This window comes from Streptomyces sp. Je 1-79, assembly GCF_025195125.1.
In the GTDB taxonomy this organism is placed as follows: Bacteria; Actinomycetota; Actinomycetes; order Streptomycetales; family Streptomycetaceae; genus Streptomyces.
Genome location: NZ_JAMGSL010000013.1, coordinates 1 through 57532, shown reverse-complemented (window position 1 = coordinate 57532; position 57532 = coordinate 1). Strand labels below are relative to the sequence as shown.

General features: G+C 72.1%; 51 protein-coding genes (1 of these 51 cut by a window edge). 10 read left to right on the top strand and 41 right to left on the bottom strand.

Translation table 11 applies throughout. The annotated features are described in order from the left end of the window. The 3 genes from pth to M5362_RS25455 all read left to right on the top strand — a co-directional run. Positions 1 to 455 carry the 3' portion of an aminoacyl-tRNA hydrolase gene (gene pth, locus M5362_RS25465; RefSeq protein ID WP_260230076.1) on the top strand. The gene continues 142 nt to the left of window position 1, outside the view, so only the last 455 of its 597 coding nucleotides appear in the window; its start codon lies off the left edge, out of view; its stop codon occupies positions 453 to 455. A 39-nt stretch (positions 456 to 494) separates the two neighbouring features. Continuing rightward, positions 495 to 938 (top strand): hypothetical protein, encoded by a 444-nt coding sequence (locus M5362_RS25460; protein ID WP_260230075.1) that lies wholly within the window; start codon positions 495 to 497, stop codon positions 936 to 938. 138 nt (positions 939 to 1076) lie between these two features. Further along, on the top strand, positions 1077 to 1796 hold the full coding sequence (locus M5362_RS25455; RefSeq protein ID WP_260230074.1) for an LPXTG cell wall anchor domain-containing protein: 720 nt from the start codon (positions 1077 to 1079) through the stop codon (positions 1794 to 1796). Between the two features lie 68 nt (positions 1797 to 1864). On the opposite strand, the gene ppc is transcribed toward M5362_RS25455, so the two are convergent. Next, positions 1865 to 4594, bottom strand: coding sequence for a phosphoenolpyruvate carboxylase (gene ppc / locus M5362_RS25450; RefSeq protein WP_260230073.1), 2730 nt, complete (start codon positions 4592 to 4594; stop codon positions 1865 to 1867). A 224-nt stretch (positions 4595 to 4818) separates the two neighbouring features. Between ppc and M5362_RS25445 the strand changes: the two genes are divergently transcribed. From M5362_RS25445 to M5362_RS25435, 3 genes are all read left to right on the top strand, one after another. Continuing rightward, positions 4819 to 5796: a fatty acid desaturase gene (locus M5362_RS25445; RefSeq protein WP_260230072.1), complete on the top strand. Its 978-nt coding sequence runs from the start codon at positions 4819 to 4821 to the stop codon at positions 5794 to 5796. Beyond that, on the top strand, positions 5796 to 6470 hold the full coding sequence (locus M5362_RS25440) for a TetR/AcrR family transcriptional regulator (RefSeq protein WP_260230209.1): 675 nt from the start codon (positions 5796 to 5798) through the stop codon (positions 6468 to 6470). Before M5362_RS25445 ends, M5362_RS25440 begins: the two co-directional genes overlap by 1 nt. Positions 6471 to 6752: 282 nt before the next feature. Then, positions 6753 to 8459, top strand: coding sequence for a VCBS repeat-containing protein (locus M5362_RS25435; RefSeq protein ID WP_260230071.1), 1707 nt, complete (start codon positions 6753 to 6755; stop codon positions 8457 to 8459). A 95-nt stretch (positions 8460 to 8554) separates the two neighbouring features. Here the strand turns inward: M5362_RS25435 and M5362_RS25430 are convergent, their stop codons facing one another. Further along, a complete protein-coding gene (locus tag M5362_RS25430; protein ID WP_260230070.1) occupies positions 8555 to 9397 on the bottom strand; it encodes a trans-aconitate 2-methyltransferase in 843 nt (280 codons plus the stop codon). Between the two features lie 131 nt (positions 9398 to 9528). Here M5362_RS25430 and M5362_RS25425 point away from each other — a divergent pair, with 131 nt between their 5' ends. Continuing rightward, positions 9529 to 10026: a MarR family winged helix-turn-helix transcriptional regulator gene (locus M5362_RS25425; protein WP_260230069.1), complete on the top strand. Its 498-nt coding sequence runs from the start codon at positions 9529 to 9531 to the stop codon at positions 10024 to 10026. Here the strand turns inward: M5362_RS25425 and M5362_RS25420 are convergent. From M5362_RS25420 to rsmI, 16 genes are all read right to left on the bottom strand, one after another. After that, on the bottom strand, positions 9985 to 10770 hold the full coding sequence (locus M5362_RS25420; RefSeq protein WP_261366404.1) for a response regulator transcription factor: 786 nt from the start codon (positions 10768 to 10770) through the stop codon (positions 9985 to 9987). The genes M5362_RS25425 and M5362_RS25420 overlap by 42 nt on opposite strands. A gap of 272 nt (positions 10771 to 11042) precedes the next feature. Then, positions 11043 to 12200 (bottom strand): galactokinase, encoded by a 1158-nt coding sequence (gene galK, locus M5362_RS25415; protein ID WP_260230067.1) that lies wholly within the window; start codon positions 12198 to 12200, stop codon positions 11043 to 11045. After that, entirely contained in the window at positions 12197 to 13162 is a 966-nt protein-coding gene (gene galE / locus M5362_RS25410) for a UDP-glucose 4-epimerase GalE (protein ID WP_260230066.1), read from the bottom strand. Before galE ends, galK begins: the two co-directional genes overlap by 4 nt. Further along, on the bottom strand, positions 13159 to 14202 hold the full coding sequence (gene galT / locus M5362_RS25405) for a galactose-1-phosphate uridylyltransferase (RefSeq protein WP_260230065.1): 1044 nt from the start codon (positions 14200 to 14202) through the stop codon (positions 13159 to 13161). Before galT ends, galE begins: the two co-directional genes overlap by 4 nt. Positions 14203 to 14369: 167 nt before the next feature. Beyond that, positions 14370 to 15059 carry a LuxR C-terminal-related transcriptional regulator gene (locus M5362_RS25400; protein WP_260230064.1) on the bottom strand — a complete coding sequence of 230 codons (690 nt, stop codon included), beginning with the start codon at positions 15057 to 15059 and terminating at the stop codon, positions 14370 to 14372. A gap of 179 nt (positions 15060 to 15238) precedes the next feature. Beyond that, positions 15239 to 17062, bottom strand: a complete 1824-nt coding sequence (locus tag M5362_RS25395) for a PQQ-binding-like beta-propeller repeat protein (RefSeq protein ID WP_260230063.1) — start codon at positions 17060 to 17062, stop codon at positions 15239 to 15241. Between the two features lie 46 nt (positions 17063 to 17108). Next, on the bottom strand, positions 17109 to 18668 hold the full coding sequence (locus tag M5362_RS25390; protein ID WP_260230062.1) for a PQQ-like beta-propeller repeat protein: 1560 nt from the start codon (positions 18666 to 18668) through the stop codon (positions 17109 to 17111). A 16-nt stretch (positions 18669 to 18684) separates the two neighbouring features. After that, on the bottom strand, positions 18685 to 20508 hold the full coding sequence (locus M5362_RS25385) for a PQQ-binding-like beta-propeller repeat protein (protein WP_260230061.1): 1824 nt from the start codon (positions 20506 to 20508) through the stop codon (positions 18685 to 18687). A gap of 135 nt (positions 20509 to 20643) precedes the next feature. Beyond that, positions 20644 to 22449, bottom strand: coding sequence for an ABC-F family ATP-binding cassette domain-containing protein (locus M5362_RS25380; protein WP_260230060.1), 1806 nt, complete (start codon positions 22447 to 22449; stop codon positions 20644 to 20646). A gap of 93 nt (positions 22450 to 22542) precedes the next feature. Beyond that, entirely contained in the window at positions 22543 to 24270 is a 1728-nt protein-coding gene (locus M5362_RS25375; protein WP_260230059.1) for a serine/threonine-protein kinase, read from the bottom strand. 146 nt (positions 24271 to 24416) lie between these two features. Continuing rightward, the gene (locus tag M5362_RS25370) at positions 24417 to 25343 is read right to left on the bottom strand and encodes a 4-(cytidine 5'-diphospho)-2-C-methyl-D-erythritol kinase (protein ID WP_260230208.1); all 927 of its coding nucleotides are present in this window, start codon (positions 25341 to 25343) and stop codon (positions 24417 to 24419) included. A gap of 26 nt (positions 25344 to 25369) precedes the next feature. Further along, the gene (rsmA, locus tag M5362_RS25365; RefSeq protein ID WP_260230058.1) at positions 25370 to 26242 is read right to left on the bottom strand and encodes a 16S rRNA (adenine(1518)-N(6)/adenine(1519)-N(6))-dimethyltransferase RsmA; all 873 of its coding nucleotides are present in this window, start codon (positions 26240 to 26242) and stop codon (positions 25370 to 25372) included. Between the two features lie 16 nt (positions 26243 to 26258). Further along, a complete protein-coding gene (locus M5362_RS25360) occupies positions 26259 to 27545 on the bottom strand; it encodes a resuscitation-promoting factor (RefSeq protein ID WP_260230057.1) in 1287 nt (428 codons plus the stop codon). A 72-nt stretch (positions 27546 to 27617) separates the two neighbouring features. Further along, the gene (locus M5362_RS25355; RefSeq protein ID WP_260230056.1) at positions 27618 to 28490 is read right to left on the bottom strand and encodes a TatD family hydrolase; all 873 of its coding nucleotides are present in this window, start codon (positions 28488 to 28490) and stop codon (positions 27618 to 27620) included. Between the two features lie 72 nt (positions 28491 to 28562). Further along, positions 28563 to 29033: a hypothetical protein gene (locus M5362_RS25350; protein ID WP_260230055.1), complete on the bottom strand. Its 471-nt coding sequence runs from the start codon at positions 29031 to 29033 to the stop codon at positions 28563 to 28565. Positions 29034 to 29172: 139 nt separating this feature from the next. Further along, on the bottom strand, positions 29173 to 30060 hold the full coding sequence (rsmI, locus tag M5362_RS25345; RefSeq protein ID WP_260230054.1) for a 16S rRNA (cytidine(1402)-2'-O)-methyltransferase: 888 nt from the start codon (positions 30058 to 30060) through the stop codon (positions 29173 to 29175). 52 nt (positions 30061 to 30112) lie between these two features. On the opposite strand from rsmI, the gene M5362_RS25340 reads away from it, so the two are divergent. Continuing rightward, the gene (locus tag M5362_RS25340) at positions 30113 to 31855 is read left to right on the top strand and encodes a dolichyl-phosphate-mannose--protein mannosyltransferase (RefSeq protein ID WP_260230053.1); all 1743 of its coding nucleotides are present in this window, start codon (positions 30113 to 30115) and stop codon (positions 31853 to 31855) included. A 64-nt stretch (positions 31856 to 31919) separates the two neighbouring features. Here the strand turns inward: M5362_RS25340 and M5362_RS25335 are convergent, their stop codons facing one another. From M5362_RS25335 to M5362_RS25315, 5 genes are all read right to left on the bottom strand, one after another. Then, a complete protein-coding gene (locus M5362_RS25335; RefSeq protein ID WP_260230052.1) occupies positions 31920 to 32207 on the bottom strand; it encodes a hypothetical protein in 288 nt (95 codons plus the stop codon). After that, positions 32204 to 32779: an RNA polymerase sigma factor gene (locus M5362_RS25330; RefSeq protein WP_260230051.1), complete on the bottom strand. Its 576-nt coding sequence runs from the start codon at positions 32777 to 32779 to the stop codon at positions 32204 to 32206. Before M5362_RS25330 ends, M5362_RS25335 begins: the two co-directional genes overlap by 4 nt. A 231-nt stretch (positions 32780 to 33010) precedes the next feature. Beyond that, complete coding sequence (locus M5362_RS25325; RefSeq protein ID WP_260230050.1) at positions 33011 to 33655, bottom strand: hypothetical protein; 645 nt, start codon at positions 33653 to 33655, stop codon at positions 33011 to 33013. A 13-nt stretch (positions 33656 to 33668) separates the two neighbouring features. After that, the gene (locus M5362_RS25320) at positions 33669 to 35843 is read right to left on the bottom strand and encodes a hypothetical protein (RefSeq protein WP_260230049.1); all 2175 of its coding nucleotides are present in this window, start codon (positions 35841 to 35843) and stop codon (positions 33669 to 33671) included. Next, positions 35843 to 36298, bottom strand: a complete 456-nt coding sequence (locus M5362_RS25315; protein ID WP_260230048.1) for a hypothetical protein — start codon at positions 36296 to 36298, stop codon at positions 35843 to 35845. The genes M5362_RS25320 and M5362_RS25315 overlap by 1 nt, the downstream gene beginning before the upstream one ends. A gap of 272 nt (positions 36299 to 36570) precedes the next feature. On the opposite strand from M5362_RS25315, the gene M5362_RS25310 reads away from it, so the two are divergent. Together M5362_RS25310 and M5362_RS25305 are read left to right on the top strand one after the other, a co-directional pair. Next, on the top strand, positions 36571 to 38202 hold the full coding sequence (locus M5362_RS25310) for a penicillin-binding transpeptidase domain-containing protein (protein WP_260230047.1): 1632 nt from the start codon (positions 36571 to 36573) through the stop codon (positions 38200 to 38202). A 199-nt stretch (positions 38203 to 38401) separates the two neighbouring features. Further along, complete coding sequence (locus M5362_RS25305; protein ID WP_260230046.1) at positions 38402 to 39253, top strand: DMT family transporter; 852 nt, start codon at positions 38402 to 38404, stop codon at positions 39251 to 39253. 33 nt (positions 39254 to 39286) lie between these two features. Here M5362_RS25305 and M5362_RS25300 read toward each other — a convergent pair whose 3' ends face one another. From M5362_RS25300 to M5362_RS25215, 18 genes are all read right to left on the bottom strand, one after another. Continuing rightward, positions 39287 to 39907 (bottom strand): TetR/AcrR family transcriptional regulator, encoded by a 621-nt coding sequence (locus tag M5362_RS25300; RefSeq protein ID WP_260230045.1) that lies wholly within the window; start codon positions 39905 to 39907, stop codon positions 39287 to 39289. An 82-nt stretch (positions 39908 to 39989) separates the two neighbouring features. After that, positions 39990 to 41456: a multicopper oxidase family protein gene (locus M5362_RS25295; RefSeq protein WP_260230044.1), complete on the bottom strand. Its 1467-nt coding sequence runs from the start codon at positions 41454 to 41456 to the stop codon at positions 39990 to 39992. 235 nt (positions 41457 to 41691) lie between these two features. Further along, complete coding sequence (locus M5362_RS25290; protein WP_260230043.1) at positions 41692 to 42612, bottom strand: S9 family peptidase; 921 nt, start codon at positions 42610 to 42612, stop codon at positions 41692 to 41694. A 20-nt stretch (positions 42613 to 42632) separates the two neighbouring features. Continuing rightward, complete coding sequence (locus M5362_RS25285; RefSeq protein ID WP_260230042.1) at positions 42633 to 42881, bottom strand: hypothetical protein; 249 nt, start codon at positions 42879 to 42881, stop codon at positions 42633 to 42635. Positions 42882 to 42952: 71 nt separating this feature from the next. Continuing rightward, a complete protein-coding gene (locus M5362_RS25280) occupies positions 42953 to 43222 on the bottom strand; it encodes an acyl-CoA carboxylase epsilon subunit (protein ID WP_260230041.1) in 270 nt (89 codons plus the stop codon). Continuing rightward, on the bottom strand, positions 43219 to 44820 hold the full coding sequence (locus tag M5362_RS25275; protein WP_260230040.1) for an acyl-CoA carboxylase subunit beta: 1602 nt from the start codon (positions 44818 to 44820) through the stop codon (positions 43219 to 43221). The genes M5362_RS25280 and M5362_RS25275 overlap by 4 nt, the downstream gene beginning before the upstream one ends. Positions 44821 to 44825: 5 nt before the next feature. Next, the gene (locus tag M5362_RS25270) at positions 44826 to 45605 is read right to left on the bottom strand and encodes a 4'-phosphopantetheinyl transferase superfamily protein (RefSeq protein WP_260230039.1); all 780 of its coding nucleotides are present in this window, start codon (positions 45603 to 45605) and stop codon (positions 44826 to 44828) included. 53 nt (positions 45606 to 45658) lie between these two features. Beyond that, on the bottom strand, positions 45659 to 47131 hold the full coding sequence (locus tag M5362_RS25265; protein WP_260230038.1) for an MFS transporter: 1473 nt from the start codon (positions 47129 to 47131) through the stop codon (positions 45659 to 45661). Between the two features lie 63 nt (positions 47132 to 47194). Further along, complete coding sequence (locus M5362_RS33205; protein WP_308354910.1) at positions 47195 to 49528, bottom strand: SDR family oxidoreductase; 2334 nt, start codon at positions 49526 to 49528, stop codon at positions 47195 to 47197. A gap of 4 nt (positions 49529 to 49532) precedes the next feature. Further along, complete coding sequence (locus M5362_RS25255) at positions 49533 to 50477, bottom strand: aromatase/cyclase (protein WP_260230037.1); 945 nt, start codon at positions 50475 to 50477, stop codon at positions 49533 to 49535. 25 nt (positions 50478 to 50502) lie between these two features. Then, positions 50503 to 51288 carry a 3-oxoacyl-ACP reductase FabG gene (gene fabG / locus M5362_RS25250; protein ID WP_260230036.1) on the bottom strand — a complete coding sequence of 262 codons (786 nt, stop codon included), beginning with the start codon at positions 51286 to 51288 and terminating at the stop codon, positions 50503 to 50505. 84 nt (positions 51289 to 51372) lie between these two features. After that, positions 51373 to 51648 carry an acyl carrier protein gene (locus M5362_RS25245; protein ID WP_260230035.1) on the bottom strand — a complete coding sequence of 92 codons (276 nt, stop codon included), beginning with the start codon at positions 51646 to 51648 and terminating at the stop codon, positions 51373 to 51375. Between the two features lie 203 nt (positions 51649 to 51851). After that, positions 51852 to 53066: a ketosynthase chain-length factor gene (locus tag M5362_RS25240; RefSeq protein ID WP_260230034.1), complete on the bottom strand. Its 1215-nt coding sequence runs from the start codon at positions 53064 to 53066 to the stop codon at positions 51852 to 51854. Then, positions 53063 to 54334 carry a beta-ketoacyl synthase gene (locus M5362_RS25235; RefSeq protein WP_260230033.1) on the bottom strand — a complete coding sequence of 424 codons (1272 nt, stop codon included), beginning with the start codon at positions 54332 to 54334 and terminating at the stop codon, positions 53063 to 53065. Before M5362_RS25235 ends, M5362_RS25240 begins: the two co-directional genes overlap by 4 nt. Then, a complete protein-coding gene (locus M5362_RS25230) occupies positions 54331 to 54660 on the bottom strand; it encodes a TcmI family type II polyketide cyclase (RefSeq protein WP_260230032.1) in 330 nt (109 codons plus the stop codon). Before M5362_RS25230 ends, M5362_RS25235 begins: the two co-directional genes overlap by 4 nt. A gap of 42 nt (positions 54661 to 54702) precedes the next feature. Then, entirely contained in the window at positions 54703 to 56172 is a 1470-nt protein-coding gene (locus tag M5362_RS25225) for an FAD-dependent monooxygenase (protein ID WP_260230031.1), read from the bottom strand. A 35-nt stretch (positions 56173 to 56207) separates the two neighbouring features. After that, positions 56208 to 57185 carry a hypothetical protein gene (locus M5362_RS25220; RefSeq protein WP_260230030.1) on the bottom strand — a complete coding sequence of 326 codons (978 nt, stop codon included), beginning with the start codon at positions 57183 to 57185 and terminating at the stop codon, positions 56208 to 56210. A gap of 6 nt (positions 57186 to 57191) precedes the next feature. Next, on the bottom strand, positions 57192 to 57532 hold a 341-nt coding region (locus tag M5362_RS25215; RefSeq protein WP_260230029.1), incomplete at its 5' end, for a biotin/lipoyl-containing protein.

Genomic DNA, 57532 nt, shown 5'->3' with positions numbered 1-57532 from the left:
AGAAGGCGCAGGCGCAGGTCGTCGAGGGCCGGATGGGCCCGCCCGGGCCGGCCAATCGTCGGGTGATCCTCGCGAAGCCGATGTCGTACATGAATCTCTCGGGCGGGCCGGTGACGGTGCTGCGTGATTTCTACAAGGTGCCGACGGCGCGGATCGTGGCGGTCCATGACGAGCTGGACATCGATTACGGCGTGCTGCGAGTGAAGATCGGCGGGGGCGACAACGGGCACAACGGTCTGAAGTCGATGACGAAGGCGATGGGTGCGGAGTACCACCGGGTGCGGTTCGGTATCGGTCGGCCGCCGGGGCGGATGCAGGTCGCGGACTTCGTTCTGAAGGACTTCTCGTCGACGGAGCGCAAGGAGCTCGACTATTTCGTGGACCGGGCGGCGGATTCCGTCGAGTGCCTGGTGGCGGAGGGTCTGGAGCGCGCGCAGTCGGCGTACAACTCCTGACCGTCGCCCCGCCGCGGTACGACTGTACGATCCCGGGTCATGATGCACGCCCGTAACGCCGCCATGGCTCTGGTCGCCCTGCTGCTCCTCGTCGCGGGAGCGTGGTCGTCGTGGGGTACGGCCCAGCACGTCCTGCTTCCCAAGGGCCGTGAGCACGGCACGTTGACGTTGACCGGCTGCAACGACGAGACGTGCAGCGGTCGTTATGTCCCGGAGGGTCCGCCTTCGCCGCACAGCACTCTGTCCATCGATCGTTCGGTCGCGGCGGAGAAGGGGCAGACGCTGCCCGTGGTCGTGAAGCCGGGGACGAGTGAGGCGGTGCGGACGGGGTGGGGCGGCGGTCTGCACGCCTGGCTGCCGTTGGGCGGGGCGTTGTTGCTCGCGGCGCCGCTGATAGGGGGCGGTCTTCGGTTGACGCGGACGGCGTGGTCGTTGGCGGGGGCGGGTGGCGTGTTGCTGCTGGGGGCGTTCTTCGCGCTCTGAGGGGCGATTTCCGGCCTTCGTGGCGCGATCCATCCGGATCGTTATGAACCTTTGGGTTAAGGGTGACTTAAAGGTGTGGATAGGCTGCCGATGCCACCTCCCACGGCAACCTCTCATCTCCCAGATGGACGACTGCACATGCGACGATCCCTCATCCCCGCCGGCGCGCTGGTCGCCGCCATGGCGGGCTCTCTCGTCCTGGCTCCGGCGGCTTCCGCCACCGGCAAGCATGGCGACAACGGCACCGTGAAGATCCACGACGCCAAGACCGGCGAGGAGCTCCGTAAGAACGAGCCCAAGGTCTGCGTCTTCTACCTCGACGCCTTCGGCTTCGACGCCGGCCAGAAGGTGAACTGGCACATCGAGGCCTGGGCCAACAACGACCAGGACAAGGGCACCACGGTCAAGTCCGGTCTCATCACGCTCGACGCCGACGGCCACGAGCGCACCGAGGACATGACCCTCCCGAACGGCCAGTACAAGCTGTTCTGGAACTGGGAGGGCGAGAAGGGCAGCGCCAAGCACAAGGTCTTCAAGACCGACTGCCCGCCCGCCGAGACCCCGGGCACCGAGACCCCTGGCACTCCGGGCACGTCCGAGACGCCCGGCACGGAGACCCCGGGCACAGAGACGCCTGGCACCCCGGGCACGTCCGAGACGCCCGGCGCGACGCCGTCCGCCACGGACTCCGCCTCGGCCGGTGCGACCCCGTCCGCCTCCGCGAGCACCGACGCCACCGGTGGTCTCGCCGAGACGGGCTCCAGCGCCCCCGTCGGCATCATCGCCGCCGTCGCCGTCGCCCTCGCGGGTGCCGGTTCCGTCCTGGTGATGCGCCGCCGCAAGGCCCAGCAGCACTGAGTCCTACCACAGTGAAGTGCCCCCGTCGGTCGGACCGATGGGGGCACTTGTCGTTCACGGGGCAGGCGTCAGCCGGTGTTGCGCAGGCCCGCGGCGACGCCGTTGACGGTGAGCAGCAGGGCTCGGGCCAGCAGCGGGTCCGGGTCCTCGCCGCGTTCGGCGGCGGCGCGCTGGCGGGCGAGGAGGGCCACCTGGAGGTAGGAGATCGGGTCCAGGTAGGCGTCGCGGATGGCGAAGGTCTGCTGGAGGACGGGGTTGGAGTCCAGCAGGGTCTTGCCGCCGGTGACCTTGAGGACCTCGGCGACGGTGAGCGCGTGCTCCTCCTCGATGGTGGCGAAGACGTGCTTGAGCTCGTCCGGCACGAGGGTGTCGACGTAGTGGCGGGCGATCCGCAGGTCGGTCTTGGCCAGCGTCATCTCGACGTTGGCGAGGAAGTTGCGGAAGAAGTGCCAGCGCTCGTACATCTCGCCGAGTACGGGGTCGAGTCCGGCCTCGCGCAGCGCCTTGAGGCCGGAGCCGACGCCGAACCAGCCGGGGACGATCTGGCGGGACTGCGTCCAGCCGAAGACCCAGGGGATGGCGCGCAGTCCGTCGAGGCCGGCGCCCGAGTCGGGGCGGCGGGAGGGCCGGGAGCCCAGGTGCAGGTCGGCCAGCTGGTCGACGGGGGTGGCGGCGAAGAAGTACGACGGGAGGTCGGGGTCCTCGACGAGCCTGCGGTACGCGGTGTGGGCGGCGTCGGAGACGGTGTCCATGGCCGCGTCCCAGCGGGCGAGGGCGTCGTCGGACTGGCGCGGCGCGGTGTGCAGGGCGGAGGCCTGCAGGGTGGCGGCGACGGTCAGTTCGAGGTTCTCCCGGGCCAGGGACGGGATCAGGTACTTGTCGGAGATGACCTCGCCCTGCTCGGTCACCTTGATCTCGCCCTCCAGGGTTCCCCAGGGCTGGGCGAGGATCGCGTCGTGCGAGGGGCCGCCGCCGCGGCCGACGGTGCCGCCGCGGCCGTGGAACAGCCTCAGCCGTACGCCGTAGCGGTGGGCGACGTCGCGCAGCCTGCGCTGGGCGCGGTGGATCTCCCACTGGGAGGTGGTGATTCCGCCGAACTTGGAGGAGTCGGAGTAGCCGAGCATGACCTCCTGGACGTCGCCGCGGAGTGAGACGAGGCGGCGGTAGGAGGGGTCGGCGAGCATGTCGTTGAGGATGACGTCGGCGGCCTTGAGCTCGTCGGTGGTCTCCAGGAGCGGCACGATGCCGATCTTGGCCCAGCCGGCGTGCAGGTCGAGCAGTCCGGCCTCGCGGGCGAGGACGGTGGCGGCGAAGACGTCGTCGGCGCCCTGGCACATCGAGATGATGTACGACTCGATGACCTCGGGGCCGAAGCGCTCGAAGGCTTCCTTGACGGTGCCGAAGACGCCGAGGGTCTTCTGTCCGGCGGCGTCCAGGGGGGCGGGCGTCGGCCCGAGCGGGCGGCGGGAGCGGAGCTCCTTGGCGAGGAGCTTCTGCCGGTAGTCGCGGGGCATGTCGGCGTAGCGCCAGGACTCCTCGCCGAGCCGGTCGAAGAGCTGGCCGAGTGCGTGGTGGTGGGCGTCGGCGTGTTCGCGGACGTCCATGGTGGCGAGCTGGAGGCCGAAGGCGGACAGGGTGCGGATGGTGCGGTCCATCCGGCCGTCGGCGAAGAGGGCGCCGCGGTGCTCGCGCAGGGAGGTCTGGATCAGGGCGAGGTCGTGGACGAGCTCGGAGGTGCCGAGGTAGTCGCGGCCTTCCTGGTGCTGGGTGCCCTTCGCGAGGCGCTCGCGGGTGTTGACGAGCTTCTGGCGGATGCAGGTCGCCTTGAGCCGGTAGGGCTCCTCGGCGTTGAGCCGCTTGTAGCGGGGGCTGATCTCCGGGAGGCCCTCCAGGTCGCGCTGGAGGGAGGTGAGGAGTTCCTCGGTGGCTCCGGCGTAGCGGATGGAGTTGGAGAGGAAGCCGCGGAGTTCGTCGACGAGTTCGAGGGCGTCGGTGATGCCGTGCTCGTGCTGGAGGATGAGGACGTCCCAGGTCACCTGGGGGGTGACGTTGGGGTTGCCGTCGCGGTCGCCGCCGATCCAGGTGCCGAAGGTCAGCGGGCGGGTGCCGGCGGGCAGCTCGACGCCGACGCGTTCCAGCTCGGCGGCGAGGTCCTCCAGGACGTCGCCGACGGCGCCGGCGTGCAGCTCGTCGAGGTAGTAGATGGCGTTGCGGGCCTCGTCGGCGGGCTCGGGGCGGACGACCCGGAGTTCGTCGGTCTGCCAGATGAGGTCGATGTTCTCGGCGAGCCGCAGGTCGTGGCGGCGCCGGTCGGCCTCGATGACCGGGGTCTCCAGGAGGGCGGCGATGCGGCGCAGCTTGTTGAGGACCGAGCGGCGGGCGGCTTCGGTGGGGTGCGCGGTGAAGACGGGCCGTACGTTGAGGTTCCGTACCGTCTCGCGGACGTGCTGGGGGTCGCCGTCCTTGAGCATGTCGGCGGTGCGGGCGAGCAGTCCGCCCTCGGCGGCGCGCTTCTCGCGCATCTCGCGGCCGCGGTGGACCTGCTCGGTGACGTTCGCCAGGTGGAAGTAGGTGGAGAAGGCGCGCACCAGCTTGGTGGCGGTCTCCAGGTCGGTCTCGCCCAGCAGCTCGGCTGCGGCCTCGCCGTCCTCGCGGGTGAGCCGGCGGACCTTCTCGACGAGGTCGAGGAGGTCGTGGCCCTCCTGGCGGACGAGGGTCTCGCCCAGCAGGTCGCCCAGTCGGCGGATGTCGGAACGCAGCTCGGCGTTGTCGGTGGGGGTCTGGTCGGCACTGCTCACAGGTGCGGCTCCTTGCAGTGTTCGGGCACGTCTGGAGGGGTACTGGAGGCTTGCGGACCGCGCTGTCCGACGCACACAGGATAGGTGTCCATCCCTTGGACGCCTCGCAGCCCCTCGTGTGCCCTCTTGCCGCGCGGCCCGGCGCTGCCATACTTACGTCGCCGTAGGTTACGGTCCCGTAGCCGCGGCTCCATTCCCTCACCCTCACCCCCCAGGGGACTCCTATGACCTCACGTCCCGAGGTGCTCGAACCCACCGGCCAGGACCTCTCGGATCTGCCTTCCGCCACCCTCGGCGGGGACGACAAGCGATCGATCGAGCAGATCACGCTGCTGCTGTTCATCACGGTGCCCTTCCTGGCTCTGCTGGCGGCGGTACCGCTGGCCTGGGGCTGGGGCGTGAGCTGGCTCGACCTGGGTCTGCTGGTGGCGATGTACTACATCGGGTGTCACGGCATCACGATCGGTTTCCACCGGTATTTCACGCACGGTTCCTTCAAGGCGAAGCGGCCCCTGCGGATCGCGCTGGCGGTCATGGGCTCGCTGGCGGTGGAGGGTCCGCTGGTGCGGTGGGTGGCGGACCACCGCAAGCACCACAAGTTCTCCGACGCGGAGGGCGACCCGCACTCGCCGTGGCGGTTCGGCGAGACCGTGCCGGCGCTGATGAAGGGCCTGTGGTGGGCGCACATCGGCTGGATGTTCGACGAGGAGCGCACGCCGCAGGCCAAGTACGCGCCGGATCTGATCAAGGATCCGGCGATCCGGCGGATCTCCCGCGACTTCATCTACTGGACGATGCTGTCCCTGGCGATCCCGCCGCTGGTGGGGGGTCTGGTGACGATGTCCTGGTGGGGTGCGTTCACGGCCTTCTTCTGGGGTTCGCTGGTCCGGGTGGCGCTGCTGCACCACGTCACGTGGTCGATCAACTCGATCTGTCACGCGGTGGGCAAGCGGCCGTTCAAGTCGCGTGACCGTTCGGGCAACGTGTGGTGGCTGGCCGTGCTGTCGTGCGGCGAGTCCTGGCACAACCTGCATCACGCGGACCCGACGTCGGCGCGGCACGGGGTGCTGCGGGGCCAGGTCGACTCCAGCGCGCGGCTGATCCGCTGGTTCGAGCAGCTGGGATGGGCGTACGACGTGCGCTGGCCGAACGCCTCGCGGATCGAAGCCCGGCGCCGGGGCGAGCCCGCCGACGCGGCATGATGGAGAACGTGGCGATCGACGGCAGTACCAGCAGCAGCGAGAACAAGCCCCGGCGTGGCCGACGGGTGCGGATGACGGGCGCGGAGCGCCGGGAGCAGCTGCTGGACATCGGTCGGACGCTGTTCGCCGCGAAGGGTTTCGAGGGCACGTCGGTGGAGGAGATCGCGGCGAAGGCCGGGGTCTCCAAGCCGGTGGTGTACGAGCACTTCGGCGGCAAGGAGGGGCTGTACGCGGTCGTGGTCGACCGGGAGATGCGGCAGCTGCTCGACATGGTGACGGGGGCGCTGACGGCGGGCCATCCGCGTGAGCTGCTCGAACAGGCGGCGTTCGCGCTGCTGGACTACATCGAGCGGTACACGGACGGTTTCCGGATCCTGGTCCGTGATTCGCCGGTGGCCCAGTCGACGGGCACGTTCGCGTCGCTGATCAGTGACATCGCCACGCAGGTCGAGGACATTCTGGGTCTGGAGTTCAAGGCCCGGGGTTTCGATCCGAAGCTGGCGCCGCTGTACGCGCAGGCGCTGGTGGGCAGTGTGGCGCTGACGGGCCAGTGGTGGCTGGACGTCCGCAAGCCGAAGAAGGCGGAGGTCGCCGCGCATCTGGTGAATCTGGCGTGGCACGGTCTTGACGGCCTCGAGCAGAAGCCGCGGCTGATAGGGCACCGCAAGAGCTGAGGCGGGGGGCGGTCCTCGGGCTAGGCCCTGTCGGCGGGGCGGTCCGCGAAACCGGGGTGAGCCGGGCGGTCCGTCGGCAAGAGGTGGATGCGGCAGTCGTGCCGGGCCCCTGCTGCCGGGCGTATGTGTTGATCCCCTGTCGGCGGGGGGCGATATGCTCCCCTCCACATCCGGGGAGGCGTTCGCCCTTCGTACGCGTTTTCGTGCCGTGCGGAGGTGTCGCGGATCCCTGCCCCCGGTCCATCGGCTGTTCTGATCCCTGGGGGGGATCTCTTGCGTTCTGTGCACTCCACCCGTGCCCGCCGCATCGCGGCATGCACCGCTCTCGTCCTCTCCGCGGGCATGCTGCTCGCGACCCCGGCCTCGGCCGACCAGCCCGCGCCGCGCCCCGCCGTCGAGAAGCCGGCGCCGGCCTTCACCCCGCCGTCCCTGACGCGGCCGGCGCCGGGCGGCGACCGTGCGGGTGCGGCCGGGGCCGACGGCGTCGGCGCGTCCCCGCAGCTGTCGGACTTCGACGGCGACGGTACGGGCGACCTGATCTACCGCGCCTGGAGCGGCGACGTCTACACCGCCACGACATCGGGCGCGGGCGGTCTCTTCCTCGGAAGCACCGCGGAGCCCGCGAAGGACATCATCCCGATCGGCAACCAGGACGGGGACGTCAGCGGCCCCGAGGTCCTGATGCTCTCCGAGCAGGGCGCGCTCACCCTGTACACGGACGCCACGCCCAACGACGCGGTGTACACGTGGAGGGGTGGCGGCTGGCAGATCTACAACAAGATCGTCGCGCCCGGTGACGTGAACGACGACGGCCGCGCGGACCTGGTCGCCCGCGACCACAGCGGCAACCTGTACGTGTACTTCGCCACCGGCGACCGCGGCGCGCCGTTCGCGGCGCGTATGAAGGTCGGCGGCGGCTGGGGCATCTACGACCAGCTCCTGGGCATCGGCGACAACAACGGCGACGGCTGGGCCGACCTGATCGCCCGTGACACCGCCGGCACCCTGTGGTTCTACGCCGGTGCGGGCGACAAGAGCAGGCCGTTCGCCGCGCGCGCGAGGATCGGCGGCGGCTGGAACACCTACAACCAGATCCTTCCCGTGGGCGACGACAACGGCGACGGCAACGGCGAGCTGCTCGCCCGCGACACGGCCGGCACGCTCTGGTACTACAAGGGCCGGGGCGACGGCACGCTGACGGCGCGTACGAAGGTCAGCAACGACGGTGGCTGGGACGGCGTCCCGCAGTTCGGGGGCGCGGGCAACAACCCCGTCACGGGCAACAAGGAAGGCGTGATCGCCCGCGACAGGGCCGGCACGCTGTACTGGTACGGCAGCCGGACCACCGGCAGGCTCGCCGCGCGCGCCCAGTACAGCGAGCCGGGCGGCTGGAAGGGCGCCGTCTTCACGCACCTGTCCTCCCTGAACCCGGACGGCTCGTCCGACCTCGCGCAGCTCTACCAGGGCAGCCTGTACATCGAGGGCAGCTACATCGGCGGCGGCTGGGGCGGGTACAACACGCTCGTCGGCCCGGGCGACCTGAGCGGCGACGGCAAGGGCGACCTGCTGGCCCGTGACGGCTCCGGCACGCTCTACCTGTACCGGGGCAACGGGCAGAGCACGGCGTTCGCGTCCCGGATCAAGGTCGGCGGCGGCTGGGGCGCCTTCAACAAGATCCTCGGTGCGGGCGACTACACCGGCGACGGCCGTACGGACATCGTGGCCCGCACCTCGGGCGGCGACCTGTACGTCTACCCGGGCACGGGTGTCGCGGCCACGCCGTTCAAGGCGCGGGTGAAGGTCGGCAGCGGCTGGAACACGTACACCAGGCTGGTGGCGCCGGGCGACCTGAACGCCGACGGCAAGGGCGACCTGCTGGGCGTGAACGCGGCGGGCGACCTGTACAGCTACCTGAACACCTCCCCGGGCAAGTTCACCGGACGGGCGAGGATCGGCAACGGCTTCGGCATCTACGACACGATGTCCTGACGCCACCAGGGCGGGCACCGTACGTCAAGGCGCCCCGCACCGGTCTTCCGGTGCGGGGCGCCCGTGCGTCCGGGCGCCGTGTCACGGCGCCCCCGTCACAGCGGCTTCGTCGCCATGGCGAAAATGCGCCGGAACGGGAAGACGGTGCCGCGGGGGCCCGGCGGGTAGGCCGCGCGGAGCAGGTCGCGGTACTGGGCGAGGAACGCGTCGGTGGCCTCCTGGTCGCCTTCCAGGGCCGTCAGGACGGGCCGCAGCGCCGTGCCCTTGACCCAGTCGAGGACGGGGTCCTCGCCCTGAAGGAGCTGTGAGTAGGTGGTCTCCCAGACGTCGGTCGTGCAGCCGAGGTCGGTCAGGCGCAGGAGATAGTCCGCCGGGTCGAGGATGTGGACGAAGCGGCGGCCCTCGCCGCGGAGGCGGCCGCGCCACTGGGGCATGTCGCAGAGTTCACCGAGCAGGGCGTGGCTGGGCGCGGTGAAGTTGCCGGGGACCTGGAAGGCGAGCGTTCCGCCGGGCTTGAGAGCGTCGATCCACGAGGCGAAGGACTCGGGATGGTTGGGAACCCATTGGAGAGCGGCGTTGGAGACGATCAGGTCGTAGGGCTCTTCCGGGGTCCAGTGCGCCGCGTCGGCGGGGCGGAAGTCGAGCCAGCCCCCGCCGGAGGTGGTGCCCGCCCAGTCCTTCTCGGCCCGTTCCAGCATGTCGGGAGAGAGGTCGAAGCCGGTGATGTGGGCATCGGGCCAGCGGTCGGCGAGCAGGACGGTCACATTGCCCGGTCCGCAGCCGAGGTCGGCGATCCGGGCCGGGGTGCCCGTGGCGGGCAGTCGCGGTATTCGGGCGAGCATGTCGAGAAACGGACGGGTGCGATGGCCGGAATGCCGCAGGTACTGCTGCGGATCCCACGTTGGCGCGGTGGAAGCGGAAGATGGTGCGGAATGCATGTTCGAGCCCCCTTGCTGGAACGAGCTGCCGAAGCGGAACTAGGTCCCGGCCCGGTCCTTCCCCATAGTCCATCCGAATATATCTTGACGTCAAGAGACTTTATGTCAACAGACCCTCTACACTGATCGTCATGGAGGACGAGGTCGACCGGTTGGTCGCTGCATGGCGCCGCGAGCGCCCGGACCTCGACGTGGAACCGCTCGAGGTGCTCAGCCGCGTCTCGCGGCTCGCACGCCATCTCGACCGCGCCCGTCGGCTCGCCTTCGCCGAGCACCAGCTGGAGCCCTGGGAGTTCGACGTCCTCACCTCGCTGCGGCGCGCCGGAGCCCCCTACCAGCTCTCCCCCGGCCAGCTCCTCACCCAGACGCTGGTCACCTCGGGCACCATGACCAACCGCATCGACCGGCTCACCAAGAAGGGCCTGGTGGAGCGGCTCCCCGACCCCAGCGACCGGCGCGGGGTGCTGGTCCGTCTGACCCCCGAGGGCCGCGACCGGGCCGACCAGGCGCTCGCCGGGCTGCTCGCCCAGGAGCGGGCCATCCTCGCGCAGCTCTCCCGCGCCGACCGCGGCGAACTGGCGGGGCTGCTACGCCAGCTGACCGCCCCGTTCGACAACATCCCCGGCTAGTTCGGCGGGGCCGACCCCGGCCCGGCGCGCCAGCGCGACCGCGGCCAGCGTGGAGTGCACACCCAGCTTCCCGAGCACGTTCTGCATGTGCGTACGGACGGTGTGCGGGGAGAGGAAGAGCCGCTCGGCGACCGCCTTGCGGCCCAGGCCCGCCACCATGCAGCGCAGCACCTCGCACTCGCGCGGGGTCAGCGACTCCACGAGCTGCTCGCTCTCGGTGCGGTGCTTGCGGGCCGCCGTGAGCTCCCGCAGGACGCCGGTCAGCAGCGCGGGCGGCAGATGCGTCTCGTCGCGCAGGACCCCGCGGATGACGGCGAGGAGCCGCTGCAAGGAGCAGTCCTTGGCCACCCAGCCCGAGGCTCCGGCCTGCAGCGCGAGCGCGGCCCGGTGGGGGTCGTCCTTCTCGGCGAGGACGACCGTACGGACGGAGGGCTGGCTGAGCCGGACCCCGGCGACCAGCGAGATGCCGTCGACGACGCCCTCTCCGTCGTCCGGTACGGCCTGAGCGACCGTCAGGGAGGCGGCGGGGCCGGCCACCGTGCCCAGGTCGGCGTCGACCAGCATCACGTCGTACCGGCGCCCCTCGGCGACCGCCCGTTCCAGACAGCGCGCGGCGGCCGGGCCGCTGCCCGCGGCGGAGACGTCCACGTCGGGCTCGGCCGCGAGTGCGGCGGCCAGCGACTCGGCGAAGATGCGGTGATCGTCCACCACCAGGACCCGGATGCGAGCCACGGACACCCCCAAGTGTCGAGGAACGGACCGGCGCGGGTACGGCGCCGGGGAGGGGGGTCCGTCGATCGCACGGCCGCCGCCGTGCAGTGACTGTTACCCCGTCCCGAACGCCGTACCCGACTGGTCTCGCCCCCTGATCAGCACCGGCCCCCACCGGTGCTGTGCATCAGAGTACGGGCGGGGGGCCTCCGCGGTAGCCGATTGGGAGAACTGACCGAACACGGTGGGACTGCTGTGTCACAAGGACACCGTCGCGACAGAAGTCGACAATTCCGAAGGCGTTCTCACTCCCGGCGGGCTCCCTGGGACGGCACGGCGGGGAAGACGCGCGGCGCGACGAACCCGGCCTCGGCGAAGGCCTTCCCGACCGCGGCCGCCACGGCGTCCGCCCGCGGCTCCGGTACGAGGACGACCGCCGAGCCGCCGAAACCGCCGCCCGTCATCCGCGCACCCAGCGCGCCGGCCGCGTTCGCCGCCTCGACCACGAGGTCCAACTCGGGGCAGGAGACCCGCAGATCGTCCCGGAGCGAGGTGTGGCCCTCGGTGAGGACGGGGCCGACGGCCGCCGCGTCCCCGGCGTCGAGGAGGGCGATCGTCCGCTCGACCCGGTGATTGTCCGAAACCACGTGCCTGACATAGCGGCGAACCGATTCCTCGCTCAAACGCGCGAGCGCATCGGACAGTTGCGCGTACGGGACTTCGCGCAGCGCGCGCACGCCGAGCGCCCGCGCGCCGGCCTCGCAGCCGGCGCGCCGCTCCGCGTACGCGCCGTCCCCGAGCGCGTGCTTCACCCGCGTGTCCACCACGAGGAGCCGGAGCCCCTGTGCGGCGAGGTCGAAGGGCACCTGCCGGTACGAGAGGTCCCGGGTGTCCAGGAAGAGCGCGTGGCCCTCGATCGCGCACGCGGACGCCATCTGGTCCATCACCCCGCACGGAACGCCGACGAAGGCGTTCTCCGCGCGCTGGGCCAGGACGGCCAGCTCGGGGCGGGAGAGCCCCAGGCCGAACAGGTCGTTCAGGGCGAGCGCGGTGACGACCTCCAGGGCGGCGGAGGACGACAGGCCCGCCCCGGTCGGCACGGTCGACGCGAGGTGGATGTCCGCCCCGGTCACCGGATACCCGGCCTCGCGAAGGGCCCACAGGACACCGGCCGGGTACGCGGCCCAGCTCGCGCCGCCGCCGCCCGCGAGCGGGGCGAGCGGTTCCAGCACGCCCAGGTCGAGCCGGACGATCCCGCCCTCGACGTCGGCGGAGTGGACCCGCAGCACGTCGTCGTCCCGCCGGGACACGGCGGCGACCGCCGTGTGCGGCAGCGCGAGGGGCATCACGAAGCCGTCGTTGAAGTCGGTGTACTCGCCGATCAGGTTGACGCGCCCGGGGGCGGCCCAGACGCCCTCCGGCGCCGCCCCGTACAGCGCTTCGAACTCGCCTGCCACGCTCATCCGCGCCCCAGCTCCCTCTCTCTCGCGAACACCCAGGCGTCGCGCACGATGTCCGCCAGGTCCGGGCGGGACGGAATCCAGCCGAGCCGCTCGCGCGCGGCGTCGGCCGAGGCGACGAGGACGGCGGGATCGCCGGCCCGGCGCGCGGCCATGACCTCGGGGACCGGGTGGCCGGTCACCTTGCGCACGGTCTCGACGACCTCGCGCACGGAGAAGCCGTTGCCGTTGCCGAGGTTGCAGATCAGGTGCTCGCCGGAGGTCATGGCGTCCAGGGCGAGCAGGTGCGCCTCGGCGAGGTCGGCGACGTGGATGTAGTCGCGGACACAGGTGCCGTCGGGGGTCGCGTAGTCGTCGCCGTACACGTTGATCGCCTCGCGGCGGCCCAGAGCGACGTCGAGGACCAGCGGGATCAGGTGCGACTCGGGGTCGTGGCGCTCGCCGCAACCGCCGTACGCGCCCGCCACGTTGAAGTACCGCAGCGAGACCGCGGCGAGGCCGTGGGCGGCGCACTCGCCGCCGATCATGTGGTCCACGGCCAGCTTGGAGGCGCCGTAGGGGCTCGTCGGCGCGGTCGGCGCGGACTCCGTGATCGGGACGGACTCCGGTTCGCCGTAGGTGGCGGCCGTGGAGGAGAAGACCAGCTTGCGGACGCCCGCCGTGCGCATGGCCGCGAGCAGGGCCATCGTCCCGCCGACGTTGTTCTCCCAGTACTTCTCGGGCTTGACGACCGACTCGCCGACCTGGGAGAACGCGGCGAAGTGCAGCACGCCGTCGTAGGAGCCGTCCAGCCACCGGGCGGCGTCCTGGATGCGGCCCTCGACGAACTCCGCCCCGGCCGGGACGCCTTCGGCGAAGCCGGTGGAGAGGTCGTCGAGGACGGTCACCTCGTGGCCCGCCTCGACCAGATGGCGGGCGACCGTGCTCCCCACGTAACCCGCGCCGCCTGTCACCAGGTACTTCACTTGCTTGCCACCTCTCGGAGTCGTTCGGCCGCCGTCTCCGGCGGTACGTCGTTCATGAACGCGCCCATGCCGGACTCGGTGCCCGCGAGGTACTTCAGTCTGCCGGGCGCCCGGCGGACGGTGAAAAGCTCCAGGTGCAGCCCGAACTCCGCACGGTCCTCGCCGGTGAACGGCGCCTGGTGCCAGGCGGCGATGTACGGCGTGGGCGGCTCGCCGGGCCCGAAGATCCGGTCGAAGCGCCTCAAGAGTTCCAGATAGATCTGTGGGAAGGCTGTGCGGGCCGCCCCGTCGAGCGCCCGCAGGTCGGGCACCCGGCGGGTGGGGTGGAGGTGGACCTCGTACGGCCAGTGCGCCGCGTACGGCACGAAGGCGATCCAGTGCTCGTTCTCCAGGACCACGCGGACCTTGTCGGCGCGCTCCCTGGCGACGACGTCGTCGAAGAGGTTGCGTCCGGTGCGGGCCCGGTGCTCGGCGGCCTGGCGCCGCATCAGGGCCGTACGGGGGGTGACGTAGGGGAACCCGTAGATCTGGCCGTGGGGGTGGCCGAGGGTCACGCCGATCTCGGCGCCGCGGTTCTCGAAGCAGTAGACCTGCTCGACGCCGGGCCGCTCGGCAAGCTCGGCGGTCCGGTCGGTCCAGGCGTCGAGCACGAGCGCCGCCCGCTCGGGGGTGAGGTCGGCGAAGGAGGCGTCGTGGTCGGAGGTGAAGCAGACGACCTCGCACCGCCCGTTCTCCCCGGCGAGCGAGGGGAAGCGGTTCTCGAAGACGGCGACCTCGTAGTCGGGGGCCGGAATTTCGCTCAGCCGTTCGTCGCGGGTGGGGCAGAGCGGGCACTCGTCGGCCGGCGGGTGGTAGGTCCGGGTCTGCCGGTGCGAGGCCACGGCGACGGAGTCCCCGAGGAGCGCGTCGTACCGGATCTCGGAGGCGGAGGAGACGGGGTCGAGCGGCCGGGCGTCGACGGCGTCGCGGACGGCGTCGTCCCGGGCGTCGTAGTAGATGAGCTCGCGCCCGTCGGCGAGGGTGGTGACGGTCTTCTTCACGGGGTGTCCTCAGCGGGGAACCAAACAGAACCATCCACAAAGAACCACAATCAAACATCGACAGTCAACGGTGAGAGCGCTCTGTGCAGGTTGACGTCGGGACTCCGGGCGCCCGGACCCGCGGCCCTCAGGGGGCGTCGGGACCGCGGGCGCCCCGGCCCCAGCCCCTAGGGGTACTCGCTCCGGGCGCCCGGCACCGGCGCGCGGTCCAGCAGGCCCGTGCGCGCCGCCAGCGCCGCCGCTTCGAGGCGCGAGCCCACGCCCAGCTTCATCAGCACCCGCTGCACATGGGTGCGGGCCGTGCTCGGCGCGATCCCCATCCCCGCCGCGATCAGCCGGGTGTCCTCGCCCTCCGCCACCCGGACGAGGACCTCGACCTCACGCGGCGTCAGCATCCGCAGCAGCCGCTGCCCCTCGTCGTCCGGCTGCGCCGCCGGGTTGAGCAGCTCCGTGAAGGCCCCCTGGAGGAGCTGCGGCGCCACCGCCGACTCCCCCGCCCGCGCCTTGATCAGCGCCCGCTCGACGCCCTCGATGCGCTCGTCGTGCCGTACGTACCCCGAGGCGCCGGCCGCGAAGGCCGCCGCGATCCCGCGCGGCGACGGCACCGGGCCGAGCACGACCACGGCCACCTGCGGCCGCTCGCGCTTGATCCGTACGATCGGGTCGAAGGCCCCCGGCTCGGCCGGGGCGGCCGTGCCGAGCAGACACACCTCGGGCGCCCGGCTCACCACCAGCTCCGCGGCGCCCGCCACCGGGGCCGCCGCCGCGAGCACGCGGTGCCCGCGCAGTTTCAGTGCCGAGGCCAGCGCCTCGGCGAGCAGTCGGTGGTCGTCGACCACCATGAGCCGCACGCCCATCGAGCAACCCCTCAGTTCCCCCCTGGAGCCGTCGCCCGGCCCCAGTCACTCCGATGACCCGGCAAACTACACGCTTGTCCCCCCGGACTGTCGAATACTGACCCGCCCGGGCCACGCGCAAACAGCCCGGCGCGCCGAGTGAATCGACGCGCCGGGCTGTACGGGTACGAAAGCGCGGGTCAGCCGGTGCCGAACGCCAGTGCCAGGTACTCCTTGTCGTTCGTCGAGGACGACTCACGCGGCTTGCTCAGGTTGACGGCGGAGATGAACATCCGGCCGTTCCCGTAGAGGATCTCGGCGTAGTCCGGCGAGAAGCTGCCCTCGGCGTCCCTGACCGGCTTGTCCGCCGGGTTCTCCAGGAGCACGGTCGGCTTCATGGTGCCGCCGTCGATGGAGACGATCTGCCCGCCCTTGTCGTACGGCGGGATCTTGTACGCGATGATGTTGCCGCCGTCCATGCGCAGCGGGTGCAGTGTGTAGCTGTCGCCCGCGTCGGCCTTCTCGGGGGCCTGCTTCCCGGTGGCCAGGTCGAACGACAGGATCTCGTTCGTCTCGTCGCCGTACTCGCCGGTGGAGCCCTCGCGCTCCTCGGTGGGCAGGTAGAGCCGGCCGTTGCCGACGACGACCTTGCTGCAGTTCTCGACCTCGGTGGTCCGGCAACGGGCCGCGAAACGGTCCGGGTCCGCCGCGATCTTGGCCTTCAGCTTGCCGGTCTTCTCGTCGATGGAGAAGAAGTCCGAGATGCCGCTGCCGTCGTCGGCGGTGTCGCCGACGTCGGCGGCGACCACCAGCGGCTTGCTGGAGACGATCGACGCGTACTCCACGCCCGTGGGCATCTTGTACTGGGAGATGGGCTGGCCGGTCGTCGGGTTGAGGTTCTGGATGACGACGTACTGGCTGCCGTACGAGCCGCACTTGCGCGCCGCGACAAGGCCCTCGCCGCCGCCGTAACCCATGTCGTAGCAGTTCTGGGCGTTGGCGGAGGGCTTCCAGCGCGGGTTGCCGTTGGCCAGGTCGAAGGCGGCGCCGCCGTCGGTGCCGCCGGCCGCGACGGTCGCTCCGCTGAGCGTGATCTCGCTGAACCTGGCCTTGCCGTCGCCCGCGTTGCCGCCGGTGACGGAGGTGGACCACACCAGCTTGCCCGTGGTCAGGTCGACGAGGCCGACCTCGGTGCACGGCTGGTAGAACCGCGGTCCGACGCGCTTGGCCGCCTCGAAGAGGATGGCGGCCTTGTTGTCGGCGGTCGTGTGCCGCGAGGTACCGCAGACCTGGCCGGGCAGGGCCAGGGTCCAGGCCGGGGTGCCCTTGTCGAGGTCGTGGCCGACGATCGACCTGACGCCGGTCTTGACGTACGCCTTGTCGGTGATCCAGGAGCCGCCGACGTCGGTGATGTCCTCGACCTTGGGCTCCGGCAGCTGGAACTTGAGCGTGGCCCGGGTGTTGGCCGGCACCTTCTCCTTGCCGTTGCCGCCGAGGCCGTTGCCGCCCTTGTTCTGCCCCTGGGTCGAGCCGGTGGTGCCGCCCGCGGTGTCGTTCTCCCCGCCGCCGGACCGGGCGTACCAGATGCCGCCGCCGACGATCAGGGCGACGGCGACCACGGCGGCGATGACGATCTGCATCTGCGTGGACAGCTTCTTGCCGCCGCCGGGCGGCACGGGCGCGGGGTGTTGCGGGTAGCCGTAGGGCTGTTGGGGCTGGGTCGGGTACCCGTAGGGCTGCTGAGGCTGCTGCTGGGGGTACCCGTACTGGGGCTGCGTCGGGGGCTGCTGCGGGTACCCGTACGGCGCCTGGTTCGGCGGCTGTTGCGGATAGCCGTACTGCGGCTGCGCCGGCGGCTGCTCGGGCTGCGGGTAGCCGTACGCGGGCTGGTCCGGCGGCGGCGTGGGCGCGCCGAAACCACCGGGCGGCGGGTCCTGCGGCGCGCCGAAACCTCCCTGCGGCGGCTGGTTCGGCGGCTGGTTGGGCGGGCCCGGGGGCTGGTTGGGCGGCGGTGGCTGCGTCATGGGCGTATGTACCTCTGAGGTGTGGGAGGACGGGCGGGGGTCGGTGTCACTTGCCGAAGGCCAACAGCGTCTCCCTCTTCATCTCCTCGTCGTCGTTCGCACCCAGGACGACCTGCTGCACAAGGATGTACCGGCCGTCGACGTACAGCGCCGGTGAATCGTGGAAGCGCGACTCCAGCCGCCCGGTCGCGCGCGGCAGCCGGAGCGTCTCGACGGGCCGGGTCGCGCCCGGCGCGACGGTGGCCAGCGAACCGGGCGCGTCGAGCAGCGCGGCCCTTCGGACGATCAGCGAGCCGCCTTCCATCCGCAGCGGCCAGGACCTGCGCCCGGGGAGTCCCTCGATGCGCCGCACGATGTTTCCGGTACGGAGATCGAAGGCGGCGATCTCGTTGCCCTTGCCCTTGGGGGCTCCCTCGACCGCGATATAGGCGGTGGTGCCGTCCACGACGACCTGGCAGCGTTGCAGATTGCCCTGCTGGACGGTGTCGTCGTCGCACCCTTCGGCATAGAAGCCGGGGCCCTTGAGCGACGTGCGCTTCGTGCCGTCCTCGTTGAGGACGACCATGCCGTGGGTGCCCTGGACGCGGTTGTCGGCCGAGACGACGAGCGGCCGCACGGACAGGACGTGGTCCACCCGGTAGCCGACCGGAAGCCGGTACTTCCAGCGGGACTTCCCGGTCACCGGATCCACCTCGTGGATCTCCTCCTGCGGCTTGTTCACGTCCTTCGTGCAGGAGACCGCGGCGATGAGCTTGGGGCCTCCGGCGTACGCGTACGGCTGGCACTCGTTCTTCTCCCACCGGCCGAACAGCTGCTTGCCGTCGCTCAGGCGGTATCCGGTCGAGTACAGGTCCCGGCCCGCGGTGACGGTGCCTCCGCTGATCGCCAGCGAGAAGTCGGTCCCGAAGTCGAAGTTGCCTTCCTTCACGATCTTCCGCTGCCAGCTGGTCCTGCCGGTGCGCAGGTCGACCGCCTGGAGGTTGCGGCACTCGTCGACGTCCGCGTGGAGGCGGTCCTTGCGGGCGAGGACGATCTTCCCGTCGGCCGAGACGTCGTGCGACGCGCGGCAGATCTCGGTGTCGAGCATCATCCGCCACTTCACCGTGCCGTCGACGACCGAATGGGCCGTGACCGTGCGGTACATGGCGGTGACGAGGGTGTCGCCGACCAGCCAGGGTCCGAAGACGTCGCCGGTGAGGGTGGTGACGTCGATGTCGTTCTTCCGGACCCACAGGACGGAGGCCTCACCGGGAGCGCGGGCCCCGTTGTAGCGGGCCGCGTCGGCGGCGTCCGGCGCGGGGGGACCCGAAGGCCCGGCGGACGGTGTCGCCGGGCCGGAGGCGGTGGGGCTCGCGGACGCCTTGTCGTCCTTGCGGGCCCCGGGGCCCTCGTCGCCCTTCAGGGCGTACCAGGTCCCGCCGCCGGCCGCGAGCAGCGCCGCAACGACCGCCGCGATCACGGCGGTCGTGCGGCGCTTCCCGCGTACGGGCGGCTGCGGCGGGGCGGGCGGCGGTACGGGGGTGCCGGTGCCGCCGCCGTACGGATTCAGGCTTCCGTACGGCCCGTACGTCGGCGGGGGCGGCCCCGGCTGCTGCGGATCGGTCATCGGATGCGGCCGGCTCTCACTTGCTGAAGGCCATCATCGTCTTGGTCTCCTTCTCCTCCGCGTCGTTGCGGGCGCTGACGCGGCCGGCCGCGACGACGAAGGTGCCGCCCGAGTAGACGTAGGCCGGGTTGTAGTAGTCGTCCTCGATCTCGGCGGTCGCCAGCGGGTGCTGCTGGACGATCTTCGGGCTGCCGCCGGTCGGGGCGAGGGTGGCGACGGCGCCGCCCTTGTCGTACATCGCCTTCATGTAGACCACGACCTCCGAACCCTCCATGCGCAGCGGCGTGATGGTGCGCTCGGCGGGGGCCGCGGCGCGCCACTTCGGCTTGCCGGTGTTCAGGTCGAAGGCGACGACGGCGTTGGCCTGGCGGTACTCCGAGTCCGTCGCCATGTAGAAGGTGTTGGCATCGGCGGCCACGCCCTGGCAGCCCTGGAGGTTGCGGCCGAAGATGACGAACGCGCCGCCGCCGCAGTCGGGGGCGTACTTGTCGTTGCCGCCCTGGATCTGCGAGCGGAGCTTGCCGTCGGGGGTGACGGCGAAGACGGTCCACTTCTTCTCGTCGCGCTGCTGGGCGGAGACGACGAGCGGGTTCACCGAGTAGACCTTGTCGACCTCCCAGTTGGGCTGGAGCTTGAAGGTCCACCGGGGCTTGCCGGTGTTCGGGTCGACCTCGCTGATCTGCTCCTGCTTCTTGCTGACGTCGCTGGTGCGGCAGCTGGCCGCGGCGATCAGCTTGGCGCCGCCCGCGAAGGCGTACGGCTGGCAGTTGCCGCTCGTCGGCTTGGTGAAGAGCTGCTTGCCGTCGTTGAGCGCGAAGCCCCAGGACTGGTTGGTTCCGGCCGCCGTCACCGTGTTGCCGCTGATGGCGATGGTGATGTCGGAGAGCGAGCTGAAGCCGGTGCCCTTGTCGAGCGTCTTCTTCCAGCCCGCCTTGCCGGTCTTCAGGTTGACCTGCTGGAGGACGGTGCAGTCGGCGCGGTCGCCGGCCTTGTCGTTGACCCCGATGACCGTGGTGCCGTCGGCGGCGGGCTCGGGGGCGGCGGCGCACACCTCGAAGGGCAGGTCGAGCTGCCACTTGGAGGCGCCGTCGCTGAGGCCGAAGCCGCTGATGCCCTTGTACATCGCCTTGGCGACGACATCGCCCACGACCCACGGACCGAAGACGTCGGAGCCGTTGCGGGGCAGGTCGACGTTGTTCTTCAGCAGCCAGTTGATCTTCGCCTCGCCGGGCTTGCGGCCTGCGTTGAGGTCGTCCTCGCCGTTGCGGCCGTCGCCGTTGCCGCTGCCGTCGCCCTGGTCGACGGACTCGGACGGCTTCGGGGTGCCGCTGGTGGCGGTCGGCTTCGCGACCGGCGTCTCGTCGTCGCCGCCGCCGAAGGCGAACCAGCTGACGCCGCCGATGACGAGCGCGGCGGCCACGGCCGCGGCGACGACGACGGCGGGCTTGCCCTTGAAGGGGTTCTTGCCGCCGGGGGCGGGGGCCGGGCCGGGGTAGCCGTACTGACCCTGCTGCGGGCCGTAGGGGCCGGGCTGCTGGCCGTACGGGCCGGGCTGCTGGGGGTACCCGTAGCCGGGCTGCGGCGGCTGACCGTACGGCCCCGGCTGCGGGTACCCGTAACCGGGCTGCGGCGGCTGGTTGTACGGACCCGGTGCGGCGGGCGGCGGCGTCTGAGGAGCCTGCGGCGCCTGCGGGGGAACCGGCGGGGCCTGGGGCGGCATCGGCGGTGCCTGCGGCGGCATCGGCGGCGGTCCCTGGGCCGGGTTCTGGGCCGGATCCTGGTTCGGGTCCGGGTTCGGTGCGCCGAAGCCCGGCGGCTGGTTGCTGGGCGGCTGGGTCATCAGCGCGTTCCCCCTTGGTGTGAGCGGGTTTTCTTTCTACCACTCACGGGATGGCGCAAAAGCGACCGGTCCACCCCTTGTTCCCAAGGGAGGACCGGCCCGTGATGCCCTCGTTACGCGTTTCGCACGGCTTCTCTACGCATCCTCCGCCAATTCCAGCCACCGCATTTCCAACTCTTCGCGCTCCCCGGCGAGTTCCCGCAGCTCCGCGTCGAGTTTCGCGACCTTCTCGAAGTCCGTGGCGTTCTCCGCGATCTGGGCGTGCAGCTTTGCCTCCTTCTGGGAGACCTTGTCCAGTTGGCGCTCGACCTTCTGCAACTCCTTCTTCGCGGCGCGCGCGTCGGCGGCGGAGACGCCCGGCTTCGCCTGCGCGGCCGACGCGGCCGGGGCGGGGACGGACGCCTCGATCATCCGCTGCCGCCGCTCCAGGTACTCGTCGATGCCGCGCGGCAGCATCCGCAGCGCCGCGTCGCCGAGCAGCGCGAAGGTCCGGTCGGTGGTGCGCTCGATGAAGAACCGGTCGTGGGAGATGACGACCATGGAGCCCGGCCAGCCGTCGAGGAGGTCCTCCAGCTGGGTCAGGGTCTCGATGTCCAGGTCGTTGGTGGGCTCGTCGAGGAAGAGGACGTTCGGCTCGTCCATCAGGAGGCGCAGCAGCTGGAGCCGGCGCCGCTCGCCACCGGAGAGGTCGCCGACCGGCGTCCACTGCTTCTCCTTGGAGAAGCCGAACTGCTCGCACAGCTGACCGGCGGTCATCTCGCGGCCCTTGCCGAGGTCGACCCGGTCGCGGATCTGCTGGACGGCCTCCAGGACGCGCAGCGTCGCGGGCAGCTCGGTGACGTCCTGGGAGAGGTAGGCGAGCCGTACGGTCCTGCCGACGACGATCTTCCCGTCGGCGGGCTGCTTCTCGCCCTGGCTGACGGCGGCCTCGGCGAGGGCCCGCAGCAGGGAGGTCTTGCCGGCGCCGTTGACGCCGACCAGGCCGATGCGGTCGCCGGGGCCGAGCTGCCAGGTGAGGTGCTTGAGCAGCGTCTTGGGGCCGGCGGTGACGGTGACGTTCTCCAGGTCGAAGACCGTCTTGCCGAGGCGGGCGTTGGCGAACTTCATCAGCTCGGAGGTGTCGCGCGGCGGCGGCACGTCGGCGATCAGCTCGTTGGCGGCCTCGATGCGGTAGCGGGGCTTGGAGGTACGGGCGGGGGCGCCGCGCCGCAGCCAGGCGAGCTCCTTGCGCATGAGGTTCTGCCGCTTGGTCTCCTCGGTCGCCGCGATGCGCTCGCGCTCGGCGCGGGCGAAGACGTAGTCGGAGTAGCCGCCCTCGTACTCGTGGACGTCACCGCGCTGCACGTCCCACATGCGGGTGCAGACCTGGTCGAGGAACCAGCGGTCGTGGGTGACGCAGACGAGCGCGGAGCGGCGCTCCTGGAGGTGCTTGGCGAGCCAGGCGATGCCCTCGACGTCGAGGTGGTTGGTGGGCTCGTCGAGGACGAGCAGGTCCTGGTCCTCGATGAGGAGCTTGGCGAGCGCGATCCGGCGCCGCTCGCCACCGGAGAGCGGGCCGATGACGGTGTCGAGGCCCTGCTCGAAGCCGGGCAGGTCGAGCCCGCCGAAGAGCCCGGTGAGCACGTCGCGGATCTTGGCGCTGCCGGCCCACTCGTGGTCGGCCATGACGCCGATGACCTCGTGCCGGACGGTGGCCTCCGGGTCGAGCGAGTCGTGCTGCGTGAGCACGCCGAGCCGCAGCCCGCCACTGTGCGTGACCCGGCCGGTGTCGGCCTCCTCCAGCTTGGCGAGCATGCGGATGAGGGTCGTCTTGCCGTCGCCGTTGCGGCCCACGACACCGATCCGGTCACCCTCGGAGACGCCGAGCGAGACGCCGTCGAGCAGGGCACGGGTGCCGTACACCTTGCTGACAGCCTCGACATTGACCAGATTGACGGCCACTTTGACTCCTGTACGGGGGGATGGATCGACGTCCAAGGGTAGACGGCCCGGCAGGTGCGGCGACGTCCGGTGATCCCCCGGCCGAGACACCCCCTAGCAGCGGCCGAGGCTGCCGGTCTCGCGGTCGGCCTTCTCCCGGTGGAGCCAGCCTTCGGTCTCCGTGCCCTGGATGCGGGCGTAGATCCAGGTGTTGCCGTAGGCGTTGGTGACGTAGCAGTGGTAGTAGACCTTCACGTCGGCCTTGACCGCCGTCACGTAGGAGCACTCCGCGTACGGGCCGGTGTAGAGGTGGGAGTTCTCGGCCAGGTAGCCGTAGCCGTCGCTGCGGTTGGAGTGCGCCCAGCCGGTGCAGGCCGTCGAGACCGGGGTGGGCTCCTTCACGGTGGCGCTGGGGGTGGTCTTCGGCGGGGCCGAGGGCGTGGTGGCCGGCTTGTCGTCGGCGGTGGGCGTCTTCGTGGGGGTCGGCCCGCCGGGCTCGTCCTTCTCCGTGGGGGTGCCGGTCGGCGTCCCGTCGGGGGTCATGGACGTCAGGTCCCCCGGGGCGGTCGGGGCGTCGGTGAGCCCGCCCGTGCCGGACATGTCACCGTCGGCCGGGGTGCTCGCCCCGGGGGCCGCCGCCTGCGAGGCGCCGCCCGTGTCGGGGGCGGCCTTGTCCATCAGGGCGTAGGCGATGCCGCCGCCGGTCAGGACCGTGGCGGCGGCGACCGCGACGACGGTACGGGTGCGGCGGCGCCGCCCGCGCAGGGTTCCCGTGGGGGCCTCGGCGCGGGGGTCGTGGCCTGCGGGTGCGCCGGGCGCCGTGCCCGGCTGCGGGGCGAACGGCTCGGGCGGAGGGCCGAAGGCCGGGGGCGCCGCGGGGTGGGGTGCCTGGGCCTGGGCCTGGACCTGGGGCGGGGCCGGTGCGGGGTGGGGCGCCGGGGCCGGGGCGGGGGCCGGGGTCGGTGCGGCGTGGGGAGCCGGGGCCGGGGGCGCGCCCGTTGCGACCGCTTCCAGCATCGCGCGGGCCTGGGCGGCGTCCGGCCTGTGCGCCGGGTCCTTGGCCATCAGCGCCCGCAGCACCGGGGCGAGCGGTCCCGAGCGGCGGGGCTCGGGCAGCGGCTCGGTGACGATCGCCGACAGCGTGGACCAGGCCGACGTACGGCGGAAGGGCGCCGTGCCCTCCACGGCCGCGTACAGCGTCATGCCGAGCGACCAGATGTCGGAGGCGGGCCCCGGTTCGCGGCCCTGCGCGCGCTCCGGCGGCAGGTAGTCGAGGGAGCCGACGATCTGACCGCTCTGGGTCAGCTTGGCCACGGCGTCGCCGTCGGTGGCCTCCATCGTGGCGATGCCGAAGTCCGTGAGCACGACCCGGCCCGAGCGTTCGAGAAGCACGTTGCCGGGCTTGACGTCCCGGTGGAGTACCCCGGCCTGGTGCGCCGCCGAGAGGGCGTCCATCAGCTTGGCGCCGATCGCGGCCACCTCACGCGGGTCCAGCGGTCCGCGTTCCGTCACCACGTCGTCGAGGGACGGGCCGTCGACCAGCTCCATGACGATGACCGGCAGCCCCCGCTCCTCGACCACGTCGTGCACGGTGACCACGCCGCTGTGCCGGACACGGGCGGCGGCCTGCGCCTCCCGCTGCATCCGGGAGCGCAGGTCGGCCAGTTCGGCGGGGGAGGCGTCGGTGTAGGCCCGCAGCACCTTGACGGCGACCTCCCGGTGGAGGACCTGGTCCACGGCCCGGGCGACCACGCCCATCCCGCCGCGCCCGATCGTCGCGGTCACGCGGTAGCGCCCGCCCAGGACCTCACCGACCAGCTCTGCGCCGTTCGCCCCCGCCATCCGTACCGCTCCGATCCGTCGTACCGCATCCGTCGTACCGCACCGGCTCATCACGCCGAAGGGACCAGCGTAGGGGTAGGCATGACGGAGCCTCCGGACGGGCCCGGGGGCGGCCCGCGCCGAGGAGACCCGGCGGTGGCGAGGGGCTACAGGACCCGCGCGCCCGGTGCCGGAGACGTGGCCACGCGGGCCGTGCGGCAGGTGCCGGAGGCGGTCAGGGCGTCGGCGACCGCGCGGGCCGCGTCCTCGTCCTTCACCAGGAAGGCCGTCGTCGGACCGGAGCCCGAGACGAGGGACGCCAGGGCGCCCGCCGCCGCGCCGGCCTCCAGGGTGGCCGTCAGCGACGGACGCAGGGAGACGGCCGCCGGCTGGAGGTCGTTCGCCAGGGCGCCGGCCAGGGCGGTCGCGTCACCGGTGCGCAGGGCGTCCAGGAGCGCGGGGGAGGCGGCCGGTTCGGGGACGGTGACGCCCTCGTGGAGACGGTCGAACTCGCCGTACACGGCCGGGGTCGAGAGCCCGCCGTCGGCGACGGCGAACACCCAGTGGAAGCCGCCACCGACCGGGAGCTCCGTCAGCCGCTCGCCGCGGCCGACGCCGAGCGCCGCCCCGCCGACCAGGCTGAACGGCACGTCGCTGCCGAGCTCCGCGCAGATCTCCAGGAGGTCGGCGCGCGGGGAGTCGAGGCCCCACAGCGCGTCGCAGGCGAGGAGCGCGCCCGCGCCGTCCGCGCTGCCGCCCGCCATGCCGCCGGCGACCGGGATGTCCTTGGCGATGTGGAGGTGGACGTCCGGGGAGATCCCGTGCCGGGCGGCGAGCAGCTCGGCGGCGCGTGCGGCCAGGTTGGTGCGGTCCAGGGGGACCTTGTCGGCGTCTGGGCCCTCGCAGGTGACCGTCAGCTCGGCGGCGGGCGTGGCCGTGACCTCGTCGTACAGGGACACCGCGAGGAAGACGTTCGCCAGGTCGTGGAAGCCGTCGGGGCGCGCCCCGCCGACCGCCAGCTGGACGTTGACCTTGGCGGGCACCCGTACGGTGACGCTCCGGCCGGCCCGCGGGCCCGCACCGGCCGCGGGCACCGCGCCGTGCTCCGTACCCGTCCCGCTCACGCCTTGGCCTCCGCGATCCGCGCGAACTCCTCCACCGTCAGCGACTCGCCCCGCGCCTGCGGCGAGATCCCGGCCTTCACCAGGGCCTCCTCCGCCGCGACGGGCGAGCCCGCCCAGCCGGCGAGCGCGGCCCGCAGGGTCTTGCGGCGCTGGGCGAAGGCCGCGTCGACGACCGCGAAGACCTCCGCCTTGGACGCGGTCGTCGCCACCGGCTCCGTACGGCGGACCAGCGAGACGAGACCCGAGTCGACGTTCGGCGCCGGCCAGAAGACGTTGCGGCCGATGGAGCCCGCCCGCTTCACCTCGGCGTACCAGTTCGCCTTGACCGACGGCACGCCGTACACCTTGTTGCCGGGCTTGGCCGCCAGCCGGTCCGCGACCTCCGCCTGGACCATCACGAGCGTCCGCTCGATCGTCGGGAAGCGGTCGAGCATGTGCAGCAGGACCGGCACGGCCACGTTGTACGGCAGGTTCGCGACGAGCGCCGTCGGCGCGGGGCCGGGCAGCTCCTGGACGTCCATCGCGTCGGAGTGGACCAGCGCGAAGTGGTCCTTCTTCGCGGGCAGCCGGGCGGCGATGGTCGACGGCAGCGCGCCCGCGAGGATGTCGTCGATCTCGACGGCCGTCACCCGGTCCGCGGCCTCCAGGAGTGCCAGGGTCAGCGAGCCGAGTCCGGGGCCCACCTCCACGACCACGTCGTCGGGTCGCACCTCGGCCGTGCGGACGATCCGCCGGACCGTGTTGGCGTCGATGACGAAGTTCTGGCCCTTCTGCTTCGTGGGGCGCACGCCGAGGACGGCGGCCAGTTCACGGATGTCGGCGGGGCCGAGGAGGGCGTCGGGGCCTTCGGGGCCGGTGGTGGTGCTCACCGGTACAGCCTACGGCTCACCGGTGGAGCCTTCGGCCGCAGTGCGGCCAGGGACTGGCGCCGCGCTGCACGTAGAGCTTCTTCGCCCGGTACGTCTGCTCCGAGGCGGACGCGTCCTGGGCGACGCCGCTGCCGCCGAGCGAGCGCCAGGTCCCGGGGTCGAACTGGTAGAGCCCGCCGTATGTGCCCGAGGGGTCGACGGCGTTCGGCCGGCCGCCGGACTCGCAGGCGGCGAGCGCCCCCCAGTCGAGCCCGTCCGCGCCCCCGACCGAGGTGGGCAGCGGCCGGGTGCCGACCCTGACCTTCTGGGTGACGGGCTCCCTGACCACCTCCTCGCCGGTCTTCCTGGGCTTCTGGCGGACGCCGTTGACGGACCGCAGGGTGTACGTGACCCGGCGCACGCCCTGGACGCCCTGCCGTTCGACGACCTCCGTGCCCGCGAAGAGGCCTGGGTCGCGGGTCCGCTCGACGGTGTACGGGATCGGCTCCTCGCGGACCTGCCGGCTGCCGGTGATCCGCAGGACGGTGATCGTCTGGCCGTCGCGCGGGAAGGAGCCCGGCGGCACGGAGGTGGTGTCCTGCCCGGAGAGGGTGATCCCGGCCTCCTCGACGGCCTCGCGGACGGTGGCGGCGTTGGTGCGCAGGGTCCGCTCGCGGCCGTCGGCGAGGAGGGTGACGGTCCGCTCGGTGCGGACGTCCAGGGCGAGGCCGCGGCGGGAGATGGGGGCCGTGCGGGAGACGGAGAGGTACGCGCCCTCGGCCCGTACCCCGAGCTGGCGCAGGGCGCCGTCGACGGTCCTGGCCGTGGTCCACACCTGGCGGCGCTGCCCGTCGAGGGTGAGGGCGACGGGCCTGCCGTAGCGGACGACGACCTCGTCGCCGCTGGCCAGGGCCTCGCCGGGGCCGGGGGCGACGATGTCGTGGGAGCCGACGGCGAGCCCCTCGTCCGCGAGCAGTTCGTCGACGTCGTCGGCGAAGGTGTGCAGGGTCCTCGGGACGCCGTCGACGGAGAGCCGGACCGCCTTGTCGTTGGCGACGAAGGCGCTGGTGCCGCCGGCCAGGAAGGCGACGACGAGCGCCTGCGGGACGATGCGCCGGAGGCTCGCGACGGGGCCCGGCCCGGACTTGCGGCGTCGGGCGGCCCGCCGGGCCTCGGCGCGGGAGCCCTGGCTCCGGGTCTGGCTCTGGCCCGGAACCTGGCCCGGTACGAGCACCGCTGCCTGCGTCGGCTGCTCGTGGAGCGGCACGGGCCCGGCCGTCGTCGGCCGCCGTCCGGCTCGGTGACTGCCCTGGGAAGTGCTCACGAGGCCGGGACCCTAGCCCCGACGACGGTCACTCTCCCGAACGACCCGGCTACGACACGTAACCGTTATGGATCAGTAATCGAAGGCGCGGGCCGTGTTCACGGCGATCGCCTCGCAGAGTTCCTCCTCCGCGATCCCGCGCACGGCGGCCATCGCACGGACGGTGACGGGGATGAGGTACGGCGCGTTCGGCCGTCCTCGGTACGGCGCCGGGGTCAGGAACGGGGCGTCCGTCTCGACCAGGACCAGCTCCAGCGGGGCGACGGCGAGGGCGTCGCGCAGCGGCTGCGCGTTCTTGAAGGTCATGTTCCCCGCGAAGGACATGAAGTAGCCCTTGGCGGCGCAGATCCGGGCCATGTCGGCGTCGCCGGAGTAGCAGTGGAAGACGGTCCGCTCCGGGGCGCCCTCCTCGTCGAGGACCCGCAGGACGTCGGCGTGGGCCTCGCGGTCGTGGATCACCAGTGCCTTGCCGTGCCGCTTGGCCATCTCGATGTGGGCGCGGAAGGAGCGCTCCTGGGCGGCCATGCCCTCGGGGCCGGTACGGAAGAAGTCGAGCCCGGTCTCGCCGACGGCGCGGACGTACGGCAGGGCGGCGAGGCGGTCGATCTCGGCGAGCGCGTCGTCCAGCGCCGCGTCCCCGCCCGCCTCGCGGGCGCCCTGGCGGGACCCGCCTCCCCCAGGGTCGCCGAGGACGATCCGGGGTGCCTCGTTCGGGTGCAGGGCGACGGCGGCGTGCACGTTCTCGTGCGCGGCGGCCGTCTCGGCGGCCCACTGGGAGCCCTTGATGTCACAGCCCACCTGGACGACGGTGGTGACCCCGACGGCGGCGGCCTTGGTGAGGGCCTCCTCGACGGTGCCGGACTGCATGTCCAGATGCGTGTGGGAATCCGCCACGGGAACCAGGAGCGGCTCGGGCAGCGGCGGCGGGGCGTCCTTCGAACTCATGGCCCCGATCGTACGAGGACCATGAGTTCACCCGCGAAGGGCCGGTGCTCGCGCCGGGCGGCCCGCGGGGGGTCAGCGCTCGCGCCGGAACCGGCTCAGGAGGTCCGACAGCCATCCCCGGGGCTCGTCCGTCACGTGCACGGGTCCGGGAAGGTCCCCCTCCTTCGTCGCCGGGCCCTCCTCGCGCTCCAGGTCCTGCCCGATCGGCCCCGCCAGGCCGATCGGTCCGGCCGGGGTGGCCGGCCTGTGCGGCGCTCCCGGGCCGCTGCGGTGATAGGCCTGCTCCCAGGAGCTCAGGACCGAGGACACCTGACCCGCGCGCATGATGCGGACGACATGTCCGCCGCAGTTCATGCAGGTCGGACTGGACAGCGGTGAGGGGACACGCTCACCACCGGCCTTGTAGACGACGAATTCATGGCCGGCGGCGTCGACGTGGTGCTCGATGTCGTACGCCTGCTCCCAGCCGTATCCGCAACGCATGCAGGCGAAGGCGTACGCCTCATGGGCGACGGATATGCCGGTGCCGGTGATCTCACTCATGCCAGCTCCTCTCCACCGATCCAGTGGACGCCTTTTCGGGCCGGAGCGCATCAGCGCCGGACGAACAATGGAACGCTCTTTGGCGTTCCCTTGCTCTCAGGCCCTCAGGAGGCCCGCCGCGCGGGTTTCGCTTTGCTTTTCACGATAGCCCTTTACCCTTTCCGGGGCCCGTCACAGCCGCGTTCTTTGCCGCCACGACGGCATCGAACACCTCGCGCTTGGGCAGCCCCGCCTCGGCGGCGACCGCCGCGATCGCCTCCTTGCGCCGCTCCCCCGCCTCCTCGCGCACCCGCACCCTGCGCACCAGCTCCTCGGCGTCGAGCTCGGCGGGCGCCTCCTCCGGGGCGCCCTCGACGACGACGGTGATCTCGCCCCGTACGCCGTCCTTCGCCCACTGGGCGAGCTCGCCGAGCGGGCCGCGCCTGACCTCCTCGTACGTCTTGGTCAGCTCGCGGCAGACGGCGGCACGGCGCTCGGCGCCGAAGACCTCGGCCATCGCGGCGAGCGTGTCGTCGAGCCGGTGCGGGGCCTCGAAGTAGACGAGGGTCCTGCGCTCCTTCTCCACCTCGCGGAGCCGGCCGAGCCGCTCCCCGGCCTTGCGGGGCAGGAAGCCCTCGAAGCAGAAGCGGTCCACGGGCAGCCCGGACAGGGCGAGCGCGGTCAGCACGGCGGAGGGGCCGGGGACGGCGGTGACCCTGATGTCCTGCTCCACGGCGGCGGCGACGAGCCGGTACCCGGGGTCGGAGACGGACGGCATGCCCGCGTCGGTGACGAGGAGGACCCGCGCGCCGCCGACGAGCGCCTCGACCAGCTCGGGCGTACGGGCGGACTCGTTGCCCTCGAAGTACGACACGACCCGGCCCGAGGTGTGCACGCCGAGGGCCCGGGTCAGGCCGCGCAGCCGCCGGGTGTCCTCCGCCGCGACGATGTCGGCGGTCTCCAGCTCGGCCGCGAGCCGCGGCGGAGCGTCCCCGATGTCCCCGATGGGCGTCCCTGCAAGTACCAGCGTTCCTGTCACATGGGTCATCCTCGCAGCCCGGACAGGCGACTCGCACAGGAGCGTTCCCTACGATGGCGCGGTGACCAGTACCGCACCCGAGACCCTGCAGGGTCAGCGCGCCGTGGAAGAGCCCCCGTCGTGGCAGCAGCGTCTGCGGCGCTTCGGCTACGCACCCCCCGTCGGCCGCGCCGCCGGACCCGGGCTGCGGGAGCGTCTCGTACCGCCGTACACCCGTCCCTCGCAGCGGATGTGGTCCCTGCTCGGGATCTCGGCGGGAGCCGGGGAGAGGGTGTGGCGGCTGGCCGCCTGGGGCGGTCCGCTGCTGGTCGCGCTGCTCGCCGGGGTGCTGCGGTTCTGGAACCTGGGCAAGCCGCACGCGGTGATATTCGACGAGACGTACTACGCGAAGGACTCCTGGGCGCTGATCAACCAGGGGTACGAGGGGGCGTGGCCGAAGGACATCGACAAGACGATCCTCAGCGACCCCGACTCGGTGCTGGTCCCGACGGACCCGGGCTATGTCGTCCATCCGCCGATGGGCAAGTGGGTCATCGGGCTCGGTGAGAAGCTCATCGGATTCGAGCCGTTCGGCTGGCGGTTCATGGTGGCGCTGCTCGGCACGCTCTCCGTGCTGATGCTGTGCCGGATCGGGCGGCGGCTGTTCCGCTCCACGTTCCTTGGGTGTCTGGCGGGGCTGCTGCTCGCGGTGGACGGCCTGCACTTCGTGATGAGCCGGACGGCGCTGCTCGACCAGGTCCTGATGTTCTTCGTGCTGGCCTCCTTCGGCTGTCTGGTCGTCGACCGGGACTGGTCGCGGCGGCGGCTCGCGGCGGCGCTCCCGGAGGACGGGGAGGGCGTGCTGCGGCCGGACGCGGACGTCGCGGAGACGCTGCGGCTCGGCTGGCGGCCGTGGCGCTTGGCGGCGGGCGTGTCCCTGGGGCTCGCGGCGGCGACCAAGTGGAACGGCCTTTACGTGATGGTGGCCTTCGGGCTCCTCACGGTCCTGTGGGACGTGGGCGCCCGTCGTACGGCCGGCGCGTTCCGCCCGTACGCCGCGGTGATCAGGCGTGACCTGCTCCCCGCCTTCGTCTCGGTGGTGCCGGTCGCGATCGTCACCTACGTGGCGTCGTGGACGGGCTGGATCGTCACGGACAAGGGGTACTTCCGCAACTGGGCGAGCGAGCAGGACAAGGTGAACGGCGGCGGCCTCTGGTCCTGGCTGCCGGACTGGCTGCGCAGTCTGTGGCACTACGAGAGCGAGGTCTACACGTTCCACGTGGGGCTGAACTCGCCGCACACGTACGAGTCGAACCCGTGGAGCTGGATCGTCCTGGGCCGCCCGGTCTCGTACTTCTACGAGTCCCCGGCCCCCGGCCGGGGAGGCTGCCCGGCGACGGCGACGGAGAAGTGCGCGCAGGAGGTCCTGGCCCTGGGGACTCCGCTGCTGTGGTGGGCGGCCTGTTTCGCGATCCTGTACGTCCTGTGGCGCTGGGCCTTCCGCCGGGACTGGCGAGCGGGCGCCGTCGCGTGCGGGATCGCGGCGGGCTGGCTGCCGTGGTTCCTGTATCAGGAACGCACGATTTTCCTTTTCTACGCGGTGGTGTTCGTGCCGTTCCTGTGTCTGGCGGTGACGATGATGATCGGCGCGATCATCGGCCCGGCCGGTTCCTCGGAAAGGCGGCGGACTTTCGGGGCGGTGGGGGCGGGAGTTCTCGTTCTTCTCATCGTGTGGAACTTCATCTATTTCTGGCCGCTGTACACGGGAACGTCGATTCCGCTGGATCAGTGGCGTAATCGGATGTGGCTCGACACCTGGGTTTAGCGGGGCGGGAGTTCCAGGAGGGCGCGGCCGGTGGCCGCGCCCTCCGTGTCGTCCGGCCGGCCGCTCAGGCCGCCTTCGACAGGGTGCAGACGCCGTCCTCGCAGGTGCGTCGCAGGCGGCCTCGGGAGACCGTCTGGGCCAGGCCGATCGCCCAGCAGGTCGGGCAGCCGCGGAGGGCGACCAGGCCCAGGGGGGCGGCGAGCAGGACGGCGGGGCCGGCGACGGGCACCAGGGCGATCGCGCCGATGATCAGGCCGAAGCCGAGAGCGCCGCGCAGGAGGTGCCGCGGGACGGAGGCGCTCGCGAAGTCCGATCCCGTACGGACGGGGTCGCCGGGGTCCGCGTTCTTCATGGCCGTACCTCTCCTTCGGTCGCCTCTTCGGTCGCTGCCAGGGCCTGTCGCAGGGCGGCCCGGGCCCGGTGGAGCCGCGATTTCATGGCCGCCTCGCTCAGGCCGAGCGACCGGGCGACGTGACGGCCGGGAAACCCCTGGACGTCCCGCATGATCAGCACCTGCCGCTGCTCGCGGGGGAGGCCGCCGACCGCGACGGCCACCCGCTCGGCCTCCAGCCGCCGCAGCACCGCACTCTCCGCGGAGGGCTCCTCCTCGGTGACGGGGGTGGCGGCGGTGGGGGTGGCGAGCAGTCTGAGGTGTCGCAGGCATTCGTTGCGCACGATGCGGAACATCCAGGACGCCAGGGCGCCGGACGCGCGGAGCGTGCCGATCTTCCGGTAGAGGATGATCAGCGCTTCCTGGGCCGCGTCCTCGGCGTCCTGCGGTGTGGCGCACAGCGACAGCGCGAACCGGCGCACGTGCGGCTGCGACTCCATGACCACGGTGGTGAGCGACGGGATGTCGCCGTCCTGCGCCGCCCGGATCAGCCGCTCGTCCGGCCAGGAGACCCGCCGCGGGCGGTCAGCCACGGCTCCGGCTCCTCCGCTTGAGCAGCGTCACGCTGCAGATGCAGACCAGCACCACACCGACCACGGCGATGATCGCGATCATCATGCTTCGTTCCTCCTGGTATCCGCCGGCGCCTTCGCGACCGGTTCACAGACAAGAGGCGGCGGACGGGGAAAAGGATTCAGCACCGCGGTACGCCGGAGGCCCGGACCGCACGGAAGCGGTCCGGGCCTCTGACACGTGCTCGTCCCTCAGGCCGCCGGGAGCCGGGGCAGTTCCTTCGGGAAGGTCCGCGACTCCTGGCAGTCGACGGCCTCGTAGGTGTGGCGGGCGAGCTGGTAGGCGAAGTCGACGAGGACCTGCCGCAGCTCGGTCCCGTGCACGCGGGTCTTGCCGATGGTGCCGGCGTCGACGGTCAGTGCGTACGCGTCACGCGCCTCGCCGGGCTTTTTGCCGGGCGGGGTGCAGGGGACGTACACGTGGGCCCTGTCCGGGTGCGCCAAGGCTCGGATGTCGCCGGACGACACCTCGACCGGGTTCTCGTCGTTCCCGTTGTTCGCGTAGAAGTCACGCCAACCGTCGGAATCCGAGTCACGGGACTCCGCCTCCCCCGAGATGACGGAGTCGCCGCTGGTGCGTACGTGGCAGGCGAAGAAGAAGTCGCCGTCCGACCGGTCCTGCCGGAGCTTCCCCCGCTCCTCGGCCGAGCGCGCCGAGGGCAGGGCGCGCGCCGCCGTCGCCCGGTCCACCGCACCGTCGCACGGACGGTCCGGGAGCCGGTCGACGCCCTTGGTGAAGATCTCCAGGTACCCGAAGACCGCCGCGACCGCCACCAGGCCGGCTATGCCCGCGGTGCGGAGGTTCTTCCTTCGGCCTGCCCGCATACGGCTGCTCACATCTCCTCGCAACTCACGCAGCCGGCCGGGCGCGGATGTCTTCCATCATGGAATCGCTGTCGGTCCAGCCCTGTTCGAGGGCCACACGGACCAGTTCCTTCGCCTCGTGGTCCGTCAGTTCCTTGGAACCGTGGGTGCTGATGGACTCGCCGACGCTGTTCTGGGTCTGCGCCTTGGCCGACTCCATGGTGTCGTTCAGCGTTCCGCCGGAGGCGTAGAGGGACCTGTCCAGCGCTCCCTGTGCCTCCTGGCCCTTCAGGAGGGTGTCCACGGCGATGCCGGCGACTCCGCCGAAGAACCCGCTGGCCGCGGCGCCCGTCATCGCGGCGCCCGGGCCCATGGGCACCAGGGCAACGCTGCCCACGTTCACACCGGCGGCGAGGAAGGCCTTCACCACGTCGCCCTTCGACTTGAGGGCGTCGTTCGTGGCCTTCTCGGCTCCCAGGTCACCGGCGATCTTGGCGTCGGCGACCGAGTGCCCGACGATGCCCTCGATGATTCCGGTGTTGCGCGCGATGGCGTTGATCGGGAGTTCGGACTTGCCGTTGAAGAGATCCGGATTCGCGATGTGCGCCTCCATGGAGCTCGCCGTGTAGATGTTCTCGCCGATGATGATCGCCGCCCGGCCCATGGGGTCCTTGGACACGTCGTACAGGAAGCGCATGGCGTCGGTCTTCTTCAGACCGTCGGGGTCCTGGCTGTTGGTCATGAAGATCGACTCGGATCCACTGCCGGCAATCGACCGGTTGATCTCCGGCATGTAGGCGGCCGCCATGTCGCCGAAACTCTCGCCCGTCTCCTTGTTCACGAGCTTGGTGCCGCTGTCCGGCTGCGCGACGGCGTGCATGACGTCCTGCATGAGGGCGACCTGCTCCCTGCTGTGCGGCCTGATGTCGGTCGCCTTCTCGCCGTCGCCGTAGCCCGTCACGGCCGCTTCGAGGGCGTGCGCCACCGCACCGTCACGGTCGGTGTACCGCATGCTCTCCACCACGTGCTCGAAGACCTTCTTGTCGCCGAAGGTGTCCAGCGCCGCCTCGGGGTTGTGCGACAGGGCCTTCATGAAGCCGGTCACCGGGTCGCGGCCGTCGTCGTCCCCGAAGACGAGGTCCGTGATGTTCCCGTCCTTCCAGAGGTCGTTGGTGCCCATGCCCGCGCTGCCGGCCGGCGCCATGTCCATCTTCAGGAGCTGCTTGCCGTAGGCGTCGAGGAACTCGGCGTCGTACTTGCCGTGGTGCATCAGGCTGCTCATGACCTGGTAGCCCATGGCGCCGTAGGGCCGCAGCGGATCCGCGGAGTTGGCCCGGAAGGCCGTGGTCGACTCGTCGAGGACCTTCTTCTTCCACTCCGTCATGCCGTCCGAGTCGGAGAGCGTGGCGGTGGCGAGCGTCGTGCTCAGGTCCCTCTGGAGGCTCTGGAGCTGCTTGAGCTCCTCGCCCCGCGCGCCCGCGTGGAGCTCGGCGAGGTCGTTCCAGAACTGGAGGGTCTCCTTGCCCCCCAGCTTGGAGGCGAACTGGGCGGCGAAGAGCTCGTCGTCCTTGTACTTGGCCATGGTCCGCTGGAACTCGGCGAGTTCCTCGGGCGACATCTTCTTCGCGTCCTTCGCCAGGTTCGCCATGGCGTCCGCCTTCTGCAGCGCGTCGGCGGCGGAGTCGCGGTCGGCGTGCTTGGCGCCGGAGAAGCCGTAGTCGGCCTGTTCGGCTATCGCCTTCAGGGCACGGGCGGCGGTGGAGTCGCTCGTCGTGGCCTGGCCGAGGAGAACCTGGATCCTGTCCCTGAGGGCCTCGGCCTTCTCCTTGGTGCCGGGAGGTTCGGGGTGCATGGCCGAGACGACGCGGAAGCCGCCGCCCTGCTCCCCGTAGACCGAGAGCTTGTCCTTGTCGAAGCCGTCGTCCAGGGCCTGCTTGAGCTTGTCCCGGAACCCGACGAGCTCGTCGTGGGTGTCCTTGAGGATGTTGTGGATCGACGTCGCCTGGGTGAGGGCGTCCGAGAACTCACCGGCCGTCTTGGAGATGAACTCGCGCGAGACGGTGGCGTTGACACCGGCCCAGTTGGCCTTGTCCGCCTTGGCCTTCATGTCGTCGCTCGCCCGCTTCTGAAGACCCGTCAGGCTCTTGACGACGGTGCCCCAGTCGGTGATCGCGGCGCTCAGCAACGCGAAGTTGGCGTGGCGCAGTGCTTCGAGGTCCATCAGCGGTTCGTCCCCTCGTCAAAACCCTTGTCGAGGGTGGCGATGCTGCTCACGGTCGACGCGATGTACTGATCGTCGCCCGCGTGGACCTTCTTCGTGAAGTCCATGTGGTTGGAGATGTGGGCGCAGGCGTCGAGCAGGCTGGTCAGCGACTTCTCCCACCGGTCCTGGACCGTGTGCAGGGCGGCCCCGAGCTCGAACTCCTGCGTGGTGAGGTCCTTGGCCGCGTTCTGACTGCTGGACCAGGCGTTACGGCCCTCGCGTCCGAGGTCGTTGAAGAGCTTGAACGCGCTGTCGCCGACCGCGGCCAGGTCCTGCTGGTCGGCCTTGAGGTCGCCCGCCTCGCCGGCGCCACTGCCACCGGTCCGGTCGCTCGGCACCTCGTTCAGTTGCATTCGCGCAGAACTCTGACTGCCGGCATCGGCCTTCAGCTGCTCCCATTCATCCCACGGCATCGTGGTGGACTCCTTCCCCCGTACGGACAAGCAAGAGATCGACGTTCCGCTCGGGAGGACCGCGAACCGTCCCGGACACGTCAAAGGTCGACCCTACACAAGCAATTGGAACGGACGAGCGAGCGGTACGAGGCCCCTGGACGCAGGCGCGTGCCGGTGCCGGAACCGCCCTGTGGCGGGGTCGGTGCACATGCGAATGCGGTCGACACCGGGGCGGGGGCGCTGGTTGACTGAGCGAACTTCTGGGGCTTCTGGGGAGGGGAACCACAAGGATGCGCAGTGGAGCGAAGGTCGCGATCGTCGGCGGAGTCTTCGTCGTCGTGGCGGGCGGGGTCGCCTACGGGGGCTACAACCTCGTGCAGGGGGTCACGGGGGGCTCGGACGTGAGCACCCGTTCCGCCGCGGACGGGAAGCGGTCCGGGCCGGTCACCGAGGACGAGGTCACCCGGACCGCCGGGGACTTCCTGGCCGCGTGGGCCGCGGGCGAGTCCGACCGGGCCGCCCAGCTGACCAACAACCCCGTCGAGGCCGGGCCGGTCGTGCTCGGCTACAAGGAGGGTGCGAAGGTCTCCGCGGCCGAGATCACGCCGGGTACGCCCGCCGGCGCGACGGTGCCCTTCACGGTGAAGGCCACGGTGACGTACGAGGGGCGGTCGAAGCCCTGGACGTACACCTCGGAGCTGACGGTGGTGCGCGGGCTGTCCACCGGGCGGCCGCTCGTCGACTGGAAGCCGGCCGTCATCCACCCGAAGCTCACCAAGGACGGGACCCTGCGCACCGGCGCGGCGAAGTCCGGCGGCATCAAGGCCGTCGACCGCAAGGGCGCCGAGCTGACGAAGGAGAAGTACCCCTCGCTCGGGCCGGTCCTGGACCAGCTGCTCGCCCGGTACGCGACGCAGAGCGGCGGCGAGCCGGGCGTAGAGACCTGGATCGAGTCCGGTACGGAGGGGGTGCCGGACACCACGCTCGTCACCCATGTGAAGGGCCGGCCGGGAACGCTGCGGACGACCATCGACGCGACCGTCCAGGCGGCGGCCGAGCGGGCGGTGAAGCAGTACGGCCAGGCGTCGGTGGTGGCGGTCAAGCCGACCACGGGCGAGATACGGGCGGTCGCCAACAGCCCGTCGGGCGGCTTCAACACGGCGTTCGAGGGCAAGCAGGCGCCGGGCTCGACCCTGAAGATCGTCACGGCGGCGATGCTCCTGGAGAAGGGGCTCGTGACCGCGGACGGGATCGCCCCCTGTCCCAAGGAGGTCCGGTACTACACCCGTACCTTCCACAACCTCGAACACTTCGCGCTCGGCGACGTGCCGTTCTCCCGGAGCTTCGCCAAGTCCTGCAACACCGCCTTCATCAAGCTGATCAACGAGGTGGACGACGACTCCGCGCTCGGCAAGGAGGCCCGGGACGTCTTCGGGATCGGCCTCGACTGGAAGACGGGCGTCCAGTCCGTCGACGGGTCCGTCCCCCCGGCGGTGGAGGGCGAGGCGGCGGCGCAGTACATCGGGCAGGGAACGGTCCAGATGAACGCGCTCAACATCGCCTCGATCACCGCCACCGCGAAGACCGGGACCTTCAAGCAGCCCTTCCTGGTCGACCGGAAGCTCGACGGGCGGACCTTCGCCGAGGCGTCGCGGTCCCTGCCCGACCCGGTCTCCCGTCAGCTGCGGGCGATGATGCGGGCGACGGCAACCGGGGACGGCACGGGGGCGAAGGCGATGGCCTCGGTCGGCGGGGACAAGGGCGCGAAGACGGGCTCGGCGGAGGTCGACAACCAGGCCACCTCCAACAGCTGGTTCGCCGGCTACTCCGACGACCTCGCGTCGGCGGCCGTCGTGGAGGAGGGCGGCCACGGCGGGGACTCGGCGGGCAGGGTCGTGGCGAGCGTGCTGCGCGCGGGGTGATCAGGGCGGTGAGCCCGGCGCGCGGCCGCCGGGGCGGCTCCGCCTCGCGCGGGTGACCGGCCCCCGGTCGCGCGCGACCGCAACACAGTCGCGTGGCCCCTACACGGAACGCTAGCGTGCGGGGCATGACCTCTCCCGCATCCCCCGCCCACCCCCGATTCGCCGCGGCCCCGGTCGACGTCCGTGAGCGGCGGACCGCGTGACGCCGCTGGTGGTCGCGGCGGTCCTGCTCGCCGCCGTGACGCACGCCTCCTGGAATGCGATGGCCCACACCGTCCGCGACCAGCTGCTCTCCTTCACCCTGATATCCGGCGGCGGGGCGCTGATCGGCTGCGCCATGGCCGTCTTCGTACCGCTGCCGGCGGCCGGGGCGTGGCCGTATCTGCTCGCCTCCGCCGTCCTGCACGTCGGCTACATGGTCCTGCTCATGCGGTCGTTCACGCTGGGAGACTTCGGACAGATGTACCCGATCGCCCGCGGTACGGCGCCGCTGGCGGTGACCCTCCTCGCGGCGGTCTTCGTCGACGAGATCCCCGACGCCCGGCAGCTCACCGGTGTCGCGGTGGCCTGCGCGGGCCTGACGGGCCTGGCCCTGTGGGGCATCCGGGGCTCGGGCCGGCGACCGGACTGGGCCGCCCTGCTGGCGGCCGGGGCGACCGGACTGGCCATCGCGGGCTACACGGTCGTCGACGGCGTCGGGGTGCGCGCCTCGGGCACCCCGCTCGGCTACATCGCCTGGCTGATGGTCCTGGAGGGCGTGGCCATCCCCGCGTACGCCCTGTGGACCCGCCGCGCCGGCCTGCTCCCCCAGCTCCGGCCGTACGCCGCCCGGGGCCTGTTCGGCGCGGCCCTGTCGGTCGCCGCCTACGGCCTGGTCCTGTGGGCCCAGACCCGGGCGCCGCTCGCCCCGATCGCGGCGCTGCGGGAGTCCTCGATCATCGTGGGTGCGGCGATCGGCGCGCTGTTCTTCAAGGAGCGCTTCGGAGGGCCGAGGATGGCGGCCGCGGGGCTGATGGTGGTCGGCATCGGACTGATGCTGACCACGTCGTGAACTCCCCCCTACGGCTACGGCGGTGGCGCGGGCTCAGGCGAGCGAGTGGGCCAGGGTGCGGGCCAGGTTCGCGGTGAAGTCCTCCTCGTCGCGGACCGCCCCGGCGGCGGAGCCCCACTGCCGCTGGAGGACCCACTGGAAGCAGGCCCCTGCCAGGATCGTCGCCGCCACCGCCAGGTCGGCGTCGGACCGGACGCGCCCGGCCTCGCGCCACCGCTCCAGCGTGGCGACGAGCGCGGGGGGCGGCTCGTGCCTCGCGCCGTAGGGGGGCGGCGGGTCCACACCGCACGCGGCGAGCAGGGAGGGGTCCGCGAGCAGCGGGCAGAGCAGCGGTACGGCGGCCTCGTAGTACCGGATGGTCCGGTACGCCAGGTCGTGGCACCCCTGCTCGGTGCTCTGGGTGTCGAGGTCGCGGGCGGGACCCGCGTACACGGCGGAGTGCAGCGCGGAGAGGCGTTCGCGGAGCAGGCAGACGAGCAGCTCGTCCTTGCTCGCGAAGTGCTGGTAGAGCATCGCCTCGGAGTGCCGGGCCTCCCTGGCGAGTGCTTTGGTGGTCACGCCGGCCAGCCCCGCGGTGCGGACCAGCTTCTCCGCGGCGTCCAGCAGCCGCCGACGGGTCGGGGAGGCTCCCCGTTCGACTGAGCGAGTGGGCATTTACTCACCCTTCGGGAAAAAAGAAAGGCCCGCGTCCCGGGTGGGGACGCGGGCCGGTCGGCTCGGGGGTTCGTCCGAGGCGTCAGACGATCTTCATCGTCGCCATCATGCCCATCGCCGAGTGGTCGAGCATGTGGCAGTGGTAGACGTACGCGCCGCGGTAACTGTCGAACGTGGCCTGGAGTTTCACGGTCTCGCCGGGCAGCAGGTTGACGGTGTCCTTCAGCCCCATGTCCGCCGGGTTCGGGTCCTTGCCGTTGCGCTCCACCACCCGGAACTGCACCAGGTGCATATGGAAGTTGTGCGGTGCCGGGCCGGCGTTGAAGACGGTCCATATCTCGCTGGCGCCGTGGCGCACCCAGGCGTCGACGCGCTCGTGGTCGTAGACCTTGTCGTCCATGAAGGCCTTCGGCGGCTGCATGGACATCTTGATCGTGCGCTCGCCGGTCGGCTGCGGCAGCGGCCGCAGGGGCCGCAGGAAGCGCGGGACGGCGCTGTTGTCGTACGCGCGGCGGTCGACCTCGAAGCGGAGCACCTGGCCGATCTGGTCGGCGGGTCCGGGCGGCGCGGTGTTCTCCAGGACGATCTTCGTCCCGACGGGGTAGCGGGAGAAGTCGATGACGACGTCGGCCCGTTCACCGGCGGAGAGGAAGATGCTCTCGGTGGTGTGCGGGCGGGGCAGCAGACCGCCGTCCGTGCCGATCTGGACGATCTCCGAGCCGTCGGCGAGCCGCAGGTTGAACGCCCGCATGTTGGCGGAGTTCAGCAGCCGGAAGCGGTACTTGCGCGCGGCGACCTTGAAGTGCGGGTAGGCCTTGCCGTTGGCGAGGATCGTCGTCCGCGCCTGGTCGCCCATGGCGTAGACGAACTGTCCCTCGGCGTCGAAGCGCGCGTCACGGATGGCGATGGGGACGTCGTACGCGCCGGTGGGCAGCGGGAGCATCCGCTCGAGGGCATCGGTGAGCAGGTACGAGCCGGCCAGGCCCCGGTAGACGTGCTCGGACTCCATGTGGTGCGCGTGGTCGTGGTACCAGAGCGAGGCGTGCGGCTGCCGGTTCGGGTACACGTAGGTGCGGCTGTCGCCGGGCGCGATGGTGTCCATCGGGGCGCCGTCGCTGGAGACCGGGACCGACGCGCCGTGCAGGTGGACGGAGGTCGGCATGGTCAGCCGGTTGCGCTGGCGGACGACCACGGGACGCCGGGAGCGCGCCTTGAGGGTGGGGCCGGGGAAACTGCCGTTGTACGTCAGCACGTCGGTCCGGATGCCGGGGAGGATCTCGGTCGTGCCCGGGCGCATCGTGATGTCGTACACGTCCCGGCCTCCCCTGGTCGAGACCGGGGCGAGGACCGGCGGCACGGGCATGGCGAGACGGAAGCGGTCGATCGTGTCGGCCGCCGCCGCGTTCTTGGCCTGCCCCGTCGTCGCGGTGCCCGTCGGGTCGACGTCTGCGGGGCGGCCGGCCAGCAGGGGGGTGAGCGCGGCGCCGGTGACCAGCGTCGATCCCACCGCTGCCAGGCCCGCGCCGATGGCAGTGCGTCGGGTGACCATGGATGTCCTCCTGAAAGTGGGCAGGGGAAGCCACGGTGCCGGAGCTTCCACTGGGGGGCAGACCCGTGCAGCCGTCGCCGTGGGCGAACGCCGGAGAGGGGAGGCTGCGAGCGGGTGCGAGACGGTCGGGGAGAATCCGGGGGCTCGACTCGTGAAGGAGGCCGCACCGGGAAGAAGACACACCTGTGCCGTCCCGAAAAGCGTGACAGAGCGAGTTCGACGCGTCAAATGCCGTTCATATACGGCCAGTTGACGTGGCCGAAACCGAACGCCCGGTCACCTTGGCCTCCTTGGCGGCGAGGCACTCCTCCAGGAACGCCAGCACCCGCAGGTGGTAGGCGCGCGCCGACCAGCCGAGGCTGATGTTGTGCCCCGCGTCCGGCAGCCGGTCGACCGTGTGCGGCGCGGCGAGCGGGCGGGTCAGTTCGTCGATGGCCGCCTCGTCGTGGTGCCACCAGGCCTCGTGCTCGGCGAAGGTGAGCCGGACGGGCAGCCGGAGACGGGCGGCGATCCGGCGGTAGCGCTCGGGCCAGCTCCGCCACTCCTGCCGCTCCCGGGCCGGCACCGGCGAGACGACGGTCGCGCTGGACCGGAAGGTGCCGGGCGGATAGAGGCGCAGCGGGCCCCAGTTCAGCATGTGGTTCGTACGGCCCGGGGCACCGATGTGCCGGGCCGCCTCGGCGACGTACCGGCTTCCGCAGCCCGAGACGTCGAGCCCGATCAGCTCGCCCGCGGGCCAGTCGGCGGCCATCGTGAGCGCCACCTTGCCACCGTAGGAGTGCGCCACGAGGAACAGCCCCGCTCCGGTGTCGTGCGTGGCGGCGAAGCCGCGCAGCGCGCCGCGCAGGGTGACGGCCTGTTCGGCCGGGCTCTGTCCCTCCGGAAGCACCGCGGCCGACTCCCCGTAGCCGGGGCGGTCCAGGGCCAGCACCGTGTAGCCGAGGCGGGCCCCGAGGGTGAGCAGGGAGAGGTCCGGGTGAGCCTGGCCGTCGAAGTAGGCGGCGCTCATCCCCCCGCCGTGCAGACACACCACCACCGCGCGCGGGGGGACGTGCCGGGGCTCGATCAGCAGCCCCGACAGGGGGATTCCCGCGTGCTCCAGCGTGATGCGGCGGACGCCGCCGGATGTGGTCGGTGGGCGTGTCGGCACGGTCATGGCCTGTCCCCCTCGTCGTGTCAGTCGATGCCGCGCACGATGTGCGGATCGGCCTCGTCGTTCTCCTCGCCGGCCAGCAGCACGGGCGGCGCGACGGCGGGCCCGGGCGGCGTGGGCGGTACCGCGGGCCGCGCGGGCGGTCCGCTGACCCGCGGCGGCGCGGGCCGCTCCGTGGTCCGTACGGTCGGCGCCGCCGTCAGCGGCACGGGCGGCGCGGTGGCCCCGCCCACCGTCGGTGCGGCGGGCGGGGCGAGTGTCCCTGTGTCCACTGCTTGCTCCCTTCTGTCCGGGTCTCCCTGTCTGTCCGGGGCTCCCTGTCGGCTCTGCCCGGGGCTCCCTGTCAGCGGCGTTCCGCGGGGGCCCGCCTTCCGCGCGGGTCCCGGTGGTGGGGAACGCGTTCCGGGCGCTGCCAGCCGGCGAGCGCCGGTCCCGCGGGTACGGGAACCGCCTGGCCCAGCGCGGCGGCGCGGGCGAGCAGCACGGCGGTGAGGGCGGCGAGCTCGCCCGGTTCCGCGCGGCCCTTGACGACCTTGATGACGAGGGCCTGGTCCTCGGACCGGCCGGCCGGCGCGCCGCCGGTCCGGGCCTCGTCGCCCGGGTCCGCGCTCACTGCGGCGGGTTGCCGTGCTTGCGCGACGGCAGGTCGGCGTGCTTGGCACGCAGCATGGCCAGGGACTTGATGATGATGCGCCGGGTGTCGCGCGGGTCGATGACGTCGTCGACCAGGCCGCGCTCGGCCGCGTAGTAGGGGTGCATGAGCTCCGCCTCGTACTCCTTGATCTTCTGCCGGCGCACCTCGTCGGGGTTCTCGGCGCCCTTGATGTCGCGCCGGAAGATGACGTTGGCCGCGCCCTCCGCGCCCATCACCGCGATCTCGTTGCTCGGCCAGGCCAGCGCGAGGTCCGTGCCGATCGAGCGGGAGTCCATGACGATGTAGGCGCCGCCGTAGGCCTTGCGCAGGACGAGCGAGATGCGCGGCACGGTCGCGTTGCAGTAGGCGTAGAGCAGCTTGGCGCCGCGGCGGATGATGCCGTTGTGCTCCTGGTCGACGCCCGGCAGGAAGCCGGGGACGTCGATCAGGGTCACCAGCGGGATGTTGAACGCGTCGCAGAACTGCACGAAGCGGGCGGCCTTCTCGCTCGCGTCGATGTCGAGCACGCCGGCGTACGAGGAGGGCTGGTTGGCCACGACACCGACGACGTCGCCGCCCATGCGGGCCAGCGCGCAGACGATGTTGGTCGCCCACAGCGGGTGCACCTCGAAGTACTCGCCGTCGTCGACGATCTCCTCGATGACTCCGCGGATGTCGTAGACGGCGCTCGAGTCGTTCGGGACCAGGTCGAGCAGCGCGTCGCAGCGCCGGTCGGCCGGATCACCGCTCGGGACCGTGGGAGGCAGCTCGCGGTTGTTGGCCGGGAGCAGCGCCAGGAGATAGCGGACGTCCTCCATGCAGGAGCGGACGTCGTCGTAGACGAAGTGCGCCACGCCCGAGGTGGCCGCGTGCACGTCCGCGCCGCCCAGGCCGTCCTGGGTGATCTCCTCGCCCGTCACCGCCCGGACCACGTCGGGTCCGGTGATGAACATCTGCGAGATCCCGCGCACCATGAAGACGAAGTCGGTCAGCGCGGGGCTGTACGACGCTCCGCCCGCGCAGGGGCCGAGCATCACCGAGATCTGCGGGATGACGCCGGAGGCCCGGGTGTTGCGCTGGAAGATGCCGCCGTAGCCCGCCAGCGCGCTGACACCCTCCTGGATCCGGGCTCCCGCACCGTCGTTGAGGGAGACCAGGGGCGCGCCGGCCGCGGACGCCATGTCCATCAGCTTGTGGATCTTGGCCGCGTGGGCCTCGCCGAGGGCGCCGCCGAAGATCCGGAAGTCGTGGGCGTAGACGAAGACCGTGCGCCCGAAGACCGTGCCCCAGCCGGTGACCACGCCGTCCGTGTAGGGGCGGTTGGTCTCCAGGCCGAAGCCGGACGCGCGGTGCCGGCGCAGCGGCTCGACCTCGGTGAAGGAGCCCTCGTCGAGGAGCAGGTCGATGCGCTCGCGGGCGGTCAGCTTCCCGCGGGCGTGCTGGCGTTCGGTCGCCATCGGGTCGGGGCCCTGGAGGACCTCTTCCTTGATCAGGCGCAGCTCCTCGAGACGTTCGTCCGTGGTCCAGTCGGACCGGTTGTCGCTGGGGCCGGTCAGGGTCTTCTCCCGTGCCGACATGCGCATCACTCTCCTGACTTGGATTCGTGGTCGGTGCGTGCCGCCCCCGCCCCCAGCCACCGCGTCCGGATCCGGGCGGGCCACTCTCCGCGGAGGGCGACGGCGGCCTGGTGCTCCGGGCCGCACGGGATGTCGATGAAGGTCCAGCCGGGGGGCCGGTGCGTGGGGTCGGCGCCGACGTAGTCGAGGGCCGTACCGCGCGAGAGGCCCGTGCCGAGCGCTTTCAGATACGCCTCCTTCCTCGCCCAGAGCTGGCCGAAGACATGGCGTGGCGGCGGTCGGCGGGCGGTGAGTTCGGCGCGCTCGTCCGGGTGCAGCATCCGGCCGACGTAGCCGACCGTCGCCGCGCCCGGCACCCGCTGCACGTCGACGCCGAGGACGGTGGCGGCGACCGCGAAGAGGGCGAGGCCGTGGCTGTGTCCGAGGGAGAAGTGCAGCGGCGGCCCGTCGTGGGCGAGTGCGGGCCGGCCGTGCGGGCCGCCGCACCCCGGGCAGGGTTCGCGGACGAAGGGCACGTCGGTCGGCGCCACCCGGAGGTAGCCGCCGAGCACCCGGCGCAGCGCCAGGTGCGCGGCCGCGTAGAGGGCGGCGTCGCGCGGCCGCCGGAAGCCGGCCGCGCGCTCCCGTTCGCGGGCGCTCAGTTCGGGTGCCGCCAGCAGCCCGGCCAGGGCCTCGGGTTCCGGCCCGCGCACCAGCCACAGGTCGAGGTGGTCCGGTGCCATGACGAGGCGGACGGGCGGTGTGTACGGGAGGTGGGCGGCGTCGTCGGTGGGTGGAGCCGTCATACGGCCCCGGGGCGCTCGCCCCGCGGCGGCGGCGTCGTCGGTGGGTGGAGCCGTCATACGGCCCCGGGCCGGTCGCCCCGTGTGGCGAGCACGCCCGCCACGCCGGTGAGCAGGCCGGCCGCTCCGATGACGGCGACCAGGACGAGGGCGGGCCGGCAGGCGGCCAGTACCTCCGCCGGCGGGGCGCCCGCGGCAGGCCGGCCGGCGGTGAGCAGCGCGGCGACCACGGCCGGTACGACCGCGGCCGCCGCCTGGACGGCGGTCTGGTAGAGGCCGCTGCCCGTCCCCCGTTCCGCCGGAGGCAGTCCGGAGGTCGCCTGCATGTTCAGCGCGGCGAAGGAGAGCACGAACCCGGCCCCGACCAGCAGCATCGTCGGCAGCACCGCGGAGCCGTAGGACAGCGGCCAGGTCTGGCCCAGGAGGAGCAGATAGCCGGCCAGGGGGAAGAGCGCGCCCACGGCGATGAGCCGGGGGGCGCCGAAGGCGGCGACGAGGCGCCCGGACAGCAGCGCGGTCACCGCGAGCGGGAGGGCGGCCGGCAGGAAGGCCAGCGCCGTCCGCAGCGGGGACCAGCCGTGCAGGGTCTGCAGTTGGTACGTGAGGACCAGCAGCAGGCCCAGGTACGAGCCGTTGAGGCACGCGGCCCCGAGCGCCGAGCGGGCCAGCGCGCCCCGGAAGGCGGAGAAGCGCACGAGGGGCTGCGGGGAGCGGCGTTCGACCAGCGCGAAGGCCGCGAAGAGCAGTGCGGCCAGGACGAGCAGCCCGCCCGAGCGCGGATCGTCCCACCCGTGCGACGGTACGGAGACGATGCCGGCGACCAGGGCGAGCAGCCCGCCCGCGAAGGTGGCGGCCCCGGCCACGTCGTACCGCCGGGGCTCCCCGCCGGGTGGCGGTCCGCCGCCGTCCGGACCGGGTCCCGGGATGAGCCGGAGCCCGCAGAGGAAGAGCACGAGCACGACGGGGGCCGGGAAGGCGAGGGTCAGCCGCCAGTCGACCGCCGTCAGCGCTCCGGACAGCAGCAGCCCGGCCGTGAAGCCGCTCGCGCCGAAGAGCGTGTACACGGAGAGCGCCCGGTCCCTGGCCGGGCCCGCCGGGAACTCGGTGGAGATGATGGCGAGCCCGGTCGGCGCGGTGAGCGCGGCGCAGAACCCCTTGATCACCCGGGTGGCCATCAGCAGCGTGGGGTCGGCGGCCAGGGCTCCGGCCACCGACGCCGCCGCGAAGCCGAGCAGTGCGGCGAGGTAGACGCGCCGCCGGCCGAGCAGCGCGACGACCCGGCCGCCGAAGAGCATCAGCCCGCCGAAACCGATGGCGAAGCCGGTCATCGTCCACTGCGCCGAGGTGAGCGGCAGACCGAGGTCCGCGCCGATCGACGGGAGGGCGACGACGACCACCGACACTTCGAGGGCGTCGATGAGCATGTTGCCGGCGAGGACGAAGAGCAGTCCCCAGAGGCGGAGCGTCCAGGTCCCGGCCGGCACCGGCAGCGGCGCCGCCGTCCGTGACGGGGAAGTCGAACTGGGCACGGTCCTCCTTCACTTCGAGGCGGGCGGAGCCGGTACGGCCGGGCGGCGCGCGCCCTCGTACGCTCAGCCGAGGAGCGTGCCGCCGGTCGCGTCGATGAACGCGCCGGTGATCCAGCGGGCGTCGTCGGAGGCGAGGAAGGCCACCACGTCGGCGACGTCGTTCGGTTCGCCGACCCGGTTGAAGGCCGAGAGCGCGGCCATCTGCTCGACGGCCTCGGGGATGTCGAAGACGGGGCTGCCGTTGCGCGTGATGCCGGGCGCCACGCTGTTGACGGTGATGTTGCGCGGCCCGAGGTGCTTGGCGAAGTGCAGCGCGAGCATCTCCACGGCGCCCTTGGTCATGGCGTAGGCGATCTCGTCCGGGTTGGCGAAGCGCGTGAGGCCCGAGGAGATGTTGATGATCCGCCCGCCGTCGGGCATGTTCGTCAGGGCCCGCTGGATGATGAAGAACGGCGCCTTGGCGTTGACCGCGACGAGCCGGTCGAACTTCTCGGGGGTGGTGTCCTCCGGCTTCAGTCCGCCCATCACACCGGCGTTGTTCACGACGATGTTCAGCTCCGTCGAACCGGTGCGGTCCTTCAGCCCCTCCTCCAGGCCGAGGAACAGCTCGTGGACGTCGCCCGGCACGCCGAGCTCGGCCCGGACGGCGAAGGCCCGGCCGCCGTCCTTCTCGATACGGGCGACGACCTCGTCGGCCGCCTCCTTGCTCGTCGAGTAGTGCACGGCGACGAGCGCGCCCTCGCGGGCCAGGCGCTCGGCGGTCGCCCGGCCCATTCCGCGGCTGGCGCCGGTGACGAGTGCCGTCTTGCCGGTCAGGTTGCCCATGGTCCCTCTCCTGCTGTGATGAAGGTCGTGTGTGGTGGTGTGCCAGGCGCCCCGCCGCCCCTGCCGGACGCCCGACGCCTGCCAGGCGCCCTCCCGGGCGTGGGGGGCGGCGTCGCCGAACCAGCGGCCGAGCGCGGCCCGCAGGCCCTGCTCGTCGGAACCGGCCCAGGCGACGTACCCGTCGGGGCGCACCAGGACGGCGGCCGCGTCGCCCCACGGCGCCCCGGCCGGGGCGCCGGCGGTGACGACGTCCACGGCGCCGGACCAGCGCGCGGCCGCCTCGCGCAGTTCCTCACCGGGCGCCGCCCGCCCGGGTGCCGGGACGAGCAGGACCCCGCGGCCGCCGCGCAGCAGCGCGGACGTGGACGTGGCCGCGCCGTCGACGGTGAGCGCGGTGTCCGGGAGCCGCGCGCCGGTCAGGTCGTGCGGGTGACCGGAGCCGTAACGGATGGACAGTCCGCTGATCGCACCGGCGAGGTGGCGCCGTACGGGCTCGTACGCGATCAGCTCGGCCAGGACGGAGCGCAGCGGCTCCACCTCGGGTCCGCCGAGCAGCAGCCGCGCCTGGGCGCCGATGTCGGCCAGCACCTCGCGGCCCACCGCGTGCCGCTCCTCGTGGTAGCTGTCGAGCAGCTCCTCCGGAGCCCGGCCGAGGACGACCGCGGCCAGCTTCCAGCCGAGGTTGACGGCGTCCTGGAGCCCGAGGTTGAGCGCCTGGCCGCCGATCGGCATCTGCTGGTGGGCGGCGTCGCCGGCGAGCAGCACCCGCCCGTCGCGGTAGCGGGCGGCGAGGCGCGAGGCGTCGCCGAAGGAGTTGACCCAGACCGGCACACCGGCCGTGATGTCCTCCCCGGTGACCGTGCGCCACACCTCGGCGAGCTCGCCGAACTCCGGCTCCCCTGTGCGCGGCACGGCGGCGCGGCCGAACTCGTGGACCATGACCCGGGTGAGCCCGCCGCCGCGTGCCGCGATGGCCAGCCCCCTGTCGAGGCGCTGGAAGCGCCGGTCGGGGATCTCGATGCCGTCGACGTCGGCCCGGATCAGCTCCCGCTCGGCGGAGGTGCCGGGGAAGTCGAATCCGCCCAGCGCCCGCACCGCGCTCTGCTCGCCGTCGCAGCCGACGACATAGCGGGCGGAGAGCCGTACCGGCCCCCGCGGACCGTCCGCCTCGACCTCGACCCGGTCGGCGTGCCGGGTGAGGCCCCGGACGGTGTGGCCGCGGCGCAGCCCGGCGCCCAGGCCGCGCGCCCAGGTGCCGAGCAGCTCCTCGGTCCGCGTCTGCGGGACCTTCCACTGGCCCGCGTACGGGCTGTCGAGCCGCAGGTCGAGCGGGATCCCGCCGAAGTGGCCCATGGGCACGTGCGGCGGGGTCCCGAGGGTGTCGAGCAGCCCCCGCTGGTGCAGCAGCTCCATGGTCCGCGCGTGCAGGGTCGAGGCGCGGGACTCCGTGGTGGGGGTGGACCGCTGCTCCAGGACGACGACGTCCGCGCCGCCGAGCCGGAGCTCGCCGGCGAGCATCAGCCCGACCGGGCCCGCGCCGACGACGATGACATGGGTGTCGACGGCGGCCACGGGATCAGCGCCTGGCTTCGGCGTGGTCCTTGGCGTGGCCGAGCGTCGCGCGGCTGTTGGTGGACAGCGCCGCCCTGACGTACTCCTTGGCCTCCGTGACACCGGCTTCGGGACCGAGGACGGCGGCGATGTTCTCCGGGCGGATGACGACGGTGTGCTGGGAGGAGGCGGCGACGCCGTGCTCGGTCTCCCGGAACGTCCAGTAGCCGGTGTGCAGGCTCATCAGCGCCGGGAGGGTCGTCTGCTTGTACGCGATCTTCTCGTGGGGCAGGCAGACCCGGTACGACTTGGTGGTGTGGACGGAGCCGTCCTTGGCGCGGGTGTCCATCTCCAGCGTCTGCAGCCCCGGCACGTCCTCGGTGAGCCGCACGGTCGCCACGTGCGGCAGCCGCTCGGACCACAGGCCCGCCTCGTTGATGAAGTCGTAGACGTCCTTCGCGGACCCCGCGATCTCCACGGTGTCCTCGAAGGAGAACGTCAGCTCCTGCGAGGAGGCGACGAACTCCAGGTTGTCCTTCAGCGCGGCCAGTTCGGAACGGGAGTTGCGGTCGACGGCCTCGTCGATCCAGGCCAGCTTCTCCGGGTCGTCGTCGATCGCCCGGTAGTCGTGCAGCAGCCGCAGCCGCGACTCGGTCGGGGAGACCGGCTCGACGATCCAGGTGCCGCCCATGTCCGCCACCGGCGGGGTGGTCACCTGCTGACGGAACTCGATGCGCAGCTTCTCCGGGTCGAGGACGCGGCGCGAGGTCCAGTTCTTGGCCTCGCCGTTGGCGGTGGCCCAGATCCGGATCAGCTCCTCGTCGCCGTCGCGTTCCAGGGTGTCGACGTAGATGGACGGCGGGAAGAGACGTGGCCAGTTCTCGACCTCGGCGATGAGCCGGTACACGTCGGCAGCCGAGGCCGCGACCGTGATCTCGTGCTCGACCTCGCGCAGTCCGGTCTGAGACATACTCGTGGCTCCTTGGGTGTGGGGATCAGAAGTTGCCGAGGCCGCCGCAGACGTTGAGCGCCTGCGCCGTGATGGAGGCGGCGGTGTCGGAGGCGAGGTAGCCGACGAGGCCGGCGACTTCCTCGGGGGTCGAGTAGCGGCCGAGCGGGATCTTCGCCTGGAACTTCTCGAGGATCGCCTCCTCGGAGGTGTCGTAGGCCGCCGCGTACCCCTGCCGGACCCGCTGGGCCATCGGCGTCTCCACATAGCCCGGGCAGACCGCGTTGACGGTGATGCCCGTCGGGGCGAGCTCGTTGCCGAGCGCCTTGGTGAAGCCGACGACACCGTGCTTCGAGGCGGAGTACGGCGCGCCGAGCACCACGCCCTGCTTGCCGGCCGTGGAGGCGATGTTGATGATCCGGCCGCGGTCCTTGGTGCGCATGCCGCCGGTGTTGAGCACCGCACTTGTCATCCGGAAGACGCTGTTGAGGTTGGTGTCGATGACGTCGTTCCACAGCTCGGCGTCGATGTCCGCGGTGACGCCGCCGCCGCTGCGGCCCGCGTTGTTGACCAGGACGTCGACCGTGCCGAAGCGGTCGACGGCCGCCCGGACGAACGCCTCCACGCTCTCGGGGGAGCGCACGTCGAGCGGGGCTCCGTCGACGTCGAGGCCCTCTTCCCTCAGCTGCTTGACCGTCGACGTCACGTTCTCCGCGTTGCGCGCGCCGATGAAGACGCGGTGGCCCTGCCCGGCCAGGAGGCGGGCGGCGGCCAGGCCGATGCCGCTCGTGGCTCCGGTGATGAGGGCGACTCGTTGGCTGTGCTGCGACATCTGGATGTTCTCCCTTGGGTGAAGGTGCCCGTCGAGCCCTGGGGCGGCCGCGCCGCACATCGCGGCCGCACCGGATCGGACAGGTCAGGCCGCGACGTCCGCGGCCGTGGCGAGCTGCTCGTTGACGACGGCGATGAGCCGGCCGGGGGTGGTGGCGTCGGTGAGCGCGTCGTCGTCGAGGGTGATGCCGTACTCCCGCTCGATACGGCCGCCGGTCTCGAGCAGCGCCAGGGACTCGTAGCCCAGCGCCTCGAACTCGGTGTCGAGGATGTCGCCGTCGAGGTCGACGCCCTCCTCGGCGCCGGCCCCTTCGAGCAGGATGCGCTTGAGATCGTCGATGGTGAAGGTAGGAGTGCTCACGTCGGTGCCTTTCGTAGGAGGCGCGTCGGCCTCGGTGCTCTGCTGTCGCGGAAGGTCGTGGACCTCGTGGAAGGCCCGCGGAACGCCGCGGAACCTCGTGGAGGGCCCGCGGAACGCCGCGGAAGGTCGTGGAAGGGGAAGCGCCCCTCACCGCCTCGGGGGATGTGGGCGGTGAAGGGCGCGGTCCGGGGCCGGGCCGGTGTCTAGCGGCCGGCTGCCCGCAGGACGACGGCGGAGTTGAAGCCGCCCTGTCCACGGGCCAGTACGAGAGCGGTGCGCAGCTCCGCGGAGCGGGGCCGGCCGACGACCAGGTCCAGCTCGTAGTCGTCCGCCGGTACGACGTGCACGGTGGGCGGGATCACGCCGTCGCCGATGGCGAGCAGCGCGGTGGCCACGTCCAGCGGGCCGGCGCCGGCGTAGAGGCGGCCGGTCATGGTCTTGGGCGCGGTGACGGGCACGCCGCGTGCGCCGAAGACGCCGGTGATCGCCTCCGCCTCGATCCGGTCGAGCTCGGGCAGGCCGGCCGCGTCCGCGAAGACCACGTCCACGTCGTCGGGTGCCAGACCGGCGTCGTCCAGGGCGAGTTCGATGGTGCGGCGCAGCCCCGGGGCACGGTCGCTGCCCGGCCCCGGGTCGAAGGTGGCCGCGTATCCGGCCAGCTCCCCGTACACCTTGGCGCCGCGCCGGCGGGCGGACTCGGCGTCCTCCATGATCAGGATCGCGCCGCCCTCGCCGGGGACGTGCCCGGTGGCGTCGGCGTCGAACGGCAGGTAGGCGCGGGCCGGTTCCTTGCTGGTGCTCATCCGGCCGCCGGCCAGCTGCGCCACCCACCCCCAGGGGCAGATCGCGCCGTCGACGCCGCCCGAGACGATCAGCGGCGTGCCCTTGCGGATCTGCCGGCGGGCCTGGGCGAGCGCGTCGAGGCCGCCGGCCTGGTCGCTCACGACGACGCCGGACGGGCCCTTCAGGTTGTTGCGGATGGAGATCTGGCCGCTGTTGACGGCGTAGAACCAGGCGAAGGACTGGTACGCGCTGACGTACTGGCTGCCCTGGGCCCACAGCTTCTGCAGCTCGCCCTGGCCGAACTCGAACCCGCCCGCGGAGCTGGCGGTGACGACGCCCATGTCGTAGTCGGGCAGCTCCTCGGTCCGCACTCCGGCGTCGGCGAGGGCCCAGTCCGCGGCGACCAGCGCCAGCCGTGTCATGTGGTCGGTCTGCGGCAGCAGCCTGCTGGGCAGGTGCTCCTCGGCACGGAACCCGGGAACCTCGCCGGCCAGTTGGGCCGGGTACTGCGCGGGGTCGAAGCGGGTCACGCGGCCGATGCCGCTCTTGCCCGCGCGGGTCGCGGACCAGTAGTCCTGCGTGCCGAGGCCGTTGGGCGACACCACGCCGAGGCCCGTCACCACCACCGAGGTCATGCCAGGCTCCTTTCGGGTCGGGCCAGCACCATCGCGCTCTGGAATCCGCCGAAGCCGCTGCCGACCGTCAGCACCGTGTTCGTGGTCCATTCGCGCGCCGTCACCGGCACGTAGTCCAGGTCGCACTCCGGGTCCGGGGTGTGCAGATTGGCCGTGGGAGGCACCACGTGGTGCTCCATGGCCAGCGCGGAGGCGGCGATCTCGATCGAGCCGATCGCGCCGAGCGAGTGACCGACCATCGACTTGATGGAGCTCACCGGGGTCCGGTACGCGTGGTCCTTCAGGCTCCGCTTGAACGCCGCGGTCTCGTGCCGGTCGTTCTGCTTGGTGCCCGAGCCGTGCGCGTTGATGTAGTCGACGGCGTCGGGGGCGACCCGCGCCTCGTCGAGCGCGGCCCGGATCGCCTCGGCCATCTCCGCGCCGTCGGGGCGCAGACCGGTCATGTGGTACGCGTTGCTGCGCGTGGCGTAGCCCGCGATCTCGGCGTAGATGTGGGCGCCGCGGCGCCGCGCGGCCCCCAGCTCCTCCAGGACGAAGACGGCCGCGCCCTCGCCGAGGACGAAACCGTTGCGGGTCCCGTCGAAGGGCCGGGAGGCCCGCTCCGGCTCGTCGTGGCGGGAGGTGGTCGCCTTGATGGCGTCGAAGCACGCCATGGTGATCGGCGAGATGGGGGCGTCGGAGGAGCCGGTGACCATGACGTCGGTGCTGCCCTCCCGGATCAGCTCGACGGCGTAGCCCACCGAGTCGATGCCGGAGGTGCAGCCGGTGGACACCACGGTGCTCGGCCCCTCGGCGCCGGCCGCCCAGGCCACCTCGGCCGCGAACGAGCTGGGCACCAGGTAGTTGTAGAGGTGGGGCACCGCGTAGGTGTGGTCCACGCAGTCCAGCCGGCCGCCGTCGCTGACGACCCGGTACTCCTGGTCGAGCCCCATGGTGGCGCCCACGGCGCTGCCGACGGTGACGCCGACGCGGTGGGGGTCGTGGGCGGTCAGGTCGATGCCGCTGTCCGCGAGGGCCTCGCGGGCCGCCACGACGGCGAACTGCGCGGCCCGGTCCATGCGCCGGGTCTCCTGGGGGGTGAGTCCGTGCGCCTCGGCGTCGAAGTCGATCTCCGCCGCGACCCGGGACCGGAACGTCGAGGGGTCGAAGAAGGTGATGCCCCGGGTGGCGGTCCGGCCCTCGCTCAGCAGGTTCCAGAAGTTCCCGGTCCCCACCCCGCCCGGCGCGAGGACGCCGATCCCCGTGATGACGACACGACGCCCGCTCACGCCCGGCCGTCCCAGGTGTAGAAGCGCCGGGCCACCGCGTCGGCGGGCGAGCGCCAGGTGGCGGGGTCGTAGGCCTCGATGAACGGCTTGAGGTCCTGGCTGATCCCGACGAAGCGGGGATCGGTCTTGGCCTGCTCGATCAGCTCGCCGCCGTTGTCGGTGTCGAAGTCCTGCAGATGGAAGTACAGGCCCTTGTACGCGAAGAGCTGGCGGCGCCGCGTCCCCATGAGGTGCGGCATCTCGGTCCTGTCGAACTCGGCGAAGAGGCGGGCCACCTCCGCGTGCGATGCCTCGTCCATCCGGGCGACGATCAGTGTGCTGTGCATGAACTCTCTCCCTGTGAAGGTCCCGGGGGCGTGCGTGCGGGGTCAGACGGCGGGGCCGAACCAGCGCTCCAGCGCCATGGGCAGATCGCCGTGGCTGCCGGGCGCGGCCCAGGCGACGTAGCCGTCGGGGCGGACGAGCACGGCCGTCGTGTCCGCGAGCGTGCTGTTCTCGGCCGGTTCCTGCGGCCGGGCGCTGACCAGGTCGACGCTGCCGCGCCAGAGCGCGGCCCTGCGGCGCAGCTCGGCGTTGTCCGCCAGGTCGAAGAGGACGCCGCGGCCCGCCCGTAGCGCGTCGGTGGTCCGGCGGAGCAGCTTGTGTCCGGTCAGCGCTACGTCCGGCATCCGCCGCCCCAGCAGGGGGTGGCTGCCGCCGTCGAGGTCGTAACGGATCTCCAGACCGCTGACCATGGCCGCGAAGTGGCGGGCGACCTCGGGGTAGACGATGAGCTCGGAGAGGACGTCGCGCAGCGGCTGCACCTCCGCGCCGCTGAGGAACAGCAGGCCTTGGGCCTGGGTGTTCATCAGCAGCCGTCTGCCCACCGGGTGGCGTTCGGCGTGGTACGTGTCGAGGAGCGCCTCGGGGGCGCGTCCGCGCACCACGGCACCGAGCTTCCAGCCGAGGTTGACGGCGTCCTGGATGCTGGTGTTCATGCCCTGGCCGCCGGCCGGCAGGTGGATGTGCGCCGCGTCGCCGGCGAGGAGGACCCGGCCGCGCCGGTACTCGGCGGCCTGGCGGGTGGCGTCGCCGAAGGAGCTGACCCACACGGGCTCGGCGTGGGAGATGTCGTCGCCGGTCAGCCGCTGCCAGGCGGCGGCCACCTCGTCCCAGGTGGGCGGCTTCTCGCGGCGCTGCGGCGGGGTGCCGCGCTCGCAGACGATGAGCCGGGTGATGCCGCCGGGCAGCGGCCCGACCATCACCATGCCGCCCGGCAGGGTCTCGCCGATCATCCGGGGCTCCAGCTTGATGCCCTTCACGTCGGCGAGGAACATCTCCATGGTCGAGGCGGTGCCGGGGAAGTCGAATCCCGCCGCCTTCCGCACGGTGCTGCGGCCGCCGTCGCAGCCCACGAGGTACTCGGCGCGCAGGGTGGCGACCCCGGCGGGGCCGCGCACCTCGACCTCGACGCTGTCCTCCTTGCCGGTGACGGAGAGCACCTCGTGGCCGCGGCGGATGTCCGCGCCGAGCCCGCGGGCCCACTCCTCCAGGACCGTCTCGGTGGCCGACTGGGGGACGGTCTTGGCCGCCTGGTGCGCTCCTTCGAGCACGCCGAAGTCGACCGGAAGGCCACCGAAGTGGCCGACGTTGCTGGTCTCGATGTCGCCGAACCGGGACAGCAGTCCCCGCTGGTCGAAGACCTCCATCGTGCGGGCGGTGAATCCGAGACCACGCGATTCACCGGTCCGCGCGTCCAGTCGCTCCAGGACGATCACGTCGGCGCCCGCCAGCCGCAGCTCGCCGGCGAGCATCATGCCCGCCGGCCCGGCGCCCACGACTATCACTGCCGCGTCCATTGCCTCTCCTCGGTGTCTGTCGTGCCCTTCGGGATTCATCGCAGGATCCGGTCGATCGCCCGGTTCGCGGTGTGGGCCGCGGCCGCGTACCGGTGGTCCGGCGCTTGCTCGCCGTGCCGCACGGCGACCTCGGCCAGCTTGATGGCGTGCTCGTCGCCGATCTCCGCCGCTGTGGCGAAGAGCTCCCTGGCCGGAGGTGTGTCCGGGCGGGGTGCGGGGTGTGCGGAGACGGGCCCCTTGACGAACCAGGACCGCATGGTCCGGGTCGCCTCGGCGGTGGCCAGGTAGGAAGGCCGGTGCTGATCCGACGGCACGTACGCGCACACCAGCCGTACGGCGGCGGGGGTGGTGACGGCGTGGATCAGCGGTACCGGGTGGTGCTGGTGCGCCTCGGTGTAGATGCCCGCGCTCTCGGCGGTCAGGTCGTCGAGTGCGCGTACCGCCGCGGCGGCGTCGTCCGGCCCCCCGGCCGCACGCCCGGTGGCGGCCGCGAAGGCCTCCGCCGCGCCGGGTACGGGTTCGTGGCGCGCGGCCCAGTAGCCCAGTCCGTGCGCCAGTTCGCCCAGTTGGAGCCGGTTGTCCTCGCCGGCCCGGGCGACGGCCCGGACCGCGTGGGCGGTACGGATCACCCCGTGGCCCATCACGGCGAGGACGCCGGGCATCAGCCGGGGCCACCACCGGGCCAGTACGTCACGCCACGGCTCGTCCTCCAACTGCCGTGCGAACAGGGCCGTCCAGTCGCCGACCCGGCCGAAGTCGCCGAGCGCCGACCGCCAGTCGGACGGGTCGTCGGGCGACAGGGCGAACCGGGCGACGGGCGCCTCGTGGTAGTCGCGCGCCCGCACGGTCCGGTCAAGCCATCGGGACACCTCGTCGGTGTACCCCATGTACGCCAGCGCCTCGGCGGCCATGGGGGCGTGGTTCACGAGAGCTCGGCTGCCGTGCTCGTAGCCCAGGGGCCGCAGACGCTCCAGCGCTTCGGTCATCGCGTCGTTGTAGGTCGTGGGTGCCAACGTCCCTCAGTCCTTGATCTCGCAGACGGCGGCGCCCGCGCTGACGGACGCGCCGACCTCGGCGGACAGTCCCTTGACGGTGCCGGTGCGGTGGGCGTTGAGGGGCTGTTCCATCTTCATGGCTTCCAGGACGACGATGAGGTCGCCTTCCTTGACCTCCTGGCCCTCCTCGACGGCGATCTTGACGATCGTTCCCTGCATGGGGGAGGCGAGGGTGTCGCCGGAGGCGGCGGGACCCGAGGTCCGGCCGGCCCGCCGCTTGGGTCTGGCCCCCGCGGCGGCGACCGCCAGGCCGGGGAGGGCCGGCACCGTTCCGAGCCCGGACGGCAGCGAGACCTCCAGGCGTC

Coding starts and splice junctions, on each gene's coding strand:
- M5362_RS25355 (WP_260230056.1), bottom strand. CDS start 28,490: ATGAGTTCGAAGGACGCCCCGCCGCCGCTGCCCGAGCCGCTCCTGGTT.
- M5362_RS25455 (WP_260230074.1), top strand. CDS start 1,077: ATGCGACGATCCCTCATCCCCGCCGGCGCGCTGGTCGCCGCCATGGCG.
- M5362_RS25390 (WP_260230062.1), bottom strand. CDS start 18,668: ATGACCGATCCGCAGCAGCCGGGGCCGCCCCCGCCGACGTACGGGCCG.
- M5362_RS25310 (WP_260230047.1), top strand. CDS start 36,571: ATGCGCAGTGGAGCGAAGGTCGCGATCGTCGGCGGAGTCTTCGTCGTC.
- M5362_RS25240 (WP_260230034.1), bottom strand. CDS start 53,066: ATGACCTCGGTGGTGGTGACGGGCCTCGGCGTGGTGTCGCCCAACGGC.
- galK (WP_260230067.1), bottom strand. CDS start 12,200: ATGAGCGTGGCAGGCGAGTTCGAAGCGCTGTACGGGGCGGCGCCGGAG.
- M5362_RS25395 (WP_260230063.1), bottom strand. CDS start 17,062: ATGACGCAGCCACCGCCGCCCAACCAGCCCCCGGGCCCGCCCAACCAG.
- M5362_RS25425 (WP_260230069.1), top strand. CDS start 9,529: ATGGAGGACGAGGTCGACCGGTTGGTCGCTGCATGGCGCCGCGAGCGC.
- fabG (WP_260230036.1), bottom strand. CDS start 51,288: ATGTCGCAGCACAGCCAACGAGTCGCCCTCATCACCGGAGCCACGAGC.
- M5362_RS25430 (WP_260230070.1), bottom strand. CDS start 9,397: ATGCATTCCGCACCATCTTCCGCTTCCACCGCGCCAACGTGGGATCCG.
- M5362_RS25440 (WP_260230209.1), top strand. CDS start 5,796: ATGGAGAACGTGGCGATCGACGGCAGTACCAGCAGCAGCGAGAACAAG.
- M5362_RS25460 (WP_260230075.1), top strand. CDS start 495: ATGATGCACGCCCGTAACGCCGCCATGGCTCTGGTCGCCCTGCTGCTC.
- M5362_RS25300 (WP_260230045.1), bottom strand. CDS start 39,907: ATGCCCACTCGCTCAGTCGAACGGGGAGCCTCCCCGACCCGTCGGCGG.
- M5362_RS25225 (WP_260230031.1), bottom strand. CDS start 56,172: ATGGACGCGGCAGTGATAGTCGTGGGCGCCGGGCCGGCGGGCATGATG.
- rsmI (WP_260230054.1), bottom strand. CDS start 30,060: ATGACCCATGTGACAGGAACGCTGGTACTTGCAGGGACGCCCATCGGG.
- M5362_RS25385 (WP_260230061.1), bottom strand. CDS start 20,508: ATGACCCAGCCGCCCAGCAACCAGCCGCCGGGCTTCGGCGCACCGAAC.
- M5362_RS25275 (WP_260230040.1), bottom strand. CDS start 44,820: ATGTCGGCACGGGAGAAGACCCTGACCGGCCCCAGCGACAACCGGTCC.
- M5362_RS25255 (WP_260230037.1), bottom strand. CDS start 50,477: ATGTCTCAGACCGGACTGCGCGAGGTCGAGCACGAGATCACGGTCGCG.
- M5362_RS25350 (WP_260230055.1), bottom strand. CDS start 29,033: ATGAGTGAGATCACCGGCACCGGCATATCCGTCGCCCATGAGGCGTAC.
- M5362_RS25400 (WP_260230064.1), bottom strand. CDS start 15,059: ATGGGCGTGCGGCTCATGGTGGTCGACGACCACCGACTGCTCGCCGAG.
- M5362_RS25230 (WP_260230032.1), bottom strand. CDS start 54,660: ATGCACAGCACACTGATCGTCGCCCGGATGGACGAGGCATCGCACGCG.
- M5362_RS25315 (WP_260230048.1), bottom strand. CDS start 36,298: ATGCCGTGGGATGAATGGGAGCAGCTGAAGGCCGATGCCGGCAGTCAG.
- M5362_RS25335 (WP_260230052.1), bottom strand. CDS start 32,207: ATGAAGAACGCGGACCCCGGCGACCCCGTCCGTACGGGATCGGACTTC.
- M5362_RS25270 (WP_260230039.1), bottom strand. CDS start 45,605: ATGACGGCTCCACCCACCGACGACGCCGCCCACCTCCCGTACACACCG.
- M5362_RS25375 (WP_260230059.1), bottom strand. CDS start 24,270: ATGGCGGGGGCGAACGGCGCAGAGCTGGTCGGTGAGGTCCTGGGCGGG.
- M5362_RS25290 (WP_260230043.1), bottom strand. CDS start 42,612: ATGACCGTGCCGACACGCCCACCGACCACATCCGGCGGCGTCCGCCGC.
- M5362_RS25445 (WP_260230072.1), top strand. CDS start 4,819: ATGACCTCACGTCCCGAGGTGCTCGAACCCACCGGCCAGGACCTCTCG.
- M5362_RS25320 (WP_260230049.1), bottom strand. CDS start 35,843: ATGGACCTCGAAGCACTGCGCCACGCCAACTTCGCGTTGCTGAGCGCC.
- M5362_RS25295 (WP_260230044.1), bottom strand. CDS start 41,456: ATGGTCACCCGACGCACTGCCATCGGCGCGGGCCTGGCAGCGGTGGGA.